We start from the raw sequence: 57,671 nt of genomic DNA, 5'->3' as shown, positions 1-57,671 counted from the left end.
ACTTTCGTTGTAATCTGAATTCCACATTTCCCATCTGCCGGAAACATCTTTTGTTTTGAACCACGTTACGAAATGAGCGTAAACGCTTTTGTTGTTGTCGTTGTTCTGTGCAAAAGTATTACTGATGAAAACCATACTGATAATCACAATCAGAATTTTATACAATTTCATTTACTATTCGCTTTCGTTAACCGGACAACTCAAAAGATAATTTATTAAATCGTCAACCTTGCAGGTTGCCAGCCCTACATACATATCGGCACCGCCGTAATAAACGAATAATCTATCGCCTATTATAACCTTTCCGCACGGGAAAACAACGCCGCCGCCAAAATAGCAGCCTTTTGTTTCATAATCGGTTTCCGGCTGGAAAATCCAGTCCCGCGTTCTGAAATTCACTTTCGTCGGGTCTTTCAAATCCAGCAGCATCGCGCCGAGCCGATAATATTTATCATGGCCGACCGCGTGATATAAAGTCAGCCAGCCTGCTTTAGTTTTTATAGGCGGAGTATTGCCGCCGATTTTAAATTCCCATGGAAACGTCGCTTTGGCAAGCAGTTTGCTTTTTCTGAAAGCCAATAAATCATCCGCAGAAGAAATCCACATCGCAGGATGGTCTGTGCCGTAATCTTTTCCGCACCAGTCCATCGGACGATGCAGCATATAAAATTTCCCATTAATTTTTTCAGGAAACAAAATTACATCTCTGTCGTCCATCGTTGGGTCCGTAAGAACTCCTGCCCTGATGAAACTTTTGAAATCTTTCGTAATCGCCAAATGCGTTGTCGTGTGATTTTCACGAATGCAAAGAGGAAACTCCGGTGCGCAATCCGGACTCTTATAGCAACTGCCGTTATTCAGCCAATACTCGCCCGGCGGAAAAATTCGCGTAGCATACGTTATATAATAGTATTGCCCCATTTTGACGATTCGCGGGTCTTCGATACAGCCGCCATCGAGACCGTCGACACTGGGCGAGAAGACCGGCTCATCGAAACGTTTGAAATGATAACCGTCGCTGCTTGTCGCTCTGCCGAAGCGTATTATGTGCCGTGAATCGTGTCCCGCTGCGCGATACAGAAGATTGACAACACCCGTCTGCTCATCGTAACAGGCGCCGGGATTTGTCGTAACAAAGTTTTCCCATGCGTTGGCGGGATTGGGAGCGATTATAGGATTACCCTCGAACCGCTGAAGCTTTACAGAGGCTTTGTGTTTGATATTAACATACATCTGTGATTTTACTTTTAGATTGCTCGTCCCTGCATCACCGGCTGTTTGTTTTGAGACTGTCATTGAGAACCTTTTAAATTATTATTTTTTTTCAAGTTTTTTAAACCAATTATAATGAAGGAATATCGAGGTTACGATCGTAATCGCAATCGTAATAAACATCGCTCTGTATTCTTTTATCACAAAATAAATCGTCAGCACAGGCAGCGTAAGCTGCCAGATAATTCCAACTCCAACGTTCGTCATATCACGTTTGAAATCCTTATTTCTTTCAAACGCCGGATTGTCCTTTAAAACCATTTTATACACAGGCTCCCAAAAGCCCCACGGCCGGACAGTAGAATAAAATTTCTTGAGCGTTTCATCATCTTCCGGTTTTGTCAGCAGACTCATCGCAACGCAGGCAATTCCGCTGATAATCAGAATAAACGGAAAACTGTTTAGAGCTGTGAGTTTCGGGAAAAATATTGGGAAAGCAAGCGCCGCGGCAACACCCGAAGCCATTCCCGCGAAATATCCCAATCCGTTAAGCCGCCACCAATACCACTTCAAAACGTTAGGAGCTAAATAACCGCCGTATAAGCCCGCGACGAGCCACATCGTAACAGAGCCTATCGACTTCGTGAAAAGCCCGAAAGTTATTCCCACGATAACAACAATAACCGTGCTGATATAACTTATGTAAACATATTTTTTATCTGATGCGTTCGGATTTATGTAGCATTTATAAATATCGACAACGATATAAGCTGTTCCGGCATTTACCGTTGCGTCGAAAGTACTCATAAAAGCCGCCAGCAGACCGGCAAGCACCAAACCAACTAAACCAGCCGGCAGAAAATTATTCACGATATAAGGAAGTATCTGCTCGAAATCCGCTTTAGCGCCCATACTATTTAACTGCGGAGTATAATAAACGAGAGCAAGAACTGTAATGCCCGTAATCAGCATATAACGCGGTATAAACTGCGTTAGCGAAACGCACCAGCTCATCAACGCCGATTCACGCGGGCTTTTCGTCGAGAGCACGCGCTGCATATCATAATTCGGGCAAGGCCCAGCCATACTCGCCAGAACTCCCTTAAACAAAACCATCATTACAAAAATGCCGAAAAGGCCAAATTCATCCTGCGCCATTTTCGCGTTTAAACTGTCAAGCATACCAGACCAGTCTATTCCCCAGCCTTCGCTGAAACTAAGACTGCTCCAGCCGTGTGGAACCGCCGCCTGAATCTGCGCGGCTGTAGTTTTGCTCATCGCGATAAAAGCTATTATGAATGATACAATCGCCATAATAACATACTTGAGCACATCCGTTAAAACAACGCTGTACATACCGCCGGCGATAATATAAACGGTAGTTACTGCCATAATAATAACCGCGTAAGTATTCGGCGTTAAATGCCAGGGCAGAAAAATCGCGGCGAACTTTCCCACGCCCTGAAAATCATATCCTATAAAACCAATAACTGAAACCAGCGCGAAAACAACAACGCTGATGTGCGAAAGCCGCACGCCGAGCGAATTACCAAATCTGGTACTAATCCATTCAGCTCCTGTAACGACATTCGACCTTCGCAGCCAGATTGAAAGATAAACCATTCCAAATATCTGATTAAATGTAGGCCAAATCCACGGTATCAGCGAGCTCTTCAAACCATACGCGAACAGAAGATACACCAGCCACATTGTGCCGGTTATATCATACATACTCGAAGAATTGGAAATACCGAGCAGGTACCAGGGAATGCGATTACCCGCCAAAAAATAAGAACCGACGTTTTTAGATGCCATCTTGGTAAAGAGAAACCCCATCGCGACAATAATAACAACGTAAATCGCTATAATAACTATGTCGATAGTATGTAAGTTCATCAAAGATCTATCCTAAATGCTTAAATGTTCGGTCAAATAAAAAACTACTAATTTTTTTTGGCTCTGCCTCTTTCGAGCCATTCGACGTCAAGCTTTCCTGCTTCCGTTTGAGGCACATAATCCCGCCATTGATAGGTACCACCTGTTTTTTTGAAGCCTGCGAAGTGTTCATAAGTTTCTTTAGACCATCTGTGCTGCTCACTGTGTCCGTCGGCAAATGCGAAATTACTTTTGTAATTTCCGCTATGCCGGAGAGCAATAGGATCAAATTGATATTTAGTTTGTGTCTTGCCGTTAACGCCTGCAATCATAATTTCTGGTTCCCATGAATCTACGTTGTAAGCCCTCGTATCGTCTTCTTCCATAAAAACATAACTTTCAGACGGACGTTTAATCTGCGATGTTTTGGTAATATTATCCCACGACTTTTTGTATGTGCCGACCATAAAATCCTGCTCGCCGTTGAGATGATCAATAATTGAATAACTTCTGAAATGTCCCGTCTTGTCGCTGCCGCAGCGGTAAACGCCAAAATCCGCGGCATAAGGAAACAGCTTGCCCTGCTTGATGCCATACTGTGCCTGTTCAGGTGTTTCCTTTGCCTTCTGTTTTTCCGGAATAGATTCTTTCGTAGTAAGATTTACAGGGGCATGAACCCAGCTATACTGCGAGTGTGCAAATCTGTCTGTATCTGTAACATCATCAGTTTTATATGTTAACGAACAAACTATCAAACCATTATTTGCAACCGCATAAGCGTCCCATGCCGTGCCAAGCCCTTTAAGATTAGTCTGGCAGACAATGGTTTTCGCCATCTCTCTGGCCTTATTAAGAGAAGGAACCAATACAGCAAGAAGAATGGCTATTATTGAAATAACCACAAGCAATTCCACAAGTGTAAACGCTTTTTTATTCATTTCAGAACTCCGTTTTTAAATTCACCAATCATAATTGAACCTTTTTCATAATCCGCGGATAAAGGTTCTGATAAAAAGCATTATTTTCAACCGCGGAAACTTACTACCCTAAAGGGTATTTCGGAGCAGGTTTTTTATGCCTGCCCCGAAATTTTTAATAAATCTTAATATGCTTTTTCAAGCCAGTTGCCTGAAATATCCTTCAAATCGAGCATATCATACTCGTTCATCCAGCTATCGCCGATATAAGCAATATCGTAGAAATCAATCGAACAATCTTCGTTGAAATCGCCTGTCATTACATCAGTGCCGCAATCCATAGCAAGCTGAATACTGTCGAACGTAAAACTCTTGCCGTTGCCGTTGACCCATAAAACAATCCTGAACCTGTGTCGTCCAGTCCAGTTCATAGCCGCAGCAACACTGCCCTTATAAACGCCGAATTCAGTAATACCTGTTATCACATCATTCGCAGCGTAAAAATTTTCCTGCTCCTGAATCGCAACATCGAGCCACCCGCCGGTAACATTGGTAACATCAACGGTCAACTCCGGAAACTGACTGACATTAACATCTATTGTTTCAGATTCCACTTTGCCATAAGACTGGCCCGGCTGGTCTTCGGTAAGCGTAGATGTCGAATCGCCGTTGTCCGTCCAGTAAGCGCCCATTTCATACCACAGTTCTTTTCGCGGATTGAAATGGTCGCGCCAGTAAATATAGCCCGGCAGTTTTTCGCCGTTTCGCAGCTCAATCTTTTCGAAGGTTGTACTTCTGTTATCGCCTTCAAGCCAGATATTGATTCGGAACGTTTTCATACCGCTCCAGTTCATCAGCTTTGCAATATCGATTACCTGCGCAGCGGCAACACCTGCATAACTAATAGCGTCTCTGTACGCGCCGCTTCCGCCAACTTCCTGAATCTGCACGCTGTAATAGCAGCCCGAATCAATCGCAGTCGTCTTGACATACAATTCATTGTAAACATCAAGGTCAACTGTCAAAATCTCCGACCTGACTACGCCATAACTTACCGCAGGATTATTTTCGGTAAGAACTGCTCCGATGCCCGCAGTGTCTGTCCAAAGACAACTCTCCTGCGTCCAGGTTATTTTGACAGGGTCGAAAATCTCCGACCAGGCGGCCATTGCTGTTTCTGTCGCTCTCACTTGAAGAGTGTCAAAAGTAACGCCTTTGCTTTCGCCGTCTATCCAGATGTTAATAACGAAAGTTTTTGTGCCGCTCCAGCCCATCAGCGATGCGATGTCGATAACCTTTGTGCAAGGTTCGCCCATAAAACTAATCGCATTGGCAGAAGCCTCTGCGCCGCCGACTTCCTGAATCTGGACTGTATAAAGAGCGCCTGCGTCAACCGCTGCAACAGAAATCAAAAGTTCTCTGTATTGGCTGACGTCGAGCGTAATCGGTTCAGATTGCGCAAAGCCGTAAGAAAGTGCGCTGTCGTTCTCTGTCAATGTCGCAGTTGAACCGGCCAAATCCGTCCATACAGCGGAAGTCTCAACCCATGTTGCTTTGATAGGGTCGAAATTGTCTTCCCACGCCGTTTCCGCTTTTACGGAACAGGCATTGAGCATTAACATCGAAGCAGCGATAAATATCCATAATCTATTCATATAATCAACTCCATTATGCCATAAGCGAAACAGACTGCTTAATGACAAATTTATTAGATAGATAGTTATTTTTTTCTTCTGATAAGCAATGAGCCTAATGCCGCGATGACAAGCGTAGCAGGTTCCGGAATAGCCGTAACTATCGTTCTGCCGGCTACGCTGTAATCATAGAGAAAAGTGCCGGTTCCGCCGTAAGCAGTAATAGAACCGCCATTAGCTAAAAGTGTAATATCAGTAATGACACCGTTAAGACTCAAAGCACCGTCTGTAATATCTATTGAGCCGCCGCTTGACATAATCAAACCGCCCTGGTCAACTGCGTTGCCGCCGGTAGTCAGATATATAAGACCACCGTCAAGCTGAATATGACCGCCCATACCGCCATTGTTTACACCCGCATATCCGCCGCCGACAGCCAGCAGCCAGGAAATATTAATTGTGCCGTCATTGACGATAAGCGTTCCGTTACCGCCATTGCCCCATCTTCCGCCGCCGCAAAGCAGCAAAGTTGTGTTTACCATACCGGCATCAACCTGCAGTGTTCCCTTTTGGTCTGTTCCCCATTCTTCACCAACTAATAAATGGTCTGAAACAGCAAGTGTACCGCCATTGACAGTAACTTTTGACCCTGTTGAAGATGTATCGCACAAGTGCAGCCAACTTGCATATCCGGTTACGCCAGTGTTAATAGTAGGACCGCCAGAAGTATCACCATAAATAACTGCATCATCGCCGCTGGTCGGATAACCTGTCCAGTTTGTTGTCGTTTCCCACAGCCCGTCTCCTGCACCTTCGTTATTTGTCCAAAAAACCCATCCGCCAAAAGAAACATTAACAACACAAACAATAACCAACAACACTGTACTAAATTTTTTCAACATTGTATTCCTCCTTACAAAAACCAATTTTTCAATTAAATTCATTACGTTTTTGCTGCCTTGTTAAGTGCACTTTTTGTACAGCATCCATTATTATATATTAAAGAAAACACATTTTTATATCAAAGCCAATATACGGATTTTTTTAGCCAATTTACGACAACCATAAAAACGATTAAACATAAGCATAAATCATTATATGTAAAACAGTTAAACAAACAATATCACACAAAAAGCCTTGTCGATATTATTCAATTTTAGATGTTTTTTTGGACATTCCAAACAAGATGTGTTAAACTGCTTTTATGAAAAAGCTTCCAAAAATAATCCTAATGATAGAGCCGATAGGCGAATATGTTCAGGGATTGCTGCGTGGGATTGCGCAATATTCCAATACAAACGGCCCATGGGTTTTTTATCGTGAGCCTGGTAAACACGAAGGAACACTGCCGCAGCTTTCACCTGAATTGGCCGATGGCATTATCGCAAAAATTCCGAACACTGTGTGGGCGAGAAAAAAATTGCCGCCGTTAGTACCGACGATTCTGATTGGTTACAGGGAAATTGTTCCGGGTATGCCTCAAATTTTCGGCGACACTGAAGCGATTGGAAAACTCGCCGCTGAATATTTTCTTAATAAAGGTTTTAGAAATTTCGCGTTCTGCGGATTCGACGAATTTCACTGGTCGAGAGAAAGAGGAAAAAGCTTTAAATCATTTCTCAAAAATAAAGGTTACAAAGTCTATCTGTATAAAAATCTCAAGGGCACATTGAGAAAATCGTGGCAGCTTGAGCAGCAGGATATCGCCAAATGGCTCAAAACTTTGCCCGCATCAACAGCAGTTCTTGCCTGTAACGATGACCGCGGCCAGCATTTGATTACCGCGTGCAAACTTGCAAAACTGCGTATCCCCGACGATATTTCAATCCTTGGCGTTGACAATGACAAATTCGTCTGCTCTTTGACGTATCCGCCGCTTTCAAGCGTCGCACTGGGCACAGAAAAGGCCGGCTATGAAGCCGCGGAGCTTTTGGCAAAAATGATGCGAACAAAAAAAAGAATAAATACAGGAATTATTGCCAGGCCGACTCATATTGTAACGCGGCAATCAACCGACATTATCGCCATAGAAGACCAGTCTCTTTCTGACGCCATCAACTACATACAAAAACATTCTAATATGGACATCTCTGTTGATGATATCGCTGAAGCGGTAATGATATCGAGAAGAAGGCTGGAAAGAAAGTTCCGTAAATTGCTGAACAAATCCGTTTATGACGTAATCAGACATATAAGGGTAAACAAAATTATCTCGATGCTGCTGGAAACGAACCTGACAATCGCGCAAATCGGCCTTGCAATGGGCTTCAAGGACATCACACATACCGGCAGATATTTCAAAGAAGAAACCGGCCTTTCGCCATTGGCTTATAGACAAAAATTCATTAATCCAACATTATAACTTCTGGTCAAGCACCCATATGATACAAAATTAATTTGCCATAACCATTTTAAACAAACAGACTTAAAATCTAATCTTTTATTATTTTTGGACTATGAAACAGGATTTATAGATTGCATTGGTAAGCTTTTGCCGAAGATATTCATTCTGAAGAGTCAATTCCGGCACAATAGCCGAGTGATCGTTGCGATGATTGGTACATTTAGCCATCTGTTGGCAGTTGTTTGATTCGTTGTATTTTCCATTAGCAAAATCATAAATGCTTGATTTTTCAAGAATTAAACAGTATAGTGTTAGCATAATTTTAATGAGTTTTATATATTTGTACCGCACGAGTTTTCTCTCCGGTCTGAGTCTGCGGTGGATTTAATGGGGCGGATTTTTCTTTTTTTTGTGCGGGAATCTGCGAATCCGATGCGTTCGGTTCGCTTATCATACTTAACAGTCCGGCAAAGTCATATTTGTAGTACGGCTGAAAACAAGCGGCATAATTCGGTTCATTAATATCAACAGAAGCGTTGGCTACCCAGAAGGCTTTTTGCTGCGGGGCAAACAAAACACGGTGAAGACAGCTTTTCATCGCCACTGGCCGATTCATCAAATCAAGCGCGGCTGCAATATCGATTTTGCCGGATTGCTGTTTGACCATCTCCGCCAGGCATTCATATCTGTCGCCTGCGCTCATAAGTACGGCATCATTTACGGCATGCGGCAATCGAGGATATGAATGATTCGGCTCAAGCACATCAAATTTGTTGCTTGTACATGCTAAGCCTCTTGCATCGGGAATTTTAGCGTCCGAAATTACATAATAATACTCGCAGGTACGAGGGGTGTCGCGAAAGATTTTAACTGCTTGCGAAAGACTGTCGGCTTCTTCGAGAGCCTTGCGCATCAGAAAGGTCATAGGCAGACCGTCCCAACTTCCGTATCCGTCGCCTCCCATTTCACCAATTGCGATTTGCTTATCGTTCATTCCCGTTACCGAGCCGATAAGCCCGGCATATCCGACATTCACAAATGAGTTAAAATTGTCCGGTTTTGCGACAATAACAACAGCCTGTTCCTGAAGACCAACCTCGGTCATATAATCGAGGATTCTGCCGTGAAGCAATTGCCCATCCGTTGTTGTCTTGCCAAACAGCGCAAAACCGCTGCAGTGGAACATTTCTGGAAATATGTTTGCAAGCTGCACGTCCACTGGGTTAAGTTCGGCGCCGTCAGCCAATCCCTGCATTTCATCAATAAAACGCTGATCTATGAATTTTTGCGTTTTTCCAAGAACCATCTCAAAAGTGCCACTGGTAAATCCTTCTGCATTTGCCATTTCGGCAGTTCTAACTATCAGATGCACACGTTTAACAAGTTCGCTGACAGAATTTTTTAAAAGTTTTCCATGCTGATAGCCCATTTCATAAGGGCTGCCCGCCAGAAGCAAAACCTTTGTACCGCCGGCATCAACAAGAGCTCCCCTACCGCAACGGTCTATAACGTTCAACGGCTGGGCAATAATAACTTCGGCTGCTGTAAGAAGCTGCAGCGGCCAGAGACACAACAAAAATAAAACTGCCAAAAATGCTTTGTTTTTTTTGTAAAAGTTCATAGATATTTCCTTTTCCGAAAATTCAAATTGTCTTCAAAAAAATTAAATGCTTTATTGCCCGCAAATTGATGGCCACCTTGAAATAAGTCAACTTCATATTTATCAGAAACACCTGCCACAGCATAAATTTTCTTCACTTCATCACAACAACTTGATGCTTCATCAGAGAGAAAACATAAATCATTTATTCCAACTTCCGATAGCAAAGGTCTTGGCGCAATAAGTCCATGCAGATCAGGAACATCGCAAAGCTCATATAACCCGAAAAACATTTGTGAACCGCAAAACTTATTGGTTTTTAAAGCAAATTCAGAGAATCTGGCACTATAACAGATTATATCCGCGGCTTTAATACGTTCATCCAGCAATGTTATCCATGTTGTCATTGTGCCGCCAAAACTTAGCCCCATGCAGCCAATGTTCTTTAGATCGATAAAATCGAGTGAACAGAGGTAATCAATGCATCTTATTCCATCAAATATATCCATTGCTAATAGGTTATAACCAGTAAGTGCACACTTCAAATAATTTACATTACATTCATCCCTGCCATCAAATGTATCTCCTTCGCTTCTTTCACCAAATCCTCTCCAATCAATTGCGATCGTAACAAACCCATGTTTAGCCATTTGCAAACCATAGTCATAGTTAAATTGCTTAATTTCTCCTTCACGTTGAGGGCAAAAAGGATTTCTTATCCCCATCACGGAATCTTTTCCATAATTGCCATGACCATGACAGCACAAAATGGCGGGAGCAGGTTTTTGAAATGCGTTTTGTGGAACATATAACAATATCACAGCTGACATATTTTTTTCAAGGTCAATTAATATACGCCTTTTAAGTAGACCATCAGCTTTAACTTCATGAATGATTTCTGGATTGAGACCAACAGGCTGCGGCATAGGCCCCAGCTTTTTTTTGAGTTCATCGAGAAGCTTTGTTTTCCATAACTTAAAATCTTGCTGAGTTTTCCCTTTGAACCTGTACTTCGGAGAAATTTCACTTACCTTTCTCTTAAAATATTCTCCCATCAATATATTTCTGTCACTTAGCAATTATGATCACCTTCGAGACCTCTGAAAAACCGAGATTGCTTTATCGTTCAGATTCCATCAGAACTCCTCGCAATGATAGAATGTGCGTTTTTTGTCATTGCGAGAGAGTCCTTTGGACGACCGCGGCAATCTCAATCTTTCAAATTTTAGTTTTTCAGAGGTCTCCTTCTTCTAAAAAACAATCTTTTGCCAATTTTAATTTATATTTCTTAACATCATAAATCAACTAAGACCCTGCTCTTTGTTTTCCATGATTTCATCGCAGCATCACATATAGCAATAGATATCAAGCCATCTTTGGCCGGACTTTCAGGAAGCGATTTCTTTTCGATTGCCTGAAAAAATGCCTTATGCTCACCTCTATACATATCATCTCTATCTATGCTAAATGATTCTGTCTGCATTGATGAATTTTCTCGCATTCCAGTTCTCAAAATCCCCATATTAGCATCAAGTACAGCCCATCCTTTATCGCCAATTATCTCATACTCATGCCTTTCCGGCATCTGAATATAATTCAAATGGATCGTAGAAAATAAATTGGAATTATACTCACAATTAATAATGGCTAAATTCGGATTTGATGAAAATTCAAGATTGCCGCTCTGTAATGCCAACGCATAAACTGCATTAGGTTTTTTTTCAAGTAGCCAAAACAGGATGTCGGATTGATGGGTATAATCGTAAAATAATGCTCCTTCTTGAGAAGTTTGATAACTCGAAACTGAATTTACAAGAGTAATATATGTGCCTACTTTGGCATGAGCATGCAAAATTGTACCCAAAATTTTCTGTCCAATAATTTTCTTTAGCATAACCAAGCCGGGGTGGAAATGAAGCTGAAAACCTATATTTAAAACCATCTCTGTGGACTGGGCAACCTCATTTATCTTTATCGCATCAGCCAGATTGTCGCTCATCGGTTTTTCACAAAAAACATGGCAACCAGCACGAAGAGCCTGAATTGCTTGAGATGCATGTAAGCGATGAGGTGTAGCTATTATAACAATTTCAGGCTTTGTTTTAAGCATCTCATCAAAATTTTTATGTAAATACAATTTCCCAAGCTTTTCTTTTGCCGCTGTTACAACTTCAGGATTTGGCTCCACTATTTCCACTATAACATTTTTATGTTCTTTAAGCAATTTTGCATGTCTTCTGCCAATCGAACCCATTCCTACAATTACGATACGTTGCTGTTTATCCATTAACTAATTCCTTATTAGAAACTAAAATTTCATTATTCATTGCAATGCTTGATTTTACTCTTCTCTTATCAACTACTATAAATAAAATGATTCCTGCAAACCCTAATATTATCGATGCTAAAAAAGAAAAACCATAATTCCCGCCAAAAAGATGTGTAACAAAAAGGCCTATTATAAGAGTGACAAATGATTGAGTGAATAAATTTACCGAACCGCTACACGCACAGAACCTTGAAAATTGTTCACGCTTGACACAGGACATAATAAAAATGCTCGCAGCCGTGCCTATGAGGCTGTAAGAAACCAATCCTATTATATAAGCTCCTGCCATCAGATATACAGGCGAAATTTGCATATTGAGCCAAACGGATAATTTATCAGCTGAAAAAACAGGATTTATTCCCAAGACTGCGGCAAAAACTGCGCCGATATATGCGATAAAGAGAGATTTGCGTGTTCCGAGCTTATCGACAGACCAGCCAATAAAAAAAGACATTGCGATCATTGCGATTAATCCGTATTGTAAAATTTGTGTGCCAATATCCCCTTCGGTCATCTTTAAATTGACTTTGGCCTGCAGTGCAATGAATGTTCCAGGAATTCCCACCTGCATAGTTAAAGTATAAGCAAGAAATATTGGTATATTCTTCTTTTCCGTGAAACCAAACTTCAAGGTTCCCCATATAACTGAAATGGGATTATAATTTGGCTTATCATCTGTTCTTATCGGCGGTTCTTTTATGAAGATAAGAAGGCAGACAGTCGCTATTACAATAGCCAATGCACTTAACGTAAAAGCTGTTTTTTCCCCACGAGAACTTACCAATGAAAGCAAAACAATAATACTCATCCAGCCGCCAACGCTGCCTATGAACAAATCATTTATGCCAGTGATACGTCCCCAATATTTTTTTTTGGAAATATCGTTGTTTAGAAACGGATATGTCGCTGACCTGGTTTGAGCAGCGAGACTGAAAGCAACATACAGCACCAAGCAGGTTAAGAAAGTATTCGAATAGGGGAAAAGAAATAAAGCAGTAACAAGCACAGGAATAGCCATTGCAATAAATGGAAGCCGTCGTCCCCATTTCCACTGACACTTATCCGTCAAACTTGAAACATAAAGAATTGTTGGTATTGCAATCCAGCCGGTTATTGCGAATATGCTGGATATTTGCGAGGCACTTAATTTTACATTGGCCATATGCATAGCCATCATACTCATCGTAGCACCGAAACCGAAAGTAAAAAGAGCATTACTTACCATTATGAAAAAGATGTTTCTATAAAAGAGCGCCTTATCGTCATAATAGGGCTTCAAATGCGGCATATTTTCAATCAAATCATGATCAACGTGATTACTCAAACTAAACTCCCTTATATCTATTGCTTAACATAATTATTTCCATATAGAAAAACCGCCATCCACGACAAGATTATGACCGGTAACGTAATCGGAAGCAGACGATGCAAGAAACAATATCGCACCTTTTAAATCAATTCCATCTTTTCCCATTCGTCCAAATGGAGTTCGGTCACTATAATCCTTGACAAACCCTTTCTTCATACCGGTTCTTTCAAAACCGCCCGGAGATATACAATTAACATTTATCCCCATTGGAGAAAGATAGCCTGCAAGATCTATTGTCAATCCAATAATACCTGCCTTTGCAGCAGCATAATCGACAGGCTGACCTGCCAGATTGTTACGTTCATACATTCTTCTATCTCTGCCTACTAATGCCGCCATTGAAGAAATACTTATAATTTTTCCATGTTTCTGCTGAGCCATAATTTTCCCGACTTCACGGCAGCAGTAAATGACTCCGGTTAAATTTACATCAATCATTTTTTTTATATCTTCAGGACTCCTGTCGAACAGCTTGCATATTCCGTTTCCTGAACCACCGCCGGCGTTATTGACAAGAATATCAATACGTTTTTTCCATTGGGATGCTTTTTTAACGACGGCACTCACTTTTTCAAAATCAGTCTGGTCAAGTTCAAGAGGCAATGTTTCCGTCTTATATTTATCCTGCAGTTTTTTAGCGGTTTGCTTTGCGTCGGACAAACTGCGCGAGGTTAACGCGACTGCGCAACCTGCTGCACATAAAACCGATGATATCTCGAGGCCGAAATTTTTCGCCCCGCCGACGACCAGAGCGACCTTGCCAGACAAATCAAACATTTTTGCTATTTCATTATGCATTCTGATTTACTCCAGAAAAAAACTGACACATACTCATTCTATAAATTGATAATTCATAACTTTTATCATTTCATCAATTACTGCATAAACATTTTCGACAGGAGTTTCTTCCGGCAAAGGTTTAGCGGTTTCCAAAAGATAGCCGCCTCCTTTGCTTAGGATTTTAACTGCATTACTAATTTCCTGGCGTGCTTGCATAGGTGTACCAAAAACAATATTGCCCTGCGTTCCAATACCTCCGCGAAAAGTCAAATATTTGCCAAATTCATTTTTACAGCGGCTAATATCCATTGCTTCAGGCTGAAGAGGATGAAAAACCTGTAATCCTATGTCAATAAGGTCCGGCATTATCTCGGTATTATCACCACAACTGTGATGCATAACAACTTTGCCGGCAAATCTGACTTTTTCATACAACTTCGCAAGTCTTGGTTTGAAAAAATCTAAAAAAATCTGCCTGCTGATCATCAGGCTCCTTTGTGAACCATAATCGTCACCAAAAGTTACTCCATCAATCGGCAATGCTAATATTTTATCCAATGCCTTAATATGCATTTCCATGAGGATATCCAACGCCTCATGAACGAATTTTGGTTCCAGGAGGTAATCCGTCAAGGTTTGTTCCAGGCCGCGAAGACACCAAAGCCTTTCGCCAAGAGTGCCTGTAAACTGATAGTAAATAAAACAGCCAGGATTTTGTCTCCTTGTCTCAATTATTAAATCTATATCACATTTTGGTACTAAGTCTATAATGGGTATTTTGCGTGCATCCGGCTGTTTGAGAGGCGGATTGATGAAGGTATATCCGCCGTGTTCTCTTTTCCATTCACAGTCAAACCTGTCTCGGAATAGTTCCGGCGAAATATCAATAGATTCAACAGGCCAGAGAATTCTTATGGTATCATCTGCAGGACATGGCCAATGCTGCCTTGGGCCCCACATTTGTGTAAGCTTATTATAAAGCGGCTTTGCGATATAAAGCGTAAAAGGGATACATTTAGGCTCATGGTGATTGATCGCCTGTAAGACAAGTTCTTTTGAAGTTAAATCAATAATATTATTTATTTTATTTTGCATTATTATATTAAATTATTTTGCTGATTTAGCCATTTCTTCAAGAAGTTTCCAGCAGTACAACTGCATTCGTGAAAGATGGAAAGGCCCCTGCCACATATTGCCTTTGGTTGTGGATGAAACCGAGCCATCTCTATGGAGATAACCGAACCAGCCGCCATGTTTTTTATCCGGGAAATGAGCATAAGCCCAGTCGTGTACTTTTTTGTGCCACTGTGCGTATTTTTCGTCGCCGGTTAAATGATAGGCCAGCAGTGTCGCGTAAATAGCTTCATTATGCGGCCACCAGAGTTTCATATCGTGCTCGTACTGCTCACACGGAAAACCTTTAACATCTCTGAAATAAAAAATCCCGCCGTATTTGTTATCCCAGCCGATATCAAGCGACCAATCGAGGATTTTGCAGGCAAGATCAACCAGTTTTTTATCCTTGCGTGCCCTTGCCTCTTCCATAATGAACCACGCCGTTTCAATCGCATGGCCCGGATTTACAGTTCTGCCCATCGGCTCATCAATAAATTCTCCATTGGGACCAACACTTTCCAGCAGAGCCTTAAATTCTGGTTTCATAAAATGATGTTCAATCTCATACAAAGCGTCATCAACAACTTTTTTGTAAATCGGGTCATCGTTTACCTGCCGAAGCACCTGCGTTATTGAGAGAAGTATCATCGGCATCGCGTGCGATTTAAGCTGCCTTGTCTGCGGGATAAGTTTGGGTTCGAGAAGACCGGGAGTGCTGCTGTAACGAAGAATCAATTTATACAAATCATCAGCGCGTTTTTTGAATTCGCTGCTGCCTGTGGTTTTGGCATATTCAGCAAATGCAATTACAGCAAAACATTCTGAAAATACATACCTTCTTTTCCTTAGCGGCTTGCCTTCTCTTGTTACGCTGTAAAACATGCGGCCGTCGGTATCGAAAGTACATTTAAGAATAAAATCAATCCCGTGTTTTGCCAGGTCGAGCCATTCTTTGCGTTTTTCAACTGTGTTATAGAGCTTGCTGAAAACCCAGCTTATTCGCCCTTGTGCCCAAACCTGTTTATCCGACCCGACGATTGTGCCGTCAGCATCGAGAAATGTCAGAAAGCCTCCGTATTTTTTGTCCGGCGAATGTTTTTGCCAAAAGGCAAGAGTATCATTCAATAAGCCATCACGATAAATTGAAATCAGCTCATTTATTCTGTTCTTATCCATTTAATTATTTCCTTATCTTTTTAAAATAACTCTAAATCCAACGGTTGAATTTCGTTGATTATTATATCCAAACCGTTTTGCGCATCGCAGTGCTTGAGGTTCATTCAAATAAGAACCGCCGCGTATGACAAAGATATACCCTTTTGTACAAATTGGATCTATCTTGTCTTCGGGATCATAGCCGGCTTCCTGCCATTTATCCAAGCACCATTCCCAAACATTTCCATGCATATCGTACAGTCCGAATGAATTGTTTTTTTTGGTGCCGACCGGATGAGTATGGTTATCGGAGTTTTGCTTAAACCAGGCAAAATCTTTAAGCTGTTCAACATCATTACCATAACTATATGAGAAATACGAACCAGCACGGCACGCATATTCCCATTGTGCTTCACTTGGTAACGAATAATTTCTTCCTTCCATTTCTGATAACTTCCTGCAGAAAGTATCGGCTTCAGTTTTTGTAACCATTTCCACAGGATTAGCCGGATTTTTGAAAATACTGTAGTTATGACCCAAAACACTTTCAAACTGTTTTTGAGTAACCAAACATTCTGACATATAATAATTGCTTAATCTAACAGGATGAACCGGTTCTTCATCGGAGTCGCGGTCAATTTCTGTTTCAGGAGAACCCATCAAAAAATCTCCCGCCCTGATTAAAACCAGTTTCATTCCGATTGAATTTGTTATTATATTTTCACTTGCCATCTTTTAACTCTTAAAACAAAATGAATATAGCTTTGCATTTTTCATTTTAAATGTAATTTTTACAGGAGTATCGCTAAGTGCACTCAATTTCTTTGCGTCTAAATTTATGTTTTTATCAATCATATTGCCTGTCAAAACTTCAGATTCGACACATTGCCTGCCGGATTCTATTTTTATTTTCAGGAAACCATCCTGTTCTGTTTGACAATTAATTTCCATACGGCTGCCGGAAAATTTCAATTGCTTTGTCAAAATTGAACCCTCCTGCAAACCGGCATTGGCTGAAACAAAACCATCAATTCTTAAAATCGCTCTGCTTATAGTACCACCAAATTCTGTCAAAGCATAAGGCTGATTATGCTTCATTTCAATACCTCGATAATAAATCCATATTTCATTATCTTTAATTATTTGACCAACGCAGGTATGTATCATTGCCCTGTCGAATGCGTTATCTTTACCAAGTTCAATAAACGGCTTTCTCTCAATTCGCTTCCAGGCGATTCCATCTCTGCTGACAGCAAGTTGGGGAATAAGAACATCCTCGTTATGATGATAGCAGCTTGTGATGATAATATAAACATCGTCTGCGCGAGCATATTTAACTGCTGCCGAATTATACATATCCATATCTGACGGGTCATCTTTGTCAAACGTAAGTACCGTTTCAACCACAGGCCAATTCATGAAATCAGATGTTTCGCTTCTTCCAACTGTTCTGATTACATTGGGGTTACGAATCGGAACATTGTGCCGAACATAAGCGACGTATTTTTTTATGCGACTGTCCCAAAAACATACATTTTGAGTATCACATTGATGCTTTAACAGATGAGTGTCATAAGTTGACCAATTAATTCCGTCTGGTGAGTACGCTCCGAAAAGGCCGTCTCCGCCAATCGCATAAACAAGTTTGTATCTATGAGCGTCATCAGCGGTCAGATCTTTAAAAACGGTTCCGCCATGATACAATTTACCTGGATGAGGAAATACGATGTTATTTTCAACTGAATCGTTAAAAGGGATTTTTCCTATTTTAGGTTTTTCCCAGTTTTTTCCATCTTTTGACTGCGCATAACACAAAAATCCCAATGCTTTGCCATCTTCGGCCTTTGAGTATGATTCGTACCACATCCTGTAATCGCCGCTGTCATCCATAACGGTGCCGTATGGACCGACCATGACATCTTCCCATGGTTTTTCAGCAATGACACATTTTTCATAAGTCTTAATCGGCGGGTTTATGCCGAAACTTACTCCACTGCTTTTTTCAATCAGATAATCATCTATAAAAAGCTGACGGCTGTTTTCTATATTTATCACATTAGAATCCATATTATTTTTCAAAATTGAAGCTAATTTTTAATGCTTTCTTTGGCTCTGCGGATTGCATCAATATACGCATCCGGCACATTTTTTATACTGCCATAGTAAAACAGGCGTTCGACATACAGCCAGACATATTCGTCTGAATATTTAAACGCGTTTTTCAAAGACATTTCAATTTCTTCGGGCTGGAAATAGTTTCGTGTAAAATCAGTGTTGCCCCAGCCAGGGTATTCTTTTCTGCCGTCAGCGGGATAATCGTCTCGATTTTTCCCATCAAGCCAGTTGGCGTCAAGCCAGACGCCAAAACCGCATTGGTAAACTTTTGAATATTTTTCTTTATCTGAAACAAACGGCAAAACTTTTTCATCAACAATTGCTCGCCCCTGTGCAAATTCTTTGGCTCGCAAAAAGAAATAGGCGTTTTCCCAACCATCAACAATTTTCACTTTTGGTCCTGCGGCTTCCACCATTCCATTTAAGAAGGGAGAAAGCAAACCATAATCAGCATAATGCAATTTATTCGGATCGCCGCTGCATTTGGAAAAATTATTGCCTTTATTATCTGTGGCTTCATACCAATAATTTGCCGAGTGTCCGAAAGCCAGCATGACTGTAATATCCGGATATACTTTCTGAAAAGCCTGCATTACTTCGGCGCCGCGTTTTTTAACCTGTGCGGCATATTCGTCGAAACTTTTCGTTTTTACATCTTTTTGTTTTTGATAGTTCCATAACGGCGTTTCATATTCTTCAGGGTCGAAGAAAACGCCTTTAATACCGCCTTCTTTCGCGATTAACGCAGCCAGGCCGACATTGTTTAAAATAGCATCAAACGAATCAAACCAATCGATATTGCCGGGCGTAACACAGAGGTAAACAAAATTATCTGTTAATTTCTTGAATTTTGTATTTTTGAAACTGTCGATGGAACTTTGTATTTCGTCTTGTGTGAAAACGCGATTACTCCAGCTTCCCCATGTAAAGTCAAATTTACGCGGCCTGCCGTCCAACAACGATAAATGAGGATTTTTTGATGTAATACCAAATGTCCAGCCGTCAAAAGGCGTCTGTTCCATCTGGTCTACGATTTGAGGCAGCGAATTTACATCCGGTTTATCGATACCAACATAAATTAATTTTTTGCCCGCATGAGCTGCCGAGAAAGATACGCAAAAAATAACGACCATAGTGATAATTGTTTTATTCATGACTTTAATTCCTTTCAAAATTTATCTAACATCAAACGCAAATAAATGCGCATTTTCCGAACCCCATGTTGCCTGTGGTATAAATCTGACCGCTTTTGTGCAAACAGAAATCGAGACGCGTACAAATCTTTGATAATTATTATCCTCGCTAAATACAGTTTCCCATTTGCCGGTTTCTGTTTGAGTTTCAATTTTAAATTTCTTGATAATGGTTTTAGGCACGCCATACGGCTCTATGTCGAGCGGATAGCAGCATCTCAACGCCATGTTATTGCGATTAAGGTCGCTATCGAATATCAGGCAAACCTGTTTTATATTTTTCGGCTCTTTGAAAGAATATTGAATCCATGAATCTAACTTTCCCATCCATCCATTATCATTATTACCCGCAGGCCGATCAATTCCATTTCTTAATGGTTCAGGATCGCCTTGTGATGCTGTCAATTCAGCCTGTCGTGATAATTCCGGAACAGGCCGAGTATGCCATGGAATATAGCAATCGTCTTCCATGAGTATTTGCTGCAATTCTTTTATATGCTTATTGTAAACGCCTCTTGGTGTTGTTTGTTTTCGCAGAGCGATAGATACCGCTGTTCCAACTGCCTGACCGATAATGGAGCATGTCCGCATTACACGAGTTGAACTTAAAGCAGCATGAGTAACGCTTATATTTCGTCCCGCGAACATAAGATTTTCAATATTGCGCGAATAAAGACACCTGTACGGAATCCCATAAGGAGAAGGAGCAGGATGAAAAATCGTTGGATTACCCGGCTGTTTGAATCCTTTTGGGTCATGGTCGTCCATCGGCCAGCCGCCATAAGCCACTATATCATCGAACTTCCCTTCCGCACGAATATCATTTTGCGTAAGAATATAGTCGCCGACATAACGCCTGCTTTCACGTTTGCCTGGCAGAAAACCAACCCAGTCCAAAGCCCAGTTATCTGCGTTATGGTCGCCATGATTTTTTATATGATCCCAAACGCCAAACGCGATTTTCACAAGATCATCTTTTATTTGCTCTGTATCGTGAATGCTGTCGTTTACGCCGCCGACTTCAATCCACCAATAATTAGTCTCATCGATTCTATGCGGGCGGTTGGGCAAATCTTCATCTTTCGCGTATTTGTAAGCCCATTTCGGCGGTATGAATTTTTGATATGAAGACGTTTCCCTCGCCTGAATCAGACAACTTAGTCCCATCGTATTTTTATCCGCAGCGGAAGGCTCAATATCTTCATTAAATTCTTTTGAAGATTCCCTGCCGATACTAAATTCCGCTCCAGACATGGGCGCTAAAATACTGTCGCCCGAACAATCGGCGAAAATTTTGGCTTTAACTGTATGCCGTGTTTCAGTGGTAAGCTGCCACGCCTTTACGGATGCAATCTGATTGTCCCGCATTTCAAGACCAACACAAGAGCAGTTGCAAAGCAATATAATGCCGTCCTGATACCTTGTTTTGCCGTAAAGAACGCTGTCCCAGATACTGTAATTTGATAACGGATTTAAATAGTAATTTTCCAGAATGATTTCTTCAATTATACCTGTCTCTCTATTATTTTCTCCACGGGCGCCGGCCGGCCACATTCTGATTTCGCTTGAAGCGTTGCCACCCGGAACAGGCCTGTCATGAATCAAAGCCGCCTTTACGCCATGCCGGGCGGCAGAAACAGCTGCGCATAAACCAGCCAATCCTCCGCCAACAACGCAAAAATCAACTTCGTGAAATACGTCTTTCATATTCTTCAATTTTCCACTGAAACTATATTTCCATTTCGCCGGGATCTTTCGGCCGCAAAAACCATCAAATGCGACTCAAGTGTTTCATCAGGTCCGGTCAATATTTTACTGCGGTCGTTTCCGGCAAGTGCGGATATGAAATTATTCATCAGGCCTTCATCGCCGCCGCCATGTCCGACATAAATCGAACTGTCTGCCGGCGTTGTATCTATTTCTTCTTTTTTGTCGGTGAGAAAATCGTATATTTTAATTTTCGTCCCGTCACCATCAATCGCGCCTTTTGTTCCAAAGATTCTGGTTCTTCTGTTGGTCAATTCGGTAAAAGCGGTCATTGTAAATGTCGCTGTTTTCCCGTCTTCAAAAAGCATATTTACTACCTGATGGTCAACCACATCATTATCGCATGAATAAACACATCTGCCGTAAGGACCGGTTTTGATGGCGTTGAGCACGCCTTCTACGGTTAAATCATTTGTTATTGTATCCACCGGCCAGCAGAAATGCCCTTTGTTCGCGAAGCTCATGTAGATTTTCTTGGCCGAATACGGACAATTTGGTTCATGTATGCAATCCAGACAGCGGTCCGAAGCGCCTTTCGGTTTATTTGCTTTTGTAAAATACTTGAGATTGCCGAAAGAAGAAACTTTTACGCACTTCGAACCCGACATAAATCTTATCCAGTCAAGGTCGTGGCATGATTTGGCCATGAGCATAAACGTTGACTGCGATTCATTACGCCAGTTTCCGCGCACAAAAGAATGCGCCTGATGCCAATAACCCACCGGCTCAAGATGCTGAATACTTACTATTTCGCCGATTCTGCCGCTATCAAGAATATTTTTAAGTTTCTGACTATAAGGCGTATATCTCAATACATGACACACACCAAAAATGATATTTGCTTTCTTAACGGCATCAACAATTTGCCTGCATCCCTGCTCTGTAGTCGCCATCGGTTTTTCAAGCAGAATATGATAGCCTTTTTTGGCAAACGCAACTGCCGGCTCAACATGTATCGAATCCTGCAAAGCTATAATGACGGCATCCGCGAATTTATCTTTTGACGCCAGCCCCTGCCAATCTTCGAATACATTTTCTTTAGGAATTTTATGCTTTTGGGCAAATTGATTTCTATAATATTCTCTTGGCTCTGCAAGACCGACAAGTTCTACATCGCCGGAATGCTGCTGTATATAGTTGGAATAGACATTACCCCTGCTGCCTGCACCAAGGAGAACAACCTTCACTAAAGACATTTTTAGCTCCCAAAATCCCTTAAATAGTTTTATAGGGATTGTACATAGAAATCAAAGATTTTCAACCGTCAGCCATTTCCTTATGGCCTGCAACACACGTGAACTTATTGCATCAGATTAATTGCATGCTTCTGCAGGGTCCAAATTGCACTCGGCCCAATGAGATGCTAACAACGCAAAATCCGTAAAGTCAACTTTGCAATCGCCATTCAGATCACCTGGGAATGCTGTCAAGCAACCAGTAAAAATGGTCGAGAGTCTAAAACCAGTCTCATTGTTTGTGGCTGTTGCAATCGCATAATGCATTGAGGCATACGAAACATCACTTGCAGCATCTTTAAGAAAAGAACCGCCATTTCGTATACGATAGGTTGCAGGAAAAGTTGGAACTCTGCCTTCATTCCATTCATAGAGATTGCCGCCCTGGTCAAAAGTACCATACGGCCCTGGTGATTCGTAATATGTTCCAACAAATGTCGTCTTGCCATAACCTACACCGTCTCCCCAATCAAAACCGTTAGCTTGATAATTAACTTTTTTGTTATCAGGGTCTGTAGGTAACGGTCCGCCGACAGGCGCTGAATTACTTTGGGTTGTGTATGTCCAATAGCCTGCGTTGGCGCCGCCTTTGTAAAATGCCGCTTTATACCATTCATTTGCTGTTGTAATCCAGAATTTTGCGTCTGCATTATGAGTTACAGTCGTCGGTTCTGAATCAATATTCGAATAAACGCCATATTCAGTGGTATTTGAGTCGTTTAGCATTCCATTATGCATCCAATTGGCAAATCTCGCTGCTGAACGCCAACTGACCCAGTTAACTGGTTTATCACCATATCCGCCATTAAGTCCGTATATATATGCTCCTGGAGAACCGCCTCTAACTATTCCTCCTCTGGTTGGATATACGGGATTGGCCATATTTGTATTATATAAGCTATGAGGATCGTCTTTTGAAGCAACCGCACACAAAAAGGCTACGTACTGATTATTTGTAACTTCGTATTTTCCAATTTTGTACAAATAGTTTACATTGCCCCACAGTGTATTACGAACTAAACGTGTATCCGATGCATTGCATGGATCTCCAACTACAACAAAATCCATGAAATCAGCTTTTAAACTTCCAGCACAAAACAATGCGATAAAAGATACAGAACATAAAGCTATTAATTGCTTTTTCATTGTTACTCCTATTATATCTGTTTATATATCGACTACCTTTATTTCAGTGTTATTAATAACATTCGCTTTGCGGAACTCGACTGCATTCGAGCCAACTTTCAACCATCTTTGCCATGTCCATAAAATCAATCTTACAGTCAGGATATATATCGCCTACAATTGGCTCTACACATTGCGGGCCGCTGAATGCCAGCCTGAATCCTGTATCCAAATACGGTCCCCAATAATCATAACTCAAAGTATTATACATCAAATATGAATAATCATGACACCATGCGCCTCCATGCCTTCTGCGCAAATTGTTTTCATAACCCGCAGGAGCCCATTCCTCCATTAGTTCAAAAACATTTCCACCCATATCAAATGTTCCATAAGCGCCTGGTGAAGCAGTGTAAAAACCCACTGAAACCATATCGCCATGGTCCACACCTTCACCAAAATCGAAATTGTCAGCCGTATGATTTGCACGATTAAAATCAATGTCAAATGGTCCCGGTGCAGGAGCAGTGTCGCTCTGTGTTGGATATGTCCAGTAGCCGGCATTGGTGCCGCCGCTTTTATAAAATGCCGCCTTATACCATTCATTCGTTTTAGGTATCCAATACTTGGCATTTGGAAAATGTGTCAACTGATCAGTTTTGCCCCAACCGTTGGGATTAGGATTTACTTCATTGAAAGTACTTGCATCATAAGCCCCATATTCGGTGGTGCTGGCATCATTGAGCCTTCCATTGTGCATCCAGTTGGCAAATCTCGCAGCCGAACGCCAGCTTACCCAGTTAACTGGCAGATGTGCCCTGCCTGGAATTGTACTATAGGTATAACTGCCATCAGAACCGCTGCGCTCGATACCGCCTCTGTTGGGATAACTCGAATCTCCGTTGGGATTCATTTCAAATAAAGGATCATAATAATATAATTCATGAGGATCACTTGCAGCAACCGCGTTTAAAAAAGCACAATATTGTGCGTTAGTCACCTCATATTTTCCAATTTGATATTTATATGGCACATTTCCAAAAAAGAATGTTTGTCCTATAAATGTTACAGGCCGTGAATCCACTGAATTGCCAATATCTTCGACAGGTACAAACTCCATAAACTCATTCGACCGGCCAAATCGAACTGCTGCGTGATAAGTGTATGGTATATTCCTGTTACCACCATGAACATTCCACCAGAAAAGTGTCTCTGAATAAACCCAGACATATTCATCAGCAACACTCAACGCATATTTCAAAGCAGATTCAAATTCATCAGGATTGAAATAATTTAAATACTGCTGGGTAGGACTTGTATACCAGCCCCCAATCCTATGATCGACATCCATCCACAAACCAAAACCTAATGTATACTTCTGCACATATTTAGCATCATCAGCAACAATCGGCAGACAGTCTGTTGTAAATGCAGTTCTTGCGTTTTGGAATTCTGTCAGAGTTTTAAATTTATAAGAGCCTTCATAACCATCGACAAATCTCACGCCCGTACCGGCTACTTCAAGCATACCATCGAGGAATGCAGGAAGCAAACCATATTGAACGTTGGGCAGTTCTGATATATTACCGTTTATTTGGCTCGGACCCCAAACATAACTATAAGCGGCTGCTAAGAAAATGAGTACATTTGGGTCTTCAGCCTGCATTGCCTGCATTACTTCACGGCCGCGCTGCTTGACCTGTGCCTGGTATTGCGCAAAAGTTTTTGTAGTTTTATATTTTTGTTCTGAATATTGCCAGAGCTGGCCGGAATAAGATTCGATATCGAAAAACATACCCTTAGCGCCACCCTGCTTTATCATCCACGTTGCGGTTGCCATATTGGCTTTGATGGAATTGAAATCATCGAACCAGTCTACAAACCATGTAACATCCTTATCTGCCGCGACAGTAACTCTTAAGAAGTTTTCCGTAAAATTACCATAATCGCTGACTGCATTAAGTTCGTCGATGCAATGCTGCAAATCAGAACGGCTAAACATCGTCGTTCCCCAGCACTGCCAACTGAATTGATTCCTTGTCGTTGGGTTCAATGGTTCAGCAAAAAAACCAGTTCCATCAAACGGCTGACTCTTCATTTCATTTATATTCGTTATAAATAAAGCGGTATTTGGGTCATCATATCCCATTTGAATCACTTTTTTTGCAGTTGCACCGTAACTCAAACTCCCAAGAATTAACCCCAAAAAACAAATCGTTATTATTTTATACATAAAAACTCCTATTTAAAAATTTGAAAAAACTCGCAACTAAGGTCTGTCCGATCGTCCCCATACACCGTTCTTATTGGTAGCCCAATCCCGAATGGGTACTGCCGTTACAGACATTCCAGCAAGTAATACATTGCCCGTTTTGTTATGTCTCGGAACGAAAAAATTATATATCGCAATCTTCCCGTATCCTCTGACAAGATTTGCACAGGAATCTTTTGTCCCATCTTTGTCTGCATCATAGTCAAATATCCACCTTGTAGGTGGACATATCTTGCCATCGCCGCTACCCGCATCAGCCATCAAAAAGGTTGTACGCGGAACCCTCGGCAGTTTACGGCTTATTTCCAATGCGGGGTTACCCCAACTCTGACCATTATCCGTTTTAGTCGCAAAAACATTTACCCAGTTTAGGCCATATGACACATTATTATATTCTGTTTTTACACTTGGGCACCAAAAATACTTGCTGCCGCCATTAAGTGCATTGTACACATTTTTGTCTATTGAAAGATAAGGATATATAACCTTGAAGCCGCCGTCGGCCTGCGGCAATCCGCCATTATAAGCCTCTGCGTACAAAGTAAACCCCAGTCCCAACTGCTTTAAATTCGATTTGCAGACAGTTGCTTTCCCCTGTTCACGTGCTTTGCTCAAAGCAGGCATCAATACTGCAAGCAGTATGGCGATGATCGAGATAACAACCAGAAGTTCAACCAGTGTAAAACCCGCCAACGGTTTTCCCTCGGCTTTTTCCAAGCCATGACTCTTTACCTGTAAAATTCTGTATTTCACAATTAGCTCCTAAAGACTGCTTTAAAATGGGGCGCAGAAATTGCGCCCCTAAACAATCTTTCATTATTTCCGTTTTCTTAATAAACCAATAAGCCCTGCACTCATAAGACATATCGTTGTCGGTTCTGGAACCATAGTAGGATCGCATGCAATTCTAAATCCTGTAACTCTCTGTCCATTCGCTGCAATTGCTACGCTCAATGAATCATAAGATACTTCACTTGCTGAATTCTGCAGGAAATTGCCGCCATTACGCCATCTGTATGTATCCGGATATCCACCCAGTGCATAACCTTCATTCCACTCGAATACATTTCCGCCCATATCAAACGCACCATAGGCACTTGATGATAGAGAGTAGTTACCAACAGCAACTAAATCACCCTGGTCATAACCTTCACCGAAATCATAATTGTCCGCTTGATAATTAATTCGGTTTGTTGCGGGATAACTCGCTCCATCTGGACCACCAACAGGCGTAGAATCGCTTTGTGTTGGGTATATCCAGTAACCTGCGTCTGTGCCGCCGCCTTTATAATATGCAGCCTTATAAAATTCATCCGCAGTAGGAATCCAGTATTTGGCATTTGCGTTATGCGTCGCTGGTTCGAGGAAAGGATCGTCATATGCGCCATATTCTGTAGTAGATGCGTCATTCTGCATACCATTGTTCATCCAATTTGCAAATCTTGCCGTTGATACCCAACTAACCCAGTTTACGGGCATATTTTCACGTCCCGAAATCGTGCTGTATGTATATGACCCTGCCGAACCGCTTCGGGTTATTCCACCTCTATAAGCGTAGGAGGAACTTCCCATGTTCTCATTATATAGGCCATATATATCATCTGCTGCAACCGAATTCAGGAATGTCGCATACTGCGCATTAGTTACCTCGTAGGTGCCAATACCATAATCATAATTTACCGCACCAAAGGTATAAGCCCCTCTGACTAAACGCGTGTCAGCCACATTGCCGGCATCGCCAACTGCAACAAAGTCCATAAACTCAGCCCTTACAATCCCGCTTCCAAGTACTGCTACTACAAACAAAACTGTTAAATACTTTTTCATTATACTTCCTCCAAAAAACTAATTTATATCAATTATATTTTTTCCCGCCTAATTGTTTTTTTTCTTAAACCTCCTTTCGCCATTAACTTTTATCAACAATATATTTTTTACACAGCTTGCATCTGCAAAAAGCTAACCAGCAGATTCACGCCAAATAAATTCCATTGAAATTTGCTTAGTACGCACCGGCGACTGCGGTTCTTCCAAACGGCCGAATAACATTTCTTCAATAGCATCAGCTACATCATAATTTCGTCGTGAAATACTTGCTATCGGAGGGTCCATAAATTTAAGGCCATCATTATCGTTAAAACCTACTATTGCAATATCTTGAGGAACACGCAAGCCGCGATTTTTTGCCCATGCGACAGCGGCGATTGCACCTTCATCAGCACCACAAAATAGACAATCTGGCAATTTAGTATGGCCTTTCGGAAATCTTCCTTCCAGAACATCATAATAGGTTTGAGTAAACACCTGGCTTGGTCCCCATGGACAATCTACAAATGCTATCTTCGATAATGGAATTCCCTTTTTCTCCAGAGTCTGCACAAAAGCACCTACTTTTTCTTTCGCTGAAGTCAATGGCATTATGATTGCCGGATAGTTGCGTCCTGTCGCCGCAAAGTGTTCAGCAACTGCGGAAATCGCTCCAAGCCTGTCTTGAACAACTTCGTCAACTCCCAACCCCTGATAACTTGGCGTAACAACTACTGCCGCTCGGAATCTCTTGAGAAGGGAAAATATATTTTTATCTTTTGGAACAGGAGGTCCCCATTCAACCACAATGCCATCTATGCCGCGATGACTGTAATCTTCAAGGGTCTTGGCAATTTCAACATCATCAAAAATATTATCCATTACCGAAGGAACATATCCTCGCCTTTGCACTCGAATGGTAAGATTTCTTGTCATTTGAACCGCAGCCGGGGGGCCGCCCAAAGACCATAAAACCCCTATCGTTTGAGTCCTGCCTCCGCGTAATCCTCTGGCAAGTAAATTCGGCTTGTAACCTAATTCTCTCGCCGCAGCTTCAACACTCTGCCGTGTCTTCTCAGCAACCGGTGCTGAACCTGCGAAAGTACGTGCCACAGTTACCGGACTTACTTTTGCCAATTCCGCAACATTAATAAGGCTCGGTTTCTTTTTCTTCAACGTTGTTTTTAGTTCATCAATTTGCATATTTTTAGTTTCTATGATATCGTTTTCATGATAAGGTTATCATGTCCATATAAATTGTCAACCAAAAAATTTAAATACATTAAAAAAAACCTCTAAAAAATGCTTATTTTGCTAATATAAAACATTAAAATGCATAGACTTATAAAAATAACTTATTTTTACATTATGCCGCCGTTTTCCAAATTAAAACCAGACTTTTGCATGCGGTTTTCAACCACAATGATCTCATCATTATCAGGCCATCGAAGTGGAAGCCTAGGCTGGCCCATTCTGAAACCACGTTTTTTGAGAAAGTAGCTGCCAAAGCCAAGAAATGAGTAGCCTTGTATAGAGAGCCAATACTTGCGAAATTCACAACTTAGCGCACTGCCTTTTTTATAATCATTGTTTTTAATTGCATTGAAAATTTCAATAACAATTTCAGGTACTACATTATATGTTGAACCTATTACGGCTGTTATCTGAGGAATCGATAATGCCTGTAAAAGGCATTGATCAAACCCATGAAATAATTGCCAATGTGCGGGACCATTGTTAACTATTGCCTGATGTATAGACAAATCCGCAACAAAAGCTTTTATTCCTGCCATATTTGGTATTTTTGCAAAACCATTGATTAAATTATCCACTCCATATTTGTTGACTGTTGACTCAAATAAATAGGGATAAAATGGAATATCCGTAGCTTCGGCAATAATAGAAAGATTTGCTATTTCATCATCAAAGCCGACTGGATAATATTGCGGAGGCAGCGAACTAATACCACATACTCCTTTTATTCCCGCAGCATGTTTCGCTAATTCTACTGCATCTTTTGTTGCCATTGAACCTACATGCACCATAATTGGCACATCACCATTAACAGATTCTGCAACAGATTCGAGAATTTTTTCCCGTTCTTCTTTACTAAGAAGCAATCCACTTCCCGTTGTACCGCACAAATAAAATCCTCCGCACCCCTTTTTAACTAACCATTTGGCAAGCCTTGCAGTTTCTTTATAGTTAACACTGCCACTATCTTCAAAACATGTATAAAGGGCAGGAATTATGCCATTAAAACTTCTTTTATTCATAATTATATCTCCGAATTTCTAAATATAGTAAATTTATGCTACATTGTTATCATTATATTTAAATTTCTATAATACACAAAAAATTACGAATGCAAATTATATTTTGGTTTATAATATTTTTTACAGTGCCATTAAATCCTTACTTGAAAAAAAGATTGAGAATATTTAAGGTGATAATGTATAATCCTATGATCCATAGTCGGTCAACAAGTTTTTTCACATAAAGAGCATTTTTTATCTTATCCTCTTCACATTCATCCGAAGGACGATGTGAGGATAAGATAAAAAATATTAGATCGGTAGCCCAAACTCCTATTCGTGCTCGTCAATAGTATAATTGTGGCACATTAATCAAATTTCGGCAATGGGGTTCTATTCTAATTTTACGTTATCATATAACATTATACAGTTCCAGGATCCCGAACTTGCGACCTCTTGCATGCCAACTATCACCATTTTCCCTCTGGGCATTTCTCCGTCACCAAGGCAACTTTCGCCCAAAGCATACATCCGCAATGAGGACAACGCCAACCGTTAGTACATTCTGAACAAATAGTTCGTCTACGAACATATTCTTCTTTAAATACACACGCAAGGCTGCTTTTGCTCCATCGCAACATGGCTTTTGTAAAGTCAGCAGCCATTTGCAGCAATGTTGGCTTGGGCCTCTCGACCGGCTGCGGGATTTGCGTGTGGGTTGTGTGGGTTTCGTTTGTCAAAATCAGCTTTTTATCCGGCTGGATAATTTTACTCGGCTCTTTAAAATAAAAGCCAAACTTGCTACACCATATTTTTTTTGCAGAAGCAAATTTGCACTTTTCACAAATCTTAATTTGCTCGGACGTTATTTCTGGCCTGCTATTGCACAACATTGCAAGTACCTCCAACGGTAACAGGTTCATAAGAGCAACTTATCCAATCTTGCCCACTGACCTGACTATGGGCTTTTCCGCAGTTTTCTCCCTTATCCCGAACCTGCGGCCTCTTGCATGCCATGCGATGCGCACACCAAACTCTTAATTTTCTGCGATTTTTCGTAACTCATTGTGTGACAATGAGCAACATTTACGGATGAATTGCAACTTGTTTCTAAAAACCATTGCATTTATTGCCGGTAATTACGCGAGCCGAAAGAGTAAAATACTTCTGGACAAGTCAAGGAAAGATAATAACCAAGTATGGCATGTGTTAGTACAGAGTCAACTTTCAATCTGAAATAGTTCTTTATATGGCATAATCTTGTTGCGTTTGGAGTCTTTTTTATGTACTCTTTAATAGCACAATAGTACTATAGTTGTGGCGAAATATGAAAGGCTTAATATGAAATTTGTTACCGCAAAAGATTTAAGAACACAAGCGTCATCACTCTGGGGTAAGCTGCCACGGGAACAAGAAGTAGTTATAACTGTAAATGGTAAACCTGTGGCGATTATGACCGCCACCAGTGATAAAGATTTTGAACATTCACTACGAGCGATTAGACGCGCACGAGCGATGGAAGCCGTCACATCTCTACAACAGTCCTCAGTAAAAACTGGAAAAGATTCCATCTCTGAAAAAGAAATTCAAGCAGAAATCAAAGAGGTACGGAGAGGCCGAAAGTGAAAGCTGTTATTGATACTAATGTCATAGTATCTGGACTGTTAAAACCATTTTCTGCAAGTGGCGAAATTGTCCGTATGCTCGCTGACGGCAAAATCCAGATATGTTATGATGCCAGAATATTATTAGAATATGAGCAAGTACTGCATCGTGAAAAATTCGGATTTGATTTTGCGATTATTGAAATATTGATGGGTTCGATTAAGGAAATGGGAATATGTACCACAGGCAGTCCCATTACGGCAAGACTTCCAGACCCGACAGATGAAATGTTTGTAGAAGTCGCAAGTGATCCACACTGTCGTTTACTCGTGACAGGCAATGGTAAACATTTTCCACAAAAAGCATGTGGAAATGTAAGAGTGCTGACGCCACGAGATTTCTTGGCCTTTTTTACACGTTGCGAATAAGACGTTCAGTTATGAACTGAAAACAAACTTAAAATTCAATCTCACGAAAATGCTTGCAACGCTCGTCATATTCTCTGCCTGTGAAATAATACGGATTGCCGTAATTGCTTATCTGGTCGGAATCAAGGGCCGTTGAATCGCATTGGCCTTTGGCAAGCAGCTTGATTTCCTCATCGCTTAATACTCGGTTAAATATCATCACGTTATCTATCTTGTCTTTATAATAATAAGAAGACGTTGAACCCTGTCTGCCCATTATAGTACCTGTGCCCGAAACTGTCCAGCCCGCATCCGTATAGCCGGAAAGAATCATATAATAGCTGGACAATAAGCCGCCATCATAATATACGCCCGTGCAGTTGCCGCTTGCGTCGAACGTTATTGTCATATTCACCCATGTATCATTACCCATGCGGTAATTTTCCCATGTGTTGCCTGCGGCGTCACGGACTTTGAATCTGCCGCTTCCACGGTCATCTGTGCCGATGGTGAAATAACAGCTTGAACTCTTGTAATACTGCATCCAGACTGCATCTCTGTCATTGCCCGGAGTAACAGCATAAACCCATAGTGATACTGTAAAAGGACCGCTTGCAGGCAGATTCGTACTGTCAATCGAGATGCGGTCGCTCCTTTCAAAAGAGTAATTGACTGCTTTTTTGATAAGAGTTACAACCGCATCGCGTGAATGCGAGTATTCGTAAGCACCGAATTCAGCGTAACTTACAACAATGGAGCCAACAGGAATCGAACCTGCGGCCTCTTGCATGCCATGCAAGCGCTCTCCCAACTGAGCTATGGCCCCGTCTGGAAATATAATAACACATTCACAAATTATTGCAAGCTCAACTCTTGTGGTTTTTTATCCAATTTTCGACCCACCGTTTCGCATCCTCTTTAGTAGCAATATCTTCCGATAACTGCTCAACATAAAGTTCCTTGCTGATCTGCCCTATCTGCGGCCCAGCCTTTGCGCCCAGAGCCATAAGCTCGTGGCCATTCAGCAAAGGTTTCGGCTGTAAATCCCTGCCCGCAAGCAATTTCGCCCTTTTGGCAATTACGTTCAATTTCGCAAGGCCTTTTCGTTCTGCCTTCAATACCGCTGTTTGAAAAACATACAAATCCGCATAATACGGCTGCGACACAATCGTCTTAAGTTCAGCAAGCGACAATTCATTATTCAGAAAATCTCTTTTGATCAGCAGAAAATCAATGTGTTTCAATTTACTCGTGCTAAGTTTTAAAACTTCAAGACTCTCCATCGCCTCGGCACTTTCGCAGCCGGAGAACATTCCCGCAACAGCAAGTTCAAATGTCATTTCTTTCGGCAAATATTTAAAAACTTTCATTCCGAAATTTATTTTATCGTTTAAAACCGGAAAAATCTCCTTCGCAAGGCCGGTCTCTATAAAAAGTTTCAATCCCTTTATTCGCTTGGTCGCAGCCATCAGCGATTCCAACTCCATCGCTATTCTCTCACCGCTGATTTTTGTAATCAGTGAGTGATATCGTTTAATCGCCGCCAACGTGCTTTTCTCAATTTTAAAATCCAACTGTCCTGCGAACCGTACAGCCCGCAGCATTCGCAGATAATCTTCGCTGAATCTTTCATCAGCCTTGCCGATTGTGCGGATAGTTTTTTTCTTTAAATCTTTCTGTCCGCCGACAAAATCCAAAACCTCGTTTTTAATCGGGTCAAAAAACATGCCATTGATTGTAAAATCCCTTCGCAGTGCGTCATTTTCAGCCGAAGTGAAACTAATATTATCAGGCCGTCTTCCATCACTATACCCAGTATCTGCCCTGAACGTCGCGACTTCGATTTGATGGCCTTCCATCATTACAATAATCACGCCGAACTTTGTGCCGACACGAATTGTCCTGCGGAAAATTTTACAGATTTGCTCCGGCCGCGCATCTGTCGCGATATCATAATCTTTCGGCTCTCTGCCCAGCAGCGTATCACGTACGCAACCGCCCGCCAGCAGAGCCTGAAAACCTTCCTTACGAAGGCTGCGAATTATCTGTATTGCCGCCTGTTTGTTCGTCATTTTTCAACGCAAAAAAATTCACACTCATTTTTCCCCATACTCTGTTATCTATTATCTTCAAAGCACCGTAACTGTCGAGAACTTTAACATTTTTTTCTGTCCGCACAACAACCAGCCCGTCTTCGGTTATCTGCTGTGGCAAAATCTCCAAAAGCCCCGCCAGCCGCGATTTCTGGCCCACTTCCCTGCTCAAGTCATAAGGCGGGTCAACAAAAACCAGCGAACATTTTTTGCCGATGCCAATCGGCGCACCGATTTTGAACGCATTGGCACAAACAACCTTGGATTGCGACTCAAATTTTGCTTTCTCGATATTTTTTCGCAAGACATCAATCGCCCGTCTGTCCTGGTCGACAAACACCGCTTCTTTAGCGTCCCTGCTTATCGCCTCAAGTCCAAACGAACCGGTGCCGCAAAACAAATCCGCGACGTATCGGCCTTCAATCAGATTATATTTGAACAGCACATCAAATATAGACTCTTTCACACGGTCGGTTATCGGCCGAGTTTCGCTGCCTTTCGGCGGCAATATATTCATCCCGCGTTTTTTACCGGCTATTATTCTCATATTAATTCTGGCTCCAATCCGAGGTCGCGTATCATCCTGACATCCTCCTCAACCGCTCTGCCGGCTGTCGTAAGATATTTTTCGCCGCTGATAATCGCAGTCGCACCGGCATAAAAAATCCAGCTCTGCATATCACGAAGATTCAAATATCGTCCGCCGGCAACTTTCAAATGCACCTTTGGCAAAATGAAACGATATAACGCTATCAGCCGCAAAATTTCTCGCGGCTGCATCACCGGCATATTCCCCAAAGGCGTACCTTTTATCGGCGATAGAAAATTCATCGGCACCATATCAACTCCAAGCTCACGAATCAGCATCGCCATATCGATTCTGTCGCTGTCGTTTTCACCAATCCCAAAAATTCCGCCGGTACACAAACCAAGTCCTGCTTTTCCGGCAGCCTTAACCGTATCGATGCGGGATTGATAATCGTGCTTTGTTACAATATTTTTAAAATGCCGCTGCGAAGTCTCAAGATTATGATTATACCTCGACATACCGGCTTTTTTCAAACGCACCGCCTGCTCATAACTTATGATTCCAAAGCCGCCGCAGACTGCGATTCCGATTTCATTTGTAATTTTCGGAATCAGTTTTTCAAGCCGTACAAGTTCCTTTTCAGAGAGACTTCTTCCGCTGTAAACAATCCCGAAATTCTGTACGCCCTTCTGTTTTGCATCCCCGGCCGCTTCGAGGATTTCTGCATCAGCCATATACTTCGGCTCACTGTAAACAGTCTGATGTCCGCCTGATTGAGCGCAGAATTTGCAGTCTTCGCTGCACCCGCCGAGTCTTGCCGGAATTATCGAACAGATTTTTATCTTTTTGCCAAAGAATTTCTCGCGTATCCGGTTCGCCCAATACATCAGGTCTTCCAGACTGCCGTCGCTTAATGAAAATAAAAATTCTACATCATCACGTTCGATGAGTTTGCCGTTTATTATCTGTTGTGCAAGTTTAGTTATAGTTTCGTTCATTTCGTATTTTCTAATTAGTGTTTATTAGTGTTCATTCGTGGTTCTAATATGTGTTCGTAAAACCATTTCATTTACATCAAAACTGCATTTCTTAAAATATTCCGCCGACAAATGCAGCGTTTTCCATTTTATGCTCCGCAGTGTTGCGCCGGCAAGATAATCCGCGAGCCTGACAGCCATAAAAACATATCTTCTGCCGAGGCAGTCATAAATCTCTCTGCCATCGGTCTCGACATCTATATTTTCCAAATCATAAGCGAAAATAAACAGCCCCTCATATCGGCTCGAAAAAATTCTAATCCAGTTTTCAAGCCCTGTAATATCATCATCCGTCACCCAGTTAGGCAAAGTTCCGAACGCTGAAAAATTTTTGCCTGCAAACTTTCGCCCTTTAACTTCCGCGATTACCGCTCGTCCGCCGGCAGTATAAAAAAGAAAATCGAAACTTTTGATTTTGCATCTCGAAAAAGCCGTCCGCTTATGCTGGTCAACTGCCAGATACTGAACCCCGTTATCTTTCAGCCAGCACTGGAACGCTCTCTCATAATGGTTGCCTCCGTCCATAGCAAATCTTCAATATTCTATCTTCATTCTTCAATCTGTTTTAAAAATTCCGATTCTGGAATTGTTGTTTGTTCTCCGTTTGCCATATCTTTAACAATAAGCTGCTTGTTTAAAAATTCCTGCCCAACGATAACGCATTTTGCCGCCGCAAGTATTGAGGCCTGTTTGAGCTGTTTGCCGAGTCCGCCGCCTTTGTAGCTGAAATCAGCTTTCTTACCTGCCTGCCGCAATTTTGCAATAATTCGAATCACTTCATTCTGCAAAGTGTCGTCCGCATACGCGACAAAATAATCTAATCGTTGATTTTCATTTACATTTTTGAATAGACCTTTTTCTTCGAGCACGATTCCAAGCACGCAATCTCCCATTCCGCAGCCTGTCGCGGAAACTTTGGGCCCGCCGAAATCAGAAAGCAGATTGTCATATCTTCCGCCTCCGCAAATTGCGCGAAGCTGCTCCGACCTGTCGTAAATCTCGAAAACCACACCTGTATAATATGCAAGCCCGCGTACAATCGCAGGATCAAATTCATAATAACCTTCAAGCCCCATTGTATCAAGATAACTGAAAAGTTTTGTCATCTCATCAATACTTGCGTTAAGCTCCTGATTATCTGTTTTGACAAGATTATTGAACGCTCCTTTGAGATTCATAAAATTCTTTATCTGTTCCGCGACCGCTTTATCTGGAACTGCCGTATTCAGCAGTTCATCAAAAGTTTCTGCCGGCAGTTTTTTCTTCTTGTCAAGAAGTGCATACAACGGCATAAGTTTTTCTTCCTGCACACCGATACTTTTTAGAAATGCCGCAAGCATTTTTCTGCTCGATATTTTTACTACAATATCTTTATCCGTCAGCCCCGCCTGTTTTAAATAATCGACCGAGCAGAAAATCACTTCCGCATCCGCCAGACAATCGTCAACGCCGATGATATCGATATTCCACTGGAAGAACTCGCGCAGCCTGCCTTTCTGCGGCCGTTCAGCTCTGCAAAGCCTCGGCACAGAAAACCACTTTATAGGCCTGGGCAGCGCGTTTATACGCTGATTGACCATTCGCGCAAGCGTAGGCGTAATCTCCGGCCGGATAGCCAGCATACGTTCGCCGCGATCTTCAAACGCAAAAAGCTGTGAAGCTATTTCATCGCCGCTTTTCTGCTGATACATAGCGAGGTATTCAAAGATTGGTCCGTCAAATTCCGCAAATCCGTTTCGTATCGAGACTTTTTTCCAGCCGTCAACGATGAAGTTGCGTTTGGCCATATCTTCAGGATAAAAATCTCTTGTGCCTTTTACCGGTGGTATTTTCATTTTTTTCTGCTTTTAATTTTTCTTATTTTCGCAAGCCTGTCGATATTGTTATTATCGAACTTGACTTTCATATAGGCTTCCATTTGTTTATCGTTCATAAAATACAGGTCGTAATCGTATGGGTCTTTGCTCAATTCGCAATCGACATTTTTATAACCCCTGCATATTCTCGGCCTTGTGTCGTAGATTTTGCACTTATGGTCTTTTTCCGACAGGTGCCTACATTTGTTATCGATACTGATGTACCACGTTTTATTTTCGACAAAAACCGTAACGTGTTTATGCGTCAGAAACCAGCGGATATCGTCATAATCGCCGCGAGTTGTTGGTTTATCGATTGGCAGTGCGACATATCGGCAGCACAGCCCGGCACAATTTTTACATTTAGCGTGTTTCAGTCGTTTTTTCGTTTTCTTAGCCATATTTACCTGTTGAATTTAATACAAACGGTTGATTATACTAAATTTACATCCCGCGTCAATGTCTTATGAAAAATTAGCGGGTAGGTAATGTTTAGCCCTCGCCGGAACGGCGATGCGTTTATTCCGTTAGCCTGCCGATTCATTCGGCAGGTTCGTTATGTTTAGCCGTTGTCGGCATTTTAATCCTCGAATTTCCAGGATTTTTCTACATCTAAAAAGAAAAATCAGAGAGGACGGCGACGCATTTTATCAAATCTCAAATTTCAAATCTTAAATCCGTCCGTGTCCGCCCTGTCAGAACCGTCCGACTTGTCCAACTCGTCCGACATTGTTTAGCACCCGCACCTGTGGCGGGTGAGTCATTTCGACCGTAGCGGAGAAATCCTTTAAAACAAAAATTCCAAAAATAAATTTTGAAATATCAAATTTTAAATTTCAAATTCGTCCGCATCCTACACGTCCGATTTGTCTTTCTTGTCCAAACCATCCGGTTCGGCCACTTTATTGTACTTTTTGAGAAGTTCGGCTGCTTTCCCTTTAATATTTTCATCGCCATATTGAGATAATGCCCTCAAACCACTTATAATATCTTCTGAAACATTTTCGCTATTCCCAAGGGAATCGACTATAATTAAGCCTATCCCAATAGTTTCTTTGCTACTATTTTTCGTATGAATTAACAAAGGCACCATATTAAGAATTAGTGGTTTGTCCTGTTCTTTAAGACTTATTGGACTTTTTAAAATTATTGTTAAAGAATTGGCCTTTTGGGTTATTTTTTCAGCAGTGCTATTTGAAATATTCTTTGCCATTATTGATATGTTTCTTTTAAAATCGTCTTCTTCAAATTGAGATTTTAAAGATTCGAATTTTTCACATATTGGTTCCCGCATATTTCCATCATCATGCCATAACAATCCAAAAATTCTATCCGTATCTTGACCTGTAAGTTTTCTGCGAGATAGTTTTGTAATTAAAATATCTAATAGTTGGCTTCGTCGCGTTTTCGCCGTTTGAGGTTCTTCTATTCGCTCCATTACCAATTGACTAATAGTTTGGACTTGTTCGTCGGATAAACAATCACATAAATTCCCTAAACTCTTTTTATGCCATAATTCAAAAGATGGGTCATTTGCTTTTTTTATCGTGTACTCGACCAACTCATATATCTTTGTTTCGGTTTTGAGTGTGTGGCTCCATTCCACTACTAAATTTACTATTTCTTCAACTTTCTCATTGTAAGTATTTACTTGATTTTTCATCCATTCTACAAATTGTTCCAACAAAGACAGAGCTAAGCCTGTCAAAGTTCTAAATCCTTGTTTATCAGTGGTCGTTTGTATATTATTTGTTAAAGATTCTAAATAAATTTTAATTTCTCCAGTAGGACGTGCCTTGAACCAAGAAAAAATCACGTTCTCTACTTGTTTAATTAGGCTTTCATCTACAATAGGATATACCAAAGAAAATGTTTTTAATAACTCATTCCTTGTACTTTCCTTTCCATTAACTGCCCAAATTTGCAACAATGGAGTACAAATTAAATTAGCATCTTCCAATTTATCGAATTGTCCTATTTTATTTACCGTATTCAGCATCAGGCCAAAATTAGTTTTTTCAATTTCAATCGGTGCAGATTGTGCTTTCTTTGTAAGTTCATTCCATTTGTTTATAAATCCTGTCATATCTATCTTAGTTTGATAAATTTCTATAACCTGAATACGTTTTTCATTAAGCTCATACGCATTATCCTTTGCATCTAATCTTTGTACAATTGTATTCAAAACTGTGTTAGATGGTATTGGGTCATCAATGTCATTTCTTATTTCAGCTATTGATAGCTGATTCAAAATTAATTGTTCGTTTTCTGAGTTTAATGCTGAAATTATGGCAGTGTTTATACCTTCAAATTTTTGCTCGAAATATTTTTTCTTCCGATTGAATAATCCTATGTAACTACTTGCTCCGTCAGTAGTGAGCCTTTCAAGATAAACTTGAACAATCGCATTGGCAAGACTTGTGGAATCTGAAGTAATTTGAAGTATCGATTCAATTCCCTTGATGTTTGATATATCCTTTAATAGTTTGCCTTTTTCTTTTGTGATTGCATCAACGATAATATTGGCCAATAATTGTTTAGCTGTTATTAAATCATCATTAGTCCATATGTTTTCATAGCTAAAAATCCCTAATGCACAATTAACCCACATACGCAAGATAACATAGAATTTTTTCTCTTCGAATTCTTTTACCATTAATCGTATGTATTCCACAAGATGATCTGCTTGAGTTTTATCTAATCCTTTAACTGCTTCTGAAAATTCTTCTATTTTCCCATTACTAAGCGTTGTTTGAATTATCGAACCTGTACTAATTCCTGCAATAAGCTCCAGTTGTTTCCCAATAACAAGGTCTTCAATTTCTGTTAAATCAATATTGTCTGTGTATTCCAAAAATCTTGTTAAAATACTATTCTTAAGTATCAAATCTTTAATTTCTTTGCTCACATTATTTTTTTCATAAGAATCGACAGAAGAGTCCTTATGTGCATTCTCAAATCTATTTAACATTAATGGCTCTAAGCATATAATCTTATATAATTCCGGAAACCCTTCCTGAATAGCAGTGAGCTTGGCGATTAGAAGCAAATTTCTTCCAGCTTTTTCTGGGTTAAATCTTTTTTGTATCATCCAGTAATGTGTATTAAATGAGTTCAAAAAAGCTTTAATTTTTCTTGCATCTCTGGCTCCACTGTAAACGGCTATCTCTGCCAATTGGGGCGCCAGTTTCCATTGCTCTACAAGATATTTTGCATAATTATGTAAATCTGCTTCAGGGATTTTTTCCATTCGCACGGCAACATCAAAAAATTTACGAAGTGACTCATAATCATAATCATGATTACTAACTTGTGCGTTTACTGCGTTTAGAACTTGTTGCTCATCACATGGAACAATAAAGACACAATTGGACTTTCCAGAAAATTGCTTGATTGTGGCAAGTGCTGCTATCACTAAATTTTTATCACATCTATCCAAATCATCAACAACTATTACTAATCTATTATTTTCTTTGTTGCTAAAATTCACACATTCAATAAATTCCATCTCAAATTGTTCAGGATAACTTAATCTCGGCCTTTCGGTAGTGGGTTGATTTATATTCAAAGTCGCAATCAACTTATGCTTAGTCTCTTTTTCAACCAACCCAAATAAAATTAAGCCAATAGGCAACAACAATGCAGCAGATATGAAATTGGCTACTTCTGGATTCCCAAACAAAGAAACAAAAATACCTGCAACTAAAATAACAACATATATAATGATTGCGATGCGTATTAACTTTGCTGATTTCTGGCTTGAAAAAATAAACCACTTCAAAACATCAATAATCTGCTTTCCCACTTCAGACCAAGACATCTTCTCGGTAGAATTATCTTCGTCCGTTGCTTCGGTTATACATTCAGACAATCCTACAAGATTTGTAAGATCTTTATATTTCGAATTTTGTTTCCCATATACATCTTCTGCAACTTTAATCAAAAGCTGCCTTCGAAACGAATCGTCTTGATGTCGCCATGCATTAAAAATAACAGGGCGTATCTTACTATCTTTGTCTTCCTTAAATTTATTTTGAAGTATATTTATTACCGTTGATTTGCCTGTCCCCCATTCACCAAACAGGCCAATGGTAAGTGATTTATTGTTATCTTTAAGAATCTGATGTAGGGCATCAGCATAAGCCCAATGCCCAAATCTTTCTTCCTCTTTTCCCTCCTGCTTTTCTTTTTCTATATTTTCAAAAAGAGGTAAATCATCGAAAAGTTTCAACTCGTCTGCCACGTTTTATCTCCCATACAAAATTTATCTAATATTATTACCATTTTACATTATCTATTTTGATAATTTTTGATAATTCTCAACAGTTTCGCCTATAGGAATATTGTATCATTATGTGCGTCCTTCTCAATCAAAAACACTAAAATTTCTTCGTGCCTTCGCTGAAGCGGAGCGAAAGTCCCCGATTCTTCTGAATTTTTCTACCTTGAAAAGAAAAATTAGAGGGGGATGACTTGGTGGCTGTAACTTTTATAGTTTAAATTTCTTTTCAGATTTTGTATAAGTGAATCGTGCGTGAGCTGTTCGTAATTCTTTGTTTATAGCGTCAAAAATTTTCTCTATCTGCCGTTGCTCATATTTATAAAAACTGCGGTTAGAGCAGTTGCCCAGCAGGCGAATTTTGTTAATAATTTCCTGTGTTCTTCTGGTCGCGATTCGTTCGAATCGATACTCTCGTTTCTCGTATTTTTCATAACCTTTGATTTTCATAATAAAAGTCTCCTGTATATAATATTTTTAACCTATATGTAATATTATAATTTTATATGTAATATATTTATTATATTAAACAGCCCCCTAAAATGCAACCCCCAGGGCTTTCAAGGCCGATTCCAAAATTAAAACCATCTTTTAAAATCATAATTCCTTATTTTTAAGTAGATTATATCTCTGTGTCCCGCCGCAAGGCGTCCTGCGGATAGGTGTTCTCTGTGGCAAAAGATTTGCGGTTATTTTTTGCTTTTTTCTGTGAATTTCTGTTGATTCTATGTTAATCCAGTGTGTTTTACTTACGTTTAGTTACGCAAAACTGTTGAAGCGAAGCGAAAACCCCGTTCACGGGGCTGTTTTCCCGAAAAATCGGCTTAAAAAACGCGCAATTTGCTATGTTCTTAAGCACTTTTACAAGGTTTTCAAGGTTTTAACAGCTTTTTAAGTGGGCGTTTCGCGCAAAATTGTAAACTTTTGCGCAACTTTTCCCATGCTTCGTTTTATACTTACTTTAAAACATTCAGCAATTCTTTGGGGTGATTGATGATGAAATTCGCTCCTGCTTGTCGAAGTTCTTCTTCGCTTCTAAAGCCCCAGTTGACGCCGATACCGATAATCCCGGCCGCTTTCGCGGTTTTGATATCGATATTGCTGTCGCCGACAAACAACGCTTCGCTCGGCTTGACATCAAGCTCTTTGAGCATTTTCAGCACGGCTTTGGGGTCTGGTTTTAATGGGACAGCATCGATAGTACCCATTATGATTTGAAAATAACCATAAAAAAAATGCTTAACGACCCTTTCAGACATTATCTGGTCTTTATTTGTAAGCACCGCCATTTTGATGCCGCGTTTTTTCAATTCGTCCAGGACTTCTTTAATGCCTTTATAAGGAAGAGTCTTATTGGTACAAATTTCAATGTATTTTCCCCGCATTTTGACAAGCGTCTGTTCTATGAGGTCTTGCTTATCGGCCGGCAGTGCCCTGCTGATAAACGTCCTTGTGCCATCGCCAATCATTGCTTTTAACGTTTCAACACTATGATTGGGCTGTCCGAAATAAGTTAGCGCAAAATTTGCCGCATCCGCCAGGTCTTCCAGCGAATTAACCAGCGTTCCATCAAGATCAAACACAACTGCTCTATAAGTCATTAATACTCCAATAGTTAAACAAACCGGCAGTTTATAAAACCATTCATATAAAGTCAAATGTTAAAATGAAAAAGATTATTGTGTTTTTAGTAAAATACTTGCAAAACCATAATAATGGTGCTATAATGACTCCGATAAAATACCTACTGGGTATTTAAGTGCTCCACATCTGCAGCCTGAAAGGGAGCTTATGAACGTATCGTTAGTTTTGCACAAAAAGAACGGTTCGAAAAAGGTCTTGCCCATCCGCAGCAAAGCGGCAATTCTCGGTAGAAGACCGGATTGTGATTTTTGCATTCCATTGCAAGTAGTCTCGCGCAGACATTGCCAAATCAGCCAGGAGGCGAATATTGTTAAAGTCCGCGACCTAAAATCCAGCAATGGCACATTCCTGAATGGGGCAAAGATTTCTGACGAAATTTTAGCCGGTGCCGGCGACAAAATTCAGATTGGTCCGCTGACATTTACCGTCCAGGTGAACGGCCAGCCCGCGAACATTGCCGCTTCGGATACGGCTGTTATGATGCCGGACTTGTCGAACATCGACCCCGACGCATTAAACGGCAGCGCAACATTTATCGGCGACGAATCTTAGTATTTGTCCGATTACCTGATGTGCGGATGCAGTATAAGCCTTTTATGATTTTTTCATGTCGGCCAACTGCTTGCGGAAGTTGTTCACCCATACATCCATCGCGTGTTGAGCGCCGCCCCAATCGCTTAAATCTGTAAAAGGAACCCTCGAGCCGGGCTTGGACGCAACACACGCTGTAATCTGTTTACCTGAAACAGAATCAATCATTTCAGATTCTATCGCCGCTCCGCCTGTGCCTATCCCCGTTGTAATACGCGCAGTCGGAACTGCCGCGAAAACTATATTGGTTTTTCGCAAATCCGTTATCGCGACACGAACTCTGGCAACACCTGCCCCTGCATGATAAACAATTTTATATCCGGACTCATTCACTGCATCGATTATCGCAGAATACAAATAGTTAACCAAATCGTTGACGTCATTCTGTTTGAGTTTCCCTTTGGTTTGGGCTACGGCGGCTTTGGATTCAATCTGAAATTTTATAGCAACAGGGTCAACTATGAATCCCTGGTATTTTCCTTTTGCTACTGATGAATCGGTATAGCGAAATGTGGAGCCCTCGACCTTTTCAAACCCGGACACCTCATTAAGCTTTGAATAATCACTTAAATAACCTGTATTATCCGCAGATTCCCAACATCCACTAATTAACACCAAAGAGCCAATTAAAACCACTGTAAATAAATATGTTCTTACCATATAACAACCTGAATAACCTAATTTGTACTGCAAATAGTTTATCGGCTGTTCGGACTGATATATGTGAGCGCTTTAGCCTGATATTAAATAAAATTTGTGAACATATCTCCCTCGTCTGCTTAATAGACTTTCTCGCACTGAGAACCCACAAATTATCCGGACTATCTTTAAGAAAGATACAAACTTTGGCAATTTTTATGTCCGCCGGTTAAAAGGTATTATTTAGCCGGAAGTTTTAATCTGCTGCCAACGACCAAATTACTCTTGGCTGTAAGCTTCGGATTCAGTTTGAGAATTTCATTGAAACGGCTGCCGTTGCCAAGCTGCTTTTGCGCAATTGACCAGAGGCTGTCGCCGCTTTGTATTGTGTATGTTCTTGTATTGCCTTGCGCAACGCCATCCGTTGGGCCGTCCGGCATTTCAGTCTGCTGTTGCGGCTGTTGACGTGAAATAGTCGTCGACTGCTGTGTTGCCCGCTGTGGTTCTTCTGCTGCTTGCGGCTGAACGCCTTGTGTTTTGAAGCCTTCAATTTCCAGTCTGGCAATCTGCAGTTCGCCGCTTAATCTGTTTACTATATTATCATAATTACTGATTCTCGCCCGCGATGCCGCTTCCGACTGCTGCATCTTCGTCTGCATATCGGCAACCACCGTATTGCTTTTTTTATTCGCGAATACAAAACCACCCGCAAATCCTGCTCCCAGAGCAACAACCGCAATGACAACTATTACAAGTTTTTGTTTCATTTTTCGATTTCTTTCAAAAATAATACCAATTGGTATAACTACTCGCGCGTCGCGCAATTTGCAAACTACTGTGCCGGCTTCGCTTACCCGCGAAGTATGACACGAAAATTACTTTAGAGTCCGTATCAAATATCTCAAACAGGTTATAAAGAATATCAAACTGTTTTCAAATATCAATACCTATTTTCCCCGCTTCTTAAAACAAGTCCACACAGCTAAAATTATCAGCCTAAAGTCAGTCGCGAGGCGAGGTTGCCTAACGGTTTGCCGTTTGATGAAACCACAGGCTTTTGCGGTGCGATAGTCTGCCTTGGAGCCGGCCTTGTTGCAGGCTGACGCTTTTCAGTTGAAGCCGGTATTTCCTTTTGCTCGCGCTTCATACTCAACGATATTCGCTTTCTTGGGATGTCAACTTCCAGCACACGGACTTTAACTCTCTGCTGCACCTTGATAACGTCGTTGGGGTCTTTTACAAAACTGTCCGAAAGTTCGCTGATGTGAACCAAACCATCCTGATGAACGCCGATATCTACAAACGCACCAAACGCTGTAATATTCGTAACAATGCCTGGCAATTCCATTCCAATTTTCAAATCGGCCATTTCGTGAACCTGTTCGTCAAAACTGAACAGCTCAAACTGCTTTCTGGGGTCGCGGCCGGGCTTGTTCAACTCCGCTTTGATGTCAATCAGCGTCGGCATACCAACCGTATCCGTAACATATTTTTCAAGTTTAATTTTATCACGCAGCGACGAATCATTAATCAAATCCGCAACCGAGCAGTTCAGGTCTTTCGCCATGGACTCTACGATTGCGTAGCTTTCAGGGTGTACGGCACTTTTGTCGAGCGGATTCTCGGCATTGCGGATTCGCAAAAAGCCTGCGCACTGCTCGAACGTTTTACCGCCAAGGCCGGAGACTTTCTTTAACTTTTCACGAGATTCAAATGCGCCGTTCTGATTTCTATACGAAACAATATTCTCTGCCAGTTTAGGGCCTACGCCGGAGACGTACGTTAAAAGCTGTTTGCTTGCGGTATTGACTTCGACGCCGACAGCGTTCACGCAACTGCCGACGGTATCATCAAGGCAGCGTTTTAAAAGCGTCTGGTCAACATCGTGCTGATACTGGCCGACGCCGATTGATTTGGGGTCAATCTTCACAAGCTCGGCCAACGGGTCCATCAGGCGTCTGCCGATAGATACCGCACCGCGAACTGTGATATCGTAATCGGGAAATTCCTCGCGGGCGACGTCGGACGCCGAATAAATACTGGCGCCGCTTTCATTGACCATTATAATATGTATTTCTTTCGGCAGGCCGATGCCGCGAACAAACGTCTCGGTTTCTCTGCTTGCGGTTCCGTTGCCAATCGCTATCGCTTCGATTTTGTACTTCTGGCACCAAGCGGCAATTTTAATGCCTTCGTTTCTGCTGGCCTCTGCGCCGAGCGGATGAATCACATCGTTGTAAAGCAGTTTGCCCTGCTTGTCCAGACATACAACCTTGCAGCCGGTTCGGAAACCCGGGTCGATTGCCAATAAGCCCTTTTCGCCCAACGGCGAGCTTAAAAGCAGTTGTCTGACGTTTTCCGCAAAAACTCTTATCGCTTCCTCGTCCGATTTCTTTTTGCTCTCAAGTCGCATTTCCGTTTCCATCGAAAGCATTATCAGCCTCTTGAAACTGTCTTTGATCGCAAGTCTGACCTGCTGCGATGCGGAATTTTCAGTTTTGATAAATATGGAATTCAATATCGATACTGCTTCGTCTTCTTCGACGATTACACGCAGAACGAGAAGCTCTTCTTTGGCTCCGCGGCGCATCGCAAGTACACGGTGCGACGGTGCGGTCGTCATCGCTTCAGACCAGTCGTAATAATCCTTGTATTTAATCGCCTCTTCTTCTTTGCCGGGTACAACCTTGCAGACATATTGGCTTTTATTTTGATAAAGCGATCTCATAGCGGCTCGTGCCTGCTGGTCTTCGCTGGCCCATTCGGCAATTATATCTCGTGCGCCGGTAAGAGCGGTTTCGGCTGAATCCACGCTCTTTTCGGCATTGATGAATTTTTCCGCTTCTTTCTGAAGGTCGAAATTGCCCTGCTCGAAGATTAATTTCGCCAAAGGCTCAAGTCCTTTTTCCTTTGCCATAGTACCGCGAGTCCTCTTTTTCGGCCTGAACGGCAGGTAAATATCTTCCAGCACAGCCATTGTCTCGGCAGCCATAACTTTGTCTTTGAGTTCCGGCGTGAGATGCCCCTGCTTTTCGAGCGATTCGAGAATCGCATCGCGTCTTTTGTCAAGCTCGGCAAGCTGCTCAAGCCGGTCGCGAATATTAGTTATCACAACTTCATCAAGGCTGCCTGTTGCTTCCTTGCGGTATCTGGCTATGAAAGGCACCGTCGCTTTTTCAGCCAGTAACGCGGCAACCGCGATCACCTGTCTGGCACTGATTTTCAACTCTTCTGCGATTTTACGTATATATTTTTCTTCGATTTTTTCCGACATTAAATTTATCCCGTTCTTAAAATTTTAAGAAAAACTATAATTATTTGCAATTGAAGTTTTCAAACTACACTTTCGTTCTATGATTAAAAAGATATTCGAATTTTGTCAAGCAAATTGCTGACGCAGTGATTTTGGAATATTTTCCCCTTGTGTGTATTGTATGAAAATGCCGCATATATAGTGTACTTGTTTCTAAATTAATTTCTCACTTTTATAAGCAAAAATTTTATATATAATACGTGTTGACTGTTGCAGAAGGCACTAAAACCTGTTACAATTGCCGAAAGCATAATTGCTTTGATTGCAAATACTTGCGCTCGTAGCTCAGTAGGATAGAGCGTCGGTTTCCTAAACCGAAGGTCAGAGGTTCGAATCCCCTCGGGCGCATTTTTATTTGAATCAATGACAACCGCTGCCAATGATTCTTTTTCATTGCCTAACTCTCCCACTTGTAAACACTTATCGTCCCCTGTAGGTTTGTTACAAGATACTGTTTTTGCCTCTTCATCATTGCCATTCGCAGACAAGCAATTACTATCAGAGCAAGAATTTTTTGTAAGCTGGTTTGTAAGCGCTTTTGTTGCTAAATTATCTGTTCCAGTCATTCTCTGCGATTCCTTGCTTGGCAAGGACAAATCAGGCAGGGATTCTACAGCCTCAGATTCTTGACCGATTAAAGTATGTGTATATCGATTCATTGTCAGCTTTATATCGCTATGCCTCATAAGAACCTGAGCAATCTTAGGATGTACACCACTTGCCGCCAAAAGCGAACCGGTCGAATGCCTGAGAGAATGAAAATCACAATAACGCCCTGAATCATCAATATATGGAATCCCTATCATTTCCAAATCTGCTTTAAGCATTTCTGCTGTTTTTTCCGGCATATTGAAAACATTTGCGTTAGGCATTTTTCCGGATATGAAGCTCTTTAGTTCTTCTGCCGTATTCTTTTTCAAAGACAAAACACACTCGGTACGATTCTTTGTCGATGTGGCCTCAACTTTCACAGTACGATTTTCAAAATCAAAAGACAATACTTTTAAACTTCGTAGTTCAGATGCTCTTAAACCTGTTTCAACCGCCAAACGATAAAGCATAGCCCTTTGCACCCCTGCCATTCCAAAACGCACTGGTGCGGCTTTTGTTGCCTCTAATAACGCCCGTATTTGCTCTGTCTCAAGAGGCCTTCTATCATGCCGCCTATCCATTTTAACGTTTTTGGTTTGCAGGTGCTGAACCGGTGATTCACTTGCACGCCCATCCTGTACCATCCATTTACAAAATTGCTTGAGCGCTTTCAGGTAAAAATTATATGTCTGTGCCGATATTTCGCCAATGTCCTTGAATTCTTTTTTCTTTGCAATCTTGCCGTTGACTACTTCCTTTTTTACCGTTAATACCTGTATTCGCAATCCGGAAATAACCTGTTGTATCTTGCTGGCTTGAATATCATCCCAAAGTATAAATTTACATTCTTTGAGTATTCGCCCTACTCTTGTTTTCACTTGTACAGCATTTTTAGCGGTTCCTCCTTTTGCAAGTAATGATTTCCCAAAATCTTCTAAATGCTCTGTTAGCGGCTTTCTGCGATATTCTTTGTATTTGTCCACAACACCAGATTCCGCAAGTTCCGCCTCCTTTTCCAGCTTGGCGGCTAATTGTGCTGTTGCCGTTTTATCCTTAAATCCTTTTACACGTTTTCTTATTCCGCCTACAGCTTTGAAGTCTATGTACCAAAATTGAGAATACTTGGGTATAGACTTGCCGTTCTCGTCTTTAACCGTGTACATTTGTTTAAAGATACTTGCCATAAATCACCTTTTCTTTTTCTTTGCCTCTGATAGTTTCAGCCCTAAAAAATTCAACATTTTGGAGGCTGCCTCTGTTCCAGTGTCCTGCCCTTCGCTAAGATACTGATAAACAACACGCATATTCACCTTGCCTTTTAGCTCCTTGCCAAAGCGGTAAACCGTCCAGCCTCTGTTTTTTATTTCCTTCAATATCGCTTGTCTTATTATATTTGCCATGCACTATAGAGTAATTACTCTACAACACCAAGTCAAGTACAATTTAATTCATGTACCTTATCATCAACGTCTTGCAAAATTAACTATTTGCTATTTGATAACCCTCTTGTGTATTCAAAGAATTACCACTTATAATTATCTCTAATCGAGAATATTGGCAATCTTGACATTCTGGGATATTCCATTTCATTATCAGTACACCTTCATAGCCAAGAATACCATAATATCCCATTAGGATTCTTCGTTAATATTTATCTGTTTCGTCAATTCTTTTGGTAATGACCATATCCAACTTTCAATTTGTCCTTCTGTACGTTTCTGTTCAGATTTAATATTAAGTCTTGCTTTTGCTCTACCTAACGTACGTCCTGAAATCCCAGCATTTTTTGCCTGTTCTACTATCTCATTAGCAGGTTTACTGCCTTCGGATAATATATTAGTCAAAAATTCCGTAGCCTCTGTAATACAAGACGTCGTTTTTTTTTGGCTGTTTTCAATATCAAGAATACTTTCAATAGTAATATCTACTGCCCCAGATTCAAACTCACAAAGAGCAGTTTTGAAAATGTTATCCTCTTTAGAAATTTCAGTATCAACCAATCTATACGCTAACCCCTTCGGTTCTTTAGCTAAATTCAGTTTGACCGGCAGAAAAAGTCGCCTGTCTTTATTATTTTGGTCTAATACAACAGCCCACACTGCCCTTGCTGCTGCTATAAAGCCAACAGACCCCATTGCACGATAAATCGCTTTACTCTCAAAATTTTTGTTGAAATGACTTAACCCTATTATTGCTACATTGTGTTTTTCAGCTAACTTAGTCAAAGGCGTTAAAAAGTCCCGAACTTCCGAATTACTATTTTGGTTTTTGCCCCCCATATAGGCAGTTATCGGGTCAATTATAACCAATCCGACATCGCCTACTTCTTGGATGCTTTTTTCTAAAAGCGGTATATTTTCTGAAAGATTTAAAATCTCGACATTACATTTCTCGTTACCATGTTCAATGCTCCTGAAAACTATTTTTACTCGATTTAAATCTGCTCCTGCTGCTTCTAATCTAATTCGTACTGTTCGATTTAAATCGTCTTCTGCCGTAAAAATAATTACTGACCTCGCTATATTACCATCTCCTACAATATCAGGCCAAGATTCCCCAGTGGTTACACGCGAGGCAATAAACATTGTTAAAAATGTTTTGCCTGAATTGGGATAGCCTACTATTAGGGATAGTGTCCCTAATGGGATTTTATCAGGCCATAACCATTCCGTTTTCTTTGCTTCTATTTCTGCAAAACTTTTAATGACAACTTTGTTTTCAGTATTATCTGTCATTGTTAATTCCCTTTCTTTAATTCAAAAAATTTTCTTTCTGGACAATTTAAATCTACCCATCGCTTTATATCAGACTGTCTCCATCGCACACTACCGCCAATGCGTATCGGAGCAGGAATTTTGCCGCTGCTGTTTAATCTGAAAATTTGCCGCTTACTCAACGACAACCTTTCACCAACTGTTTTTGCAGTTAAAAGGTTTTCCGCATCTTCTGTCATCGCTCATCCTTTCCAAAGAACAAAAAAATAACGGCCTCTATAATATGTAAGCGGTTCGATACCTCCAATAACATCAGTTAGATGGTCGAAAAGACCTCCTGCGATACCAGCTCCCTATTCATGTAGCCCTACAGGGGATATTTGCTCCTGCTAAAGAGATATATAACATGTGGACAGGACAAATGCCTACTCTCCTTGTTAGGCCTTATTATATGTTCCCAATTAGGGCGTTTTTTTCACTTGTCCCCTGTAGGTTGAAAATGAAAAATCTGGAAGCATGAAAAATGCAGCCCCCTTGACATTGTGCCATTTTCATTGAAATTTCGGATTTATTCCTGTAATTGACGGGTAAAAATGCTGCACTTTCACCTGCCCGCTCACCTCCTTTTACTGTCCTATTCTCCCCCCCCCTAAATTCCTTGTGTTTTAATGACAAATTTGCTATCATCAGTATAGAGTAAATTTATTTTCTACACCTTTAAGGAGTTCTGTTTTTAGTAAATTGACAATTAAATAATTTAGCACTGTTCTTTTAGCGTTCCTGTTGAAACTGCGAAAAATACAAAAGTGGAAACGCACGAGAGTTAGTGTCCGTTTGCTTATGGCAAATCGGGCATTGCTTGCGTGCTTCCGCTTAGGCCTTCGCAGGCCTCAACAGGGGTACAATATAGTGATGCCCTTTTTTATTGAATCAGAGAGTTATTTTTTAGGAGAGAATCATGCAAACGAAAAAAATTAGTTTTACCGCAATATCTATTTTCTATGTTCTATTATTCACTGTGAATATTTTTGCCATAAGTAAGCCAGAAAAAGTGCAAACCCAATTCTTTGGGACATCTACATTAACAGGATTAAAAGGAATTCTTGTATCAATAAGTTTTCTCAAAGCAGAAAACGTAAACTGTAATCTACCACTAAATGACATACAAACTGAAATAGAATTATATTTAAGGCGTAATGGAATACCATTTTTTGTAACCACTTCTGGAACTATGGAAAATCATAAGGAAAAAGGGTTCGTAGCAGACCAAAATGAGGCCAACGCTTTTGCACTAAAACACAATTTGGGTATGGATTTTGGTACTCTCGATATTCAAGTATGTGTTCGTCGTTCTGGTAGTCCGGCCTGGGAATCATATGAAGTTCGCACCGATATAAATTTTTCTCAGCTTGTTTCTTTAGTTAGAAACCAGAAAATTCGTACATTTGCCATAACTTGGCCATATAGTTCATTAAAACCAAGTGTGCCAATAGCGTTTTATGAATCTACAGATTTAGAAAAAGGAATCAGAGAAGAAGTCAGAAACAAATTAGCTGAATTTTGCAATGATTATTTAGCCGCTAATCCTAAAGATTCTTCGCCTAAAGAAAATATTTCCGATAGTAACAATAAATAAAATCCATGTTTTTAAGAGGATAAAAATGAAAAATAAAATTGTACTATTGATAACGGTATTCGTATCGTTCCTTTGCCAAGTACAGGCCGGAACCACAACTTTTGACCATAATGTAACCATACAAGATGGTAATATTTATGATGTAGTTGTTGTTACTGGCAATAATACAGTTGTTGAAATGACAGGAGGACAAATAACAGGAGGCCTATTCGCTTATAATGCAAGTACTGTGAATATTTCAGGTGGCACTATTTCCCAAAACGTTAAAACATTTCATTCAAGTTCAATTAACATTTCAGGGGGCAGAATTTACCCATATTATATATATGCTTATAATGATAGCAAACTGAATATTTCTGGAGAGGCTGATATACATGAAATTAACGCATGGGATTCAAGCTATGTGAATATTTCAGGTGGTGCTGTATATCGGCTGAGTTCTGGATATTCTGCAAGTGTAAATATTATTGGTGGCCAAATAACAAATCAGTTAAGTGCCTCAAGTTTAGTCTCTATGAATATATTAGGAGGAAATATTGAATTGTTGAATGCAAGTCAGGATTGGAACGCAAGTCCAAATGTATATGGCGGGTCAATACAAAAGTTAGCAAGTTCCGGCGGCGGCAAAATTAATTTCTATGGCAGTGATTTTCAAATCTCTTATATGGGGGGATGTAATGGTTTCGGTGAAATGACGGGAATCTTTAATAATGGCACAACAATAACCGCATGTTTACTTGCTTCAGACACTTATAAATATTTAATTTTTCACAGCAATATATCAATACCACCTATTTGCATAAATAGGCCTATTGGCGATATTAACTACGATTGCAAAGTAAATATGTTAGACTTAGCCCTGCTTGTTTCAAACTGGCTTGACTGCGGCTTTGATTCGTCAGAAGCCTGCTGGAAATAATGACCGTAAACATTTTAAATACGCTTGGGGTCTTTGGCCTGATTACCCGAAATTGTCTGGGGGGTCTTGGGGGGGGTAGTTTTTCAGGAGAAAAAAATCTAACAAATAAATTATTACTGCCTGCTTACAGGGGACAGAACACTTGTTATTTTATTGCGGTTCCAGATTGAGTTGTCCTAATAAGGGTTAGTATTGCCGCTTGGATAGGCTGAGGCAATCTCTCCCAAGCCCCTATAATTTCCGCTAACTCCTCCGGCAGGTTTTGGGCTTGCTTTTCGGCGTTTTCTGGATTATTTTTGTAAGCTGGTTTGTAAGCTCCCGACTCGGATAGGGCTAAGTCCTTGTGTTTACAGTCCTTGCAATTACTTAACAGCGATTTCCTAAACCGAAGGTCAGAGGTTCGAATCCCCTCGGGCGCATTTTATTGCCGGTATGCAAATAAATTTGGGAGAGAAAAAAAATGAAAACAGCATATACCGTATTGGCTATATGTTTGATTCTTTTCTGCTGCGGGTTTGTGAAAGACGCTGAAATGATTGAAAATCCAATTCTGCGAGGTTTTAATCCAGACCCTTCTATTGTTCGCGTAAATGATGATTATTATATCGCTACTTCTACATTCGAATGGTTCCCCGGCGTGGCGATTCATCATTCCAAAGACCTCGTTAACTGGGAGCTGGCCTGTTACACTCTGAATTCAACTAAATATATTGATTTGCGCGGCAATCCAACTTCCGGCGGTGTATGGGCACCCTGCCTGACATACTCTGACGGATTATTTTATCTCGTCTATTCGGATGTCAAAAACCAGAAAGGCCCTTACAAGGACCAGAACAATTACTTAATCACCGCAAAAGACATTAACGGCCCGTGGTCAGACCCGATTTTCCTGAACAGTTCAGGTTTCGATGCTTCGATGTTCCACGATGACGACGGGAAAAAATGGCTGCTGAATATGCTGTGGGATTTCCGCTACGGCAGGCCGACGTTTTTTGCCGGCATTGTAATTCAGCAATATGACCCCGTCGCAAAAAAAAACTTGTCGGCACTGGAAGTATAAACGCCTTTAAGTCCGCCATCGGCAGTAATGGAACCTGTATTAGTAAAAGTACCGCCAATACATTGCTACTCGACCGCCGCCGCAACCTGCCGCGGTGCTGCCCCATCCGCCTGCACTGCCGCCGAACGGAATTGGAATTTCCTTATCGCCGTAAGTCGGGTCTGTGCAGTTCACACCATGCATAAAACCGCGACCGCGGAAAAAACAATAAAAGCAAACTTTATAATCTGCATATTTGACATCATTTCATTTTCTTTTGCTCTGTGATTCTGTCGGCTATTATTTGAAGCTTTTGTATTTGTGATTTTGTCCAAAGAAGTGAACCTATAAGGCGGTCTGAATCGCCATTAGGATTATTAAGTGAAACTGCCTGCTCGAAGTATTTTTCAGCATCATAGGTTTGCCCCAGCGATTCGCAAGTCATCGCAAGAGTCGCTTTGACCGCGGGACTATACGGGTTAATTTCCGAAGCCTTGGCGAAAGACGATAACGCCTGCTGATATTCACCTTCATTGAAAAGTGCAAAACCTAAATTTAAATTACCTAAGAATGAACAGGGATTTTTATTTACAGTGTCCTGCCAAAGCGAAAGACTGTTACGCCAAACCAATTCACGTTCGATAGTAAAACAGCACAAATTAAACCCTATTATAAACGCGGCAATTATCAGGAAAATGCGATAAAGTCTTTTTTGGACAGCCGCCCGGCAGACTATCGCGCTAATCGCCAGACACAGCCCAAACATTGCAAGATAAAAATACCTGTCAGCAATAGGCCTGAATATTGGAACAAAATTTGACGTCGGAAGCATCGCCAGAACACAAAATGTTAATCCAATGCCAAACCCTGAATTTTTTCGGCTGACAATTATTGAAATGAAAATTATAAGGATTAACAATATTAATGCCGTTAAGAATGAAATATTTCTTAATGAATACGCGGTAATGTCGGCACACATCAAATTCGGCCAAAAAAGCTCGAACAATTGATATGTCCATATTCGGGGCTGAACCAGAAGCATTTGTAAAAAAGAACCACCGATGTAAGATGGTTTTTCAATTTCCGCATAAGCAAGCGGAGCCACAATCGTAAAACGTAAAATCATAAATGTCAAAGTTGCGGTAAATCCGGCCATTACAAGAGGCACCCATTTTTGCCACTCGGACGCTTTGCGAATAAATAACCAATATAGCAGAAGGAAAAATGGAACAGCCGCGCCATTTTCTTTTGTTGCTGATGCCGCAAAAACTGAAACTACTATGCCAATTCCAAGAAAGACATTAACAATCTTTCGTTCTGCCGGAAAAAATCCCGCCAATAACAAAACGAGCAGTGCAAATGCCGTTACCAGCAAATCCTCTCTGAACGATATTACACACACCGCTTCGCTGTTGATAGGGTGTATTGCGAAAAGTATTGCGCCGATGAAAGCCGCCCATAACAGTCTGGCGTCTTGTTCCTTTGCAACATACAATCGCTTCAGAAAAGCATATAAAACTACAAATACCATAGCCGAACATAATGAATGAAGCAGCAGATTTGTCAGATGATAACCACACGGCATCATGCTCCACAGCATCGAATCGGTCATTAGCGACAGCAGCATTACAGGCCGATTATTATCAAGAGCACCCTTGGCCATCACCTTTAAGCTTAGTACGTCAGCAAAATGTTCATGCTGGTGAATATAAGGATCGATTTTTATCTGCAGAATATCATCGTAAACAAAATCTGCGGACAAAATAGGCAGGTATAGAATTGCTGCGATAAAAGCAACCAGAAGAATTAATTTTACATTTTGCACAATTGACACACCAAATCGAAAACTTCATTGACACTGATTCGCTGCATACAAACATTGTTTGTGCACACTGAATAACGGTTATTATATGCGCTTACACACGGACTGCATGGAATATTCTTCCATATAATATTTGAGTTAGGCCCGACAGCGCCAAACAATTTCGGCGTTTCAGGCCCAAACAATGTGATAACTTTTATATCAGTCAGCGCCGCGAAATGAGCCGGCCCGCTGTCGTTTGTTATCAAAATATCAGACAGCACATACAGCATCATCAACTGCTTTAAGGTCGTTTTGCCCGTCATTGAAAAACATCTCGGCGAACCAACGGCTTTGACGATTTCAGAAGCTTGGGCTGATTCATCAGATGAGCCTGTAAACGCAATATGCAAGGGTGGAAATTTTTCGATTAATTTTTTCGCAAGCTCTTCATATCTTTCACTCGGCCATCGCCGTAAGGGAAGCATATCGGATGCGTTTGCGTTTATTAGTACCAGAGGCGTATAATTACTTGTCACGGCCTCTTTTTCCAGCACTGCTTTAAACGCTTTTAATTCTTCAGGATTCGGCACAAAACGCGATTCGACAGGTCGAAGCATGGGCGATTCGATATCCAGTCTCGGCAAATCTTTCGATGACAATTCAATCGCGTCAACCATCGTCTCGAACATTTGGCTCGTATGCAGGTGAGGGTTATAGACCAGATGATGCGTCATTAAATCCCCGATATACGGCGATTCGTCAGAAAAACTATGCAGTCCCGCGTGTACTTTTGCGCCGCTAAGGTATGTTAAAACTGCCGCGCTTCTCGCAAAAAATTCAAAATTGATTGCCGCACTGATACGAAGTTTACGAATG

General features: G+C 41.0%; 49 protein-coding genes, 2 tRNA genes and 3 pseudogenes (2 of these 54 running past the window's edge). 8 read left to right on the top strand and 46 right to left on the bottom strand.

Features of this window, described 5'->3' with window-relative positions; genetic code table 11:
• The 6 genes from LLF92_09450 to LLF92_09425 form a co-directional block, all read right to left on the bottom strand.
• Positions 1 to 171: the beginning of a glycoside hydrolase family 99-like domain-containing protein gene (locus LLF92_09450; GenBank protein ID MCE5341332.1), read on the bottom strand. 1,062 nt of this gene lie to the left of the window's left edge; the window shows 171 of its 1,233 coding nt (coding positions 1–171); its start codon is at positions 169 to 171; the stop codon falls past the left edge of the window.
• A 3-nt stretch (positions 172 to 174) separates the two neighbouring features.
• A complete protein-coding gene (locus tag LLF92_09445; protein ID MCE5341331.1) occupies positions 175 to 1,296 on the bottom strand; it encodes a hypothetical protein in 1,122 nt (373 codons plus the stop codon).
• Between the two features lie 18 nt (positions 1,297 to 1,314).
• Positions 1,315 to 3,108 carry a Na+:solute symporter gene (locus tag LLF92_09440; GenBank protein ID MCE5341330.1) on the bottom strand — a complete coding sequence of 598 codons (1,794 nt, stop codon included), beginning with the start codon at positions 3,106 to 3,108 and terminating at the stop codon, positions 1,315 to 1,317.
• Positions 3,109 to 3,155: 47 nt separating this feature from the next.
• On the bottom strand, positions 3,156 to 4,025 hold the full coding sequence (locus LLF92_09435) for a prepilin-type N-terminal cleavage/methylation domain-containing protein (GenBank protein ID MCE5341329.1): 870 nt from the start codon (positions 4,023 to 4,025) through the stop codon (positions 3,156 to 3,158).
• 164 nt (positions 4,026 to 4,189) lie between these two features.
• A complete protein-coding gene (locus LLF92_09430; protein MCE5341328.1) occupies positions 4,190 to 5,659 on the bottom strand; it encodes a hypothetical protein in 1,470 nt (489 codons plus the stop codon).
• Between the two features lie 65 nt (positions 5,660 to 5,724).
• The gene (locus tag LLF92_09425; GenBank protein ID MCE5341327.1) at positions 5,725 to 6,540 is read right to left on the bottom strand and encodes a hypothetical protein; all 816 of its coding nucleotides are present in this window, start codon (positions 6,538 to 6,540) and stop codon (positions 5,725 to 5,727) included.
• Between the two features lie 302 nt (positions 6,541 to 6,842).
• On the opposite strand from LLF92_09425, the gene LLF92_09420 reads away from it, so the two are divergent.
• Entirely contained in the window at positions 6,843 to 8,000 is a 1,158-nt protein-coding gene (locus LLF92_09420) for a XylR family transcriptional regulator (GenBank protein ID MCE5341326.1), read from the top strand.
• 304 nt (positions 8,001 to 8,304) lie between these two features.
• On the opposite strand, the gene LLF92_09415 is transcribed toward LLF92_09420, so the two are convergent.
• From LLF92_09415 to LLF92_09325, 19 genes and pseudogenes are all read right to left on the bottom strand, one after another.
• Positions 8,305 to 9,603, bottom strand: coding sequence for a C45 family autoproteolytic acyltransferase/hydrolase (locus LLF92_09415; GenBank protein MCE5341325.1), 1,299 nt, complete (start codon positions 9,601 to 9,603; stop codon positions 8,305 to 8,307).
• Positions 9,600 to 10,661, bottom strand: a complete 1,062-nt coding sequence (locus tag LLF92_09410) for a S9 family peptidase (protein MCE5341324.1) — start codon at positions 10,659 to 10,661, stop codon at positions 9,600 to 9,602. The genes LLF92_09415 and LLF92_09410 overlap by 4 nt, the downstream gene beginning before the upstream one ends.
• 215 nt (positions 10,662 to 10,876) lie before the next feature.
• Positions 10,877 to 11,869, bottom strand: a complete 993-nt coding sequence (locus LLF92_09405; GenBank protein ID MCE5341323.1) for a Gfo/Idh/MocA family oxidoreductase — start codon at positions 11,867 to 11,869, stop codon at positions 10,877 to 10,879.
• The gene (locus LLF92_09400) at positions 11,862 to 13,235 is read right to left on the bottom strand and encodes an MFS transporter (GenBank protein MCE5341322.1); all 1,374 of its coding nucleotides are present in this window, start codon (positions 13,233 to 13,235) and stop codon (positions 11,862 to 11,864) included. The genes LLF92_09405 and LLF92_09400 overlap by 8 nt, the downstream gene beginning before the upstream one ends.
• Before the next feature lie 33 nt (positions 13,236 to 13,268).
• Complete coding sequence (locus tag LLF92_09395) at positions 13,269 to 14,078, bottom strand: SDR family oxidoreductase (protein MCE5341321.1); 810 nt, start codon at positions 14,076 to 14,078, stop codon at positions 13,269 to 13,271.
• Between the two features lie 33 nt (positions 14,079 to 14,111).
• On the bottom strand, positions 14,112 to 15,155 hold the full coding sequence (locus tag LLF92_09390; GenBank protein ID MCE5341320.1) for a hypothetical protein: 1,044 nt from the start codon (positions 15,153 to 15,155) through the stop codon (positions 14,112 to 14,114).
• Positions 15,156 to 15,167: 12 nt separating this feature from the next.
• A complete protein-coding gene (locus LLF92_09385; protein ID MCE5341319.1) occupies positions 15,168 to 16,352 on the bottom strand; it encodes an AGE family epimerase/isomerase in 1,185 nt (394 codons plus the stop codon).
• Between the two features lie 12 nt (positions 16,353 to 16,364).
• Positions 16,365 to 17,027, bottom strand: a complete 663-nt coding sequence (locus LLF92_09380) for a formylglycine-generating enzyme family protein (GenBank protein ID MCE5341318.1) — start codon at positions 17,025 to 17,027, stop codon at positions 16,365 to 16,367.
• A 39-nt stretch (positions 17,028 to 17,066) separates the two neighbouring features.
• Entirely contained in the window at positions 17,067 to 18,386 is a 1,320-nt protein-coding gene (locus tag LLF92_09375; GenBank protein ID MCE5341317.1) for a hypothetical protein, read from the bottom strand.
• 32 nt (positions 18,387 to 18,418) lie between these two features.
• Positions 18,419 to 19,600, bottom strand: coding sequence for a hypothetical protein (locus LLF92_09370; protein ID MCE5341316.1), 1,182 nt, complete (start codon positions 19,598 to 19,600; stop codon positions 18,419 to 18,421).
• Between the two features lie 21 nt (positions 19,601 to 19,621).
• On the bottom strand, positions 19,622 to 21,346 hold the full coding sequence (locus tag LLF92_09365; GenBank protein MCE5341315.1) for an FAD-dependent oxidoreductase: 1,725 nt from the start codon (positions 21,344 to 21,346) through the stop codon (positions 19,622 to 19,624).
• Between the two features lie 5 nt (positions 21,347 to 21,351).
• On the bottom strand, positions 21,352 to 22,602 hold the full coding sequence (locus LLF92_09360) for a Gfo/Idh/MocA family oxidoreductase (protein ID MCE5341314.1): 1,251 nt from the start codon (positions 22,600 to 22,602) through the stop codon (positions 21,352 to 21,354).
• 117 nt (positions 22,603 to 22,719) lie between these two features.
• Entirely contained in the window at positions 22,720 to 23,787 is a 1,068-nt protein-coding gene (locus tag LLF92_09355) for a formylglycine-generating enzyme family protein (protein MCE5341313.1), read from the bottom strand.
• Positions 23,788 to 23,839: 52 nt separating this feature from the next.
• Positions 23,840 to 25,999: an SUMF1/EgtB/PvdO family nonheme iron enzyme gene (locus LLF92_09350; GenBank protein MCE5341312.1), complete on the bottom strand. Its 2,160-nt coding sequence runs from the start codon at positions 25,997 to 25,999 to the stop codon at positions 23,840 to 23,842.
• 585 nt (positions 26,000 to 26,584) lie between these two features.
• A pseudogene (locus tag LLF92_09345) lies at positions 26,585 to 26,755 on the bottom strand (type II secretion system GspH family protein).
• Between the two features lie 99 nt (positions 26,756 to 26,854).
• Entirely contained in the window at positions 26,855 to 27,865 is a 1,011-nt protein-coding gene (locus LLF92_09340; GenBank protein MCE5341311.1) for an SUMF1/EgtB/PvdO family nonheme iron enzyme, read from the bottom strand.
• Positions 27,866 to 27,997: 132 nt separating this feature from the next.
• Positions 27,998 to 29,047, bottom strand: a complete 1,050-nt coding sequence (locus tag LLF92_09335) for a LacI family transcriptional regulator (GenBank protein ID MCE5341310.1) — start codon at positions 29,045 to 29,047, stop codon at positions 27,998 to 28,000.
• Between the two features lie 158 nt (positions 29,048 to 29,205).
• A complete protein-coding gene (locus tag LLF92_09330; protein MCE5341309.1) occupies positions 29,206 to 30,120 on the bottom strand; it encodes a dihydrodipicolinate synthase family protein in 915 nt (304 codons plus the stop codon).
• 449 nt (positions 30,121 to 30,569) lie between these two features.
• Positions 30,570 to 31,022 carry a hypothetical protein gene (locus tag LLF92_09325; protein MCE5341308.1) on the bottom strand — a complete coding sequence of 151 codons (453 nt, stop codon included), beginning with the start codon at positions 31,020 to 31,022 and terminating at the stop codon, positions 30,570 to 30,572.
• A gap of 418 nt (positions 31,023 to 31,440) precedes the next feature.
• On the opposite strand from LLF92_09325, the gene LLF92_09320 reads away from it, so the two are divergent.
• Both LLF92_09320 and LLF92_09315 read left to right on the top strand, forming a co-directional pair.
• A complete protein-coding gene (locus LLF92_09320) occupies positions 31,441 to 31,725 on the top strand; it encodes a hypothetical protein (GenBank protein ID MCE5341307.1) in 285 nt (94 codons plus the stop codon).
• Positions 31,722 to 32,132, top strand: coding sequence for a putative toxin-antitoxin system toxin component, PIN family (locus LLF92_09315; protein ID MCE5341306.1), 411 nt, complete (start codon positions 31,722 to 31,724; stop codon positions 32,130 to 32,132). The genes LLF92_09320 and LLF92_09315 overlap by 4 nt, the downstream gene beginning before the upstream one ends.
• A 28-nt stretch (positions 32,133 to 32,160) precedes the next feature.
• On the opposite strand, the gene LLF92_09310 is transcribed toward LLF92_09315, so the two are convergent.
• The 11 genes from LLF92_09310 to LLF92_09260 all read right to left on the bottom strand — a co-directional run bounded on the left by LLF92_09310 (position 32,161) and on the right by LLF92_09260 (position 43,506).
• The gene (locus LLF92_09310; protein MCE5341305.1) at positions 32,161 to 32,901 is read right to left on the bottom strand and encodes a LamG domain-containing protein; all 741 of its coding nucleotides are present in this window, start codon (positions 32,899 to 32,901) and stop codon (positions 32,161 to 32,163) included.
• Positions 32,865 to 32,937 (bottom strand) — tRNA-Ala (locus LLF92_09305). Before LLF92_09305 ends, LLF92_09310 begins: the two co-directional genes overlap by 37 nt.
• Before the next feature lie 40 nt (positions 32,938 to 32,977).
• Positions 32,978 to 34,183, bottom strand: a complete 1,206-nt coding sequence (locus LLF92_09300; GenBank protein ID MCE5341304.1) for a CCA tRNA nucleotidyltransferase — start codon at positions 34,181 to 34,183, stop codon at positions 32,978 to 32,980.
• Complete coding sequence (rsmD, locus tag LLF92_09295) at positions 34,137 to 34,751, bottom strand: 16S rRNA (guanine(966)-N(2))-methyltransferase RsmD (protein ID MCE5341303.1); 615 nt, start codon at positions 34,749 to 34,751, stop codon at positions 34,137 to 34,139. The genes LLF92_09300 and rsmD overlap by 47 nt, the downstream gene beginning before the upstream one ends.
• Positions 34,748 to 35,731: a biotin synthase BioB gene (bioB, locus tag LLF92_09290; protein MCE5341302.1), complete on the bottom strand. Its 984-nt coding sequence runs from the start codon at positions 35,729 to 35,731 to the stop codon at positions 34,748 to 34,750. Before bioB ends, rsmD begins: the two co-directional genes overlap by 4 nt.
• A 24-nt stretch (positions 35,732 to 35,755) precedes the next feature.
• Positions 35,756 to 36,295, bottom strand: a complete 540-nt coding sequence (locus LLF92_09285) for an HYExAFE family protein (GenBank protein MCE5341301.1) — start codon at positions 36,293 to 36,295, stop codon at positions 35,756 to 35,758.
• A gap of 23 nt (positions 36,296 to 36,318) precedes the next feature.
• A complete protein-coding gene (gene hisS / locus LLF92_09280) occupies positions 36,319 to 37,605 on the bottom strand; it encodes a histidine--tRNA ligase (protein MCE5341300.1) in 1,287 nt (428 codons plus the stop codon).
• Positions 37,602 to 38,027 (bottom strand): YkgJ family cysteine cluster protein, encoded by a 426-nt coding sequence (locus LLF92_09275; protein MCE5341299.1) that lies wholly within the window; start codon positions 38,025 to 38,027, stop codon positions 37,602 to 37,604. Before LLF92_09275 ends, hisS begins: the two co-directional genes overlap by 4 nt.
• Positions 38,028 to 38,479: 452 nt before the next feature.
• The gene (locus LLF92_09270) at positions 38,480 to 41,869 is read right to left on the bottom strand and encodes a KAP family NTPase (protein MCE5341298.1); all 3,390 of its coding nucleotides are present in this window, start codon (positions 41,867 to 41,869) and stop codon (positions 38,480 to 38,482) included.
• Positions 41,870 to 42,115: 246 nt separating this feature from the next.
• Positions 42,116 to 42,355, bottom strand: a complete 240-nt coding sequence (locus tag LLF92_09265; protein MCE5341297.1) for a hypothetical protein — start codon at positions 42,353 to 42,355, stop codon at positions 42,116 to 42,118.
• Between the two features lie 506 nt (positions 42,356 to 42,861).
• Entirely contained in the window at positions 42,862 to 43,506 is a 645-nt protein-coding gene (locus LLF92_09260; protein ID MCE5341296.1) for an HAD family hydrolase, read from the bottom strand.
• A gap of 190 nt (positions 43,507 to 43,696) precedes the next feature.
• Between LLF92_09260 and LLF92_09255 the strand changes: the two genes are divergently transcribed.
• Complete coding sequence (locus tag LLF92_09255) at positions 43,697 to 44,101, top strand: FHA domain-containing protein (protein ID MCE5341295.1); 405 nt, start codon at positions 43,697 to 43,699, stop codon at positions 44,099 to 44,101.
• 42 nt (positions 44,102 to 44,143) lie between these two features.
• Here the strand turns inward: LLF92_09255 and LLF92_09250 are convergent, their stop codons facing one another.
• The 3 genes from LLF92_09250 to LLF92_09240 all read right to left on the bottom strand — a co-directional run bounded on the left by LLF92_09250 (position 44,144) and on the right by LLF92_09240 (position 48,053).
• On the bottom strand, positions 44,144 to 44,800 hold the full coding sequence (locus tag LLF92_09250) for a DUF3313 domain-containing protein (protein ID MCE5341294.1): 657 nt from the start codon (positions 44,798 to 44,800) through the stop codon (positions 44,144 to 44,146).
• Positions 44,801 to 45,018: 218 nt separating this feature from the next.
• Positions 45,019 to 45,546 (bottom strand): LysM peptidoglycan-binding domain-containing protein, encoded by a 528-nt coding sequence (locus LLF92_09245; protein MCE5341293.1) that lies wholly within the window; start codon positions 45,544 to 45,546, stop codon positions 45,019 to 45,021.
• Between the two features lie 224 nt (positions 45,547 to 45,770).
• A complete protein-coding gene (locus LLF92_09240) occupies positions 45,771 to 48,053 on the bottom strand; it encodes an RNA-binding transcriptional accessory protein (protein MCE5341292.1) in 2,283 nt (760 codons plus the stop codon).
• A gap of 313 nt (positions 48,054 to 48,366) precedes the next feature.
• Between LLF92_09240 and LLF92_09235 the strand changes: the two genes are divergently transcribed.
• A tRNA-Arg gene (locus LLF92_09235) sits at positions 48,367 to 48,440 on the top strand.
• Between the two features lie 290 nt (positions 48,441 to 48,730).
• Here LLF92_09235 and LLF92_09230 read toward each other — a convergent pair.
• From LLF92_09230 to LLF92_09215, 4 genes and pseudogenes are all read right to left on the bottom strand, one after another.
• Positions 48,731 to 49,264 (bottom strand): annotated as a pseudogene (locus LLF92_09230) (site-specific integrase).
• Between the two features lie 606 nt (positions 49,265 to 49,870).
• A complete protein-coding gene (locus tag LLF92_09225; protein ID MCE5341291.1) occupies positions 49,871 to 50,083 on the bottom strand; it encodes a hypothetical protein in 213 nt (70 codons plus the stop codon).
• A gap of 231 nt (positions 50,084 to 50,314) precedes the next feature.
• Positions 50,315 to 51,418 (bottom strand): AAA family ATPase, encoded by a 1,104-nt coding sequence (locus tag LLF92_09220; protein ID MCE5341290.1) that lies wholly within the window; start codon positions 51,416 to 51,418, stop codon positions 50,315 to 50,317.
• A gap of 2 nt (positions 51,419 to 51,420) precedes the next feature.
• The gene (locus tag LLF92_09215; GenBank protein ID MCE5341289.1) at positions 51,421 to 51,636 is read right to left on the bottom strand and encodes an AlpA family phage regulatory protein; all 216 of its coding nucleotides are present in this window, start codon (positions 51,634 to 51,636) and stop codon (positions 51,421 to 51,423) included.
• A gap of 719 nt (positions 51,637 to 52,355) precedes the next feature.
• Here LLF92_09215 and LLF92_09210 point away from each other — a divergent pair.
• The 3 genes and pseudogenes from LLF92_09210 to LLF92_09200 all read left to right on the top strand — a co-directional run bounded on the left by LLF92_09210 (position 52,356) and on the right by LLF92_09200 (position 54,970).
• Complete coding sequence (locus LLF92_09210; protein ID MCE5341288.1) at positions 52,356 to 53,033, top strand: hypothetical protein; 678 nt, start codon at positions 52,356 to 52,358, stop codon at positions 53,031 to 53,033.
• Positions 53,034 to 53,058: 25 nt separating this feature from the next.
• Positions 53,059 to 53,952, top strand: coding sequence for a hypothetical protein (locus tag LLF92_09205; GenBank protein MCE5341287.1), 894 nt, complete (start codon positions 53,059 to 53,061; stop codon positions 53,950 to 53,952).
• A 532-nt stretch (positions 53,953 to 54,484) separates the two neighbouring features.
• Positions 54,485 to 54,970, top strand: a pseudogene (locus tag LLF92_09200) (family 43 glycosylhydrolase).
• Positions 54,971 to 55,051: 81 nt separating this feature from the next.
• Here LLF92_09200 and LLF92_09195 read toward each other — a convergent pair.
• The 3 genes in view from LLF92_09195 to LLF92_09185 are tightly spaced (at most 58 nt apart) and all read right to left on the bottom strand, a layout consistent with a single transcriptional unit that may run on beyond the window.
• Positions 55,052 to 55,195 carry a hypothetical protein gene (locus LLF92_09195; GenBank protein ID MCE5341286.1) on the bottom strand — a complete coding sequence of 48 codons (144 nt, stop codon included), beginning with the start codon at positions 55,193 to 55,195 and terminating at the stop codon, positions 55,052 to 55,054.
• A 58-nt stretch (positions 55,196 to 55,253) separates the two neighbouring features.
• Entirely contained in the window at positions 55,254 to 56,816 is a 1,563-nt protein-coding gene (locus tag LLF92_09190; GenBank protein MCE5341285.1) for a hypothetical protein, read from the bottom strand.
• Positions 56,804 to 57,671, bottom strand: the 3' portion of a protein-coding gene (locus LLF92_09185) for a hypothetical protein (protein ID MCE5341284.1). Its footprint extends 350 nt past the window's final position; 868 of the gene's 1,218 nt are visible here — the last part of the coding sequence; its start codon lies off the right edge, out of view; it ends in the stop codon at positions 56,804 to 56,806. The genes LLF92_09190 and LLF92_09185 overlap by 13 nt, the downstream gene beginning before the upstream one ends.

This window comes from Planctomycetaceae bacterium, assembly GCA_021371795.1.
In the GTDB taxonomy this organism is placed as follows: Bacteria; Planctomycetota; Phycisphaerae; order Sedimentisphaerales; family UBA12454; genus UBA12454.
This window is presented reverse-complemented; position numbering and strand designations above follow the sequence as displayed.

Excerpts from the sequence above, each read along its gene's own strand:
- LLF92_09445 (MCE5341331.1), bottom strand. The coding sequence starts at position 1,296 with ATGACAGTCTCAAAACAAACAGCCGGTGATGCAGGGACGAGCAATCTA.
- LLF92_09440 (MCE5341330.1), bottom strand. The coding sequence starts at position 3,108 with ATGAACTTACATACTATCGACATAGTTATTATAGCGATTTACGTTGTT.
- LLF92_09435 (MCE5341329.1), bottom strand. The coding sequence starts at position 4,025 with ATGAATAAAAAAGCGTTTACACTTGTGGAATTGCTTGTGGTTATTTCA.
- LLF92_09430 (MCE5341328.1), bottom strand. The coding sequence starts at position 5,659 with ATGAATAGATTATGGATATTTATCGCTGCTTCGATGTTAATGCTCAAT.
- LLF92_09425 (MCE5341327.1), bottom strand. The coding sequence starts at position 6,540 with ATGTTGAAAAAATTTAGTACAGTGTTGTTGGTTATTGTTTGTGTTGTT.
- LLF92_09420 (MCE5341326.1), top strand. The coding sequence starts at position 6,843 with ATGAAAAAGCTTCCAAAAATAATCCTAATGATAGAGCCGATAGGCGAA.
- LLF92_09415 (MCE5341325.1), bottom strand. The coding sequence starts at position 9,603 with ATGAACTTTTACAAAAAAAACAAAGCATTTTTGGCAGTTTTATTTTTG.
- LLF92_09405 (MCE5341323.1), bottom strand. The coding sequence starts at position 11,869 with ATGGATAAACAGCAACGTATCGTAATTGTAGGAATGGGTTCGATTGGC.
- LLF92_09395 (MCE5341321.1), bottom strand. The coding sequence starts at position 14,078 with ATGCATAATGAAATAGCAAAAATGTTTGATTTGTCTGGCAAGGTCGCT.
- LLF92_09390 (MCE5341320.1), bottom strand. The coding sequence starts at position 15,155 with ATGCAAAATAAAATAAATAATATTATTGATTTAACTTCAAAAGAACTT.
- LLF92_09385 (MCE5341319.1), bottom strand. The coding sequence starts at position 16,352 with ATGGATAAGAACAGAATAAATGAGCTGATTTCAATTTATCGTGATGGC.
- LLF92_09380 (MCE5341318.1), bottom strand. The coding sequence starts at position 17,027 with ATGAAACTGGTTTTAATCAGGGCGGGAGATTTTTTGATGGGTTCTCCT.
- LLF92_09370 (MCE5341316.1), bottom strand. The coding sequence starts at position 19,600 with ATGAATAAAACAATTATCACTATGGTCGTTATTTTTTGCGTATCTTTC.
- LLF92_09365 (MCE5341315.1), bottom strand. The coding sequence starts at position 21,346 with ATGAAAGACGTATTTCACGAAGTTGATTTTTGCGTTGTTGGCGGAGGA.
- LLF92_09360 (MCE5341314.1), bottom strand. The coding sequence starts at position 22,602 with ATGTCTTTAGTGAAGGTTGTTCTCCTTGGTGCAGGCAGCAGGGGTAAT.
- LLF92_09355 (MCE5341313.1), bottom strand. The coding sequence starts at position 23,787 with ATGAAAAAGCAATTAATAGCTTTATGTTCTGTATCTTTTATCGCATTG.
- LLF92_09350 (MCE5341312.1), bottom strand. The coding sequence starts at position 25,999 with ATGTATAAAATAATAACGATTTGTTTTTTGGGGTTAATTCTTGGGAGT.
- LLF92_09340 (MCE5341311.1), bottom strand. The coding sequence starts at position 27,865 with ATGAAAAAGTATTTAACAGTTTTGTTTGTAGTAGCAGTACTTGGAAGC.
- LLF92_09335 (MCE5341310.1), bottom strand. The coding sequence starts at position 29,047 with ATGCAAATTGATGAACTAAAAACAACGTTGAAGAAAAAGAAACCGAGC.
- LLF92_09330 (MCE5341309.1), bottom strand. The coding sequence starts at position 30,120 with ATGAATAAAAGAAGTTTTAATGGCATAATTCCTGCCCTTTATACATGT.
- LLF92_09325 (MCE5341308.1), bottom strand. The coding sequence starts at position 31,022 with ATGAACCTGTTACCGTTGGAGGTACTTGCAATGTTGTGCAATAGCAGG.
- LLF92_09320 (MCE5341307.1), top strand. The coding sequence starts at position 31,441 with ATGAAATTTGTTACCGCAAAAGATTTAAGAACACAAGCGTCATCACTC.
- LLF92_09310 (MCE5341305.1), bottom strand. The coding sequence starts at position 32,901 with ATGCAAGAGGCCGCAGGTTCGATTCCTGTTGGCTCCATTGTTGTAAGT.
- LLF92_09300 (MCE5341304.1), bottom strand. The coding sequence starts at position 34,183 with ATGACGAACAAACAGGCGGCAATACAGATAATTCGCAGCCTTCGTAAG.
- rsmD (MCE5341303.1), bottom strand. The coding sequence starts at position 34,751 with ATGAGAATAATAGCCGGTAAAAAACGCGGGATGAATATATTGCCGCCG.
- bioB (MCE5341302.1), bottom strand. The coding sequence starts at position 35,731 with ATGAACGAAACTATAACTAAACTTGCACAACAGATAATAAACGGCAAA.
- LLF92_09285 (MCE5341301.1), bottom strand. The coding sequence starts at position 36,295 with ATGGACGGAGGCAACCATTATGAGAGAGCGTTCCAGTGCTGGCTGAAA.
- hisS (MCE5341300.1), bottom strand. The coding sequence starts at position 37,605 with ATGAAAATACCACCGGTAAAAGGCACAAGAGATTTTTATCCTGAAGAT.
- LLF92_09275 (MCE5341299.1), bottom strand. The coding sequence starts at position 38,027 with ATGGCTAAGAAAACGAAAAAACGACTGAAACACGCTAAATGTAAAAAT.
- LLF92_09265 (MCE5341297.1), bottom strand. The coding sequence starts at position 42,355 with ATGAAAATCAAAGGTTATGAAAAATACGAGAAACGAGAGTATCGATTC.
- LLF92_09260 (MCE5341296.1), bottom strand. The coding sequence starts at position 43,506 with ATGACTTATAGAGCAGTTGTGTTTGATCTTGATGGAACGCTGGTTAAT.
- LLF92_09255 (MCE5341295.1), top strand. The coding sequence starts at position 43,697 with ATGAACGTATCGTTAGTTTTGCACAAAAAGAACGGTTCGAAAAAGGTC.
- LLF92_09250 (MCE5341294.1), bottom strand. The coding sequence starts at position 44,800 with ATGGTAAGAACATATTTATTTACAGTGGTTTTAATTGGCTCTTTGGTG.
- LLF92_09245 (MCE5341293.1), bottom strand. The coding sequence starts at position 45,546 with ATGAAACAAAAACTTGTAATAGTTGTCATTGCGGTTGTTGCTCTGGGA.
- LLF92_09240 (MCE5341292.1), bottom strand. The coding sequence starts at position 48,053 with ATGTCGGAAAAAATCGAAGAAAAATATATACGTAAAATCGCAGAAGAG.
- LLF92_09225 (MCE5341291.1), bottom strand. The coding sequence starts at position 50,083 with ATGGCAAATATAATAAGACAAGCGATATTGAAGGAAATAAAAAACAGA.
- LLF92_09220 (MCE5341290.1), bottom strand. The coding sequence starts at position 51,418 with ATGACAGATAATACTGAAAACAAAGTTGTCATTAAAAGTTTTGCAGAA.
- LLF92_09215 (MCE5341289.1), bottom strand. The coding sequence starts at position 51,636 with ATGACAGAAGATGCGGAAAACCTTTTAACTGCAAAAACAGTTGGTGAA.
- LLF92_09210 (MCE5341288.1), top strand. The coding sequence starts at position 52,356 with ATGCAAACGAAAAAAATTAGTTTTACCGCAATATCTATTTTCTATGTT.
- LLF92_09205 (MCE5341287.1), top strand. The coding sequence starts at position 53,059 with ATGAAAAATAAAATTGTACTATTGATAACGGTATTCGTATCGTTCCTT.
- LLF92_09195 (MCE5341286.1), bottom strand. The coding sequence starts at position 55,195 with ATGCATGGTGTGAACTGCACAGACCCGACTTACGGCGATAAGGAAATT.